The sequence below is a fragment of the Bosea sp. PAMC 26642 genome, from assembly GCF_001562255.1.
Classification (GTDB): Bacteria; Pseudomonadota; Alphaproteobacteria; order Rhizobiales; family Beijerinckiaceae; genus Allobosea.
The window spans coordinates 4,611,433-4,665,404 of record NZ_CP014301.1 but is presented as its reverse complement, the minus strand read 5'-3'; the positions used below and the strand labels follow the sequence as shown (position 1 = coordinate 4,665,404).

General features: G+C 66.2%; 61 protein-coding genes, 1 pseudogene and 1 riboswitch (2 of these 63 only partly in view). Of the genes and pseudogenes, 42 read left to right on the top strand and 20 right to left on the bottom strand.

Translation table 11 applies throughout. The features are described from left to right. The 11 genes from fliP to AXW83_RS22310 form a co-directional block, all read right to left on the bottom strand. On the bottom strand, positions 1–335 hold the 5' portion of the coding sequence (gene fliP, locus AXW83_RS27915; protein ID WP_066621073.1) for a flagellar type III secretion system pore protein FliP. Its footprint begins 400 nt before the window's first position; only the first 335 of its 735 coding nucleotides appear in the window; its start codon is at positions 333–335; its stop codon lies beyond the left edge, outside the window. After that, the gene (locus AXW83_RS27910; protein ID WP_066617512.1) at positions 335–847 is read right to left on the bottom strand and encodes a flagellar basal body-associated FliL family protein; all 513 of its coding nucleotides are present in this window, start codon (positions 845–847) and stop codon (positions 335–337) included. The genes fliP and AXW83_RS27910 overlap by 1 nt, the downstream gene beginning before the upstream one ends. Then, positions 847–1,551 (bottom strand): flagellar basal body L-ring protein FlgH, encoded by a 705-nt coding sequence (flgH, locus tag AXW83_RS22350; RefSeq protein WP_066617509.1) that lies wholly within the window; start codon positions 1,549–1,551, stop codon positions 847–849. The genes AXW83_RS27910 and flgH overlap by 1 nt, the downstream gene beginning before the upstream one ends. Then, positions 1,548–2,090: a MotE family protein gene (locus AXW83_RS22345; protein WP_066617506.1), complete on the bottom strand. Its 543-nt coding sequence runs from the start codon at positions 2,088–2,090 to the stop codon at positions 1,548–1,550. The genes flgH and AXW83_RS22345 overlap by 4 nt, the downstream gene beginning before the upstream one ends. A 151-nt stretch (positions 2,091–2,241) precedes the next feature. Further along, complete coding sequence (gene flgI / locus AXW83_RS22340) at positions 2,242–3,360, bottom strand: flagellar basal body P-ring protein FlgI (protein WP_066617503.1); 1,119 nt, start codon at positions 3,358–3,360, stop codon at positions 2,242–2,244. Next, on the bottom strand, positions 3,360–3,836 hold the full coding sequence (gene flgA, locus AXW83_RS22335) for a flagellar basal body P-ring formation chaperone FlgA (protein WP_066617501.1): 477 nt from the start codon (positions 3,834–3,836) through the stop codon (positions 3,360–3,362). Before flgA ends, flgI begins: the two co-directional genes overlap by 1 nt. Positions 3,837–3,846: 10 nt before the next feature. Next, complete coding sequence (flgG, locus tag AXW83_RS22330) at positions 3,847–4,635, bottom strand: flagellar basal-body rod protein FlgG (protein WP_066617497.1); 789 nt, start codon at positions 4,633–4,635, stop codon at positions 3,847–3,849. A gap of 11 nt (positions 4,636–4,646) precedes the next feature. Continuing rightward, complete coding sequence (locus AXW83_RS22325) at positions 4,647–4,985, bottom strand: flagellar hook-basal body complex protein FliE (RefSeq protein WP_066617495.1); 339 nt, start codon at positions 4,983–4,985, stop codon at positions 4,647–4,649. Next, positions 4,985–5,404 carry a flagellar basal body rod protein FlgC gene (gene flgC / locus AXW83_RS22320; protein ID WP_066617484.1) on the bottom strand — a complete coding sequence of 140 codons (420 nt, stop codon included), beginning with the start codon at positions 5,402–5,404 and terminating at the stop codon, positions 4,985–4,987. The genes AXW83_RS22325 and flgC overlap by 1 nt, the downstream gene beginning before the upstream one ends. Positions 5,405–5,442: 38 nt before the next feature. Then, positions 5,443–5,823 (bottom strand): flagellar basal body rod protein FlgB, encoded by a 381-nt coding sequence (flgB, locus tag AXW83_RS22315; RefSeq protein WP_066617481.1) that lies wholly within the window; start codon positions 5,821–5,823, stop codon positions 5,443–5,445. Positions 5,824–5,998: 175 nt separating this feature from the next. Then, on the bottom strand, positions 5,999–6,673 hold the full coding sequence (locus AXW83_RS22310; protein ID WP_066617479.1) for a response regulator transcription factor: 675 nt from the start codon (positions 6,671–6,673) through the stop codon (positions 5,999–6,001). A 438-nt stretch (positions 6,674–7,111) separates the two neighbouring features. On the opposite strand from AXW83_RS22310, the gene AXW83_RS22305 reads away from it, so the two are divergent. From AXW83_RS22305 to AXW83_RS22245, 13 genes are read left to right on the top strand one after another with little or no spacing between them, the layout of a single operon-like run. Then, positions 7,112–8,377, top strand: coding sequence for a flagellar hook protein FlgE (locus AXW83_RS22305; protein ID WP_066617475.1), 1,266 nt, complete (start codon positions 7,112–7,114; stop codon positions 8,375–8,377). 31 nt (positions 8,378–8,408) lie between these two features. Beyond that, positions 8,409–9,872: a flagellar hook-associated protein FlgK gene (gene flgK / locus AXW83_RS22300; RefSeq protein WP_066617472.1), complete on the top strand. Its 1,464-nt coding sequence runs from the start codon at positions 8,409–8,411 to the stop codon at positions 9,870–9,872. A gap of 4 nt (positions 9,873–9,876) precedes the next feature. Beyond that, complete coding sequence (locus AXW83_RS22295) at positions 9,877–10,926, top strand: flagellar hook-associated family protein (protein WP_066617469.1); 1,050 nt, start codon at positions 9,877–9,879, stop codon at positions 10,924–10,926. Positions 10,927–10,973: 47 nt separating this feature from the next. After that, on the top strand, positions 10,974–11,321 hold the full coding sequence (gene flaF / locus AXW83_RS22290; protein WP_066617467.1) for a flagellar biosynthesis regulator FlaF: 348 nt from the start codon (positions 10,974–10,976) through the stop codon (positions 11,319–11,321). 8 nt (positions 11,322–11,329) lie between these two features. Continuing rightward, the gene (gene flbT / locus AXW83_RS22285; RefSeq protein WP_082767324.1) at positions 11,330–11,821 is read left to right on the top strand and encodes a flagellar biosynthesis repressor FlbT; all 492 of its coding nucleotides are present in this window, start codon (positions 11,330–11,332) and stop codon (positions 11,819–11,821) included. Positions 11,822–11,836: 15 nt separating this feature from the next. After that, positions 11,837–12,106 (top strand): flagellar hook capping FlgD N-terminal domain-containing protein, encoded by a 270-nt coding sequence (locus AXW83_RS22280; protein WP_236841741.1) that lies wholly within the window; start codon positions 11,837–11,839, stop codon positions 12,104–12,106. A gap of 8 nt (positions 12,107–12,114) precedes the next feature. Further along, positions 12,115–12,381, top strand: a complete 267-nt coding sequence (locus AXW83_RS22275) for a flagellar biosynthetic protein FliQ (RefSeq protein WP_066617462.1) — start codon at positions 12,115–12,117, stop codon at positions 12,379–12,381. Positions 12,382–12,430: 49 nt separating this feature from the next. After that, a complete protein-coding gene (gene flhA, locus AXW83_RS22270) occupies positions 12,431–14,524 on the top strand; it encodes a flagellar biosynthesis protein FlhA (protein WP_066617460.1) in 2,094 nt (697 codons plus the stop codon). Beyond that, positions 14,524–15,276 carry a flagellar biosynthesis protein FliR gene (fliR, locus tag AXW83_RS22265; protein ID WP_066617458.1) on the top strand — a complete coding sequence of 251 codons (753 nt, stop codon included), beginning with the start codon at positions 14,524–14,526 and terminating at the stop codon, positions 15,274–15,276. Before flhA ends, fliR begins: the two co-directional genes overlap by 1 nt. 6 nt (positions 15,277–15,282) lie before the next feature. Next, positions 15,283–15,684 carry a hypothetical protein gene (locus tag AXW83_RS22260; RefSeq protein WP_066617449.1) on the top strand — a complete coding sequence of 134 codons (402 nt, stop codon included), beginning with the start codon at positions 15,283–15,285 and terminating at the stop codon, positions 15,682–15,684. A 51-nt stretch (positions 15,685–15,735) separates the two neighbouring features. Beyond that, positions 15,736–16,386 carry a rod-binding protein gene (locus AXW83_RS22255; RefSeq protein WP_066617448.1) on the top strand — a complete coding sequence of 217 codons (651 nt, stop codon included), beginning with the start codon at positions 15,736–15,738 and terminating at the stop codon, positions 16,384–16,386. Positions 16,387–16,401: 15 nt separating this feature from the next. Next, complete coding sequence (locus AXW83_RS22250; RefSeq protein WP_066617446.1) at positions 16,402–16,902, top strand: hypothetical protein; 501 nt, start codon at positions 16,402–16,404, stop codon at positions 16,900–16,902. Next, a complete protein-coding gene (locus tag AXW83_RS22245) occupies positions 16,899–17,354 on the top strand; it encodes a hypothetical protein (protein ID WP_066617444.1) in 456 nt (151 codons plus the stop codon). Before AXW83_RS22250 ends, AXW83_RS22245 begins: the two co-directional genes overlap by 4 nt. Positions 17,355–17,535: 181 nt before the next feature. Here the strand turns inward: AXW83_RS22245 and fliI are convergent, their stop codons facing one another. Genes fliI through AXW83_RS27590 form a run of 3 tightly spaced genes read right to left on the bottom strand, consistent with a single transcriptional unit; the run spans position 17,536 to position 20,714 of the window. After that, positions 17,536–18,861 carry a flagellar protein export ATPase FliI gene (fliI, locus tag AXW83_RS22240; protein WP_066617443.1) on the bottom strand — a complete coding sequence of 442 codons (1,326 nt, stop codon included), beginning with the start codon at positions 18,859–18,861 and terminating at the stop codon, positions 17,536–17,538. Between the two features lie 45 nt (positions 18,862–18,906). Beyond that, positions 18,907–19,629 (bottom strand): flagellar basal-body rod protein FlgF, encoded by a 723-nt coding sequence (gene flgF / locus AXW83_RS22235; RefSeq protein WP_066617441.1) that lies wholly within the window; start codon positions 19,627–19,629, stop codon positions 18,907–18,909. A gap of 2 nt (positions 19,630–19,631) precedes the next feature. Next, entirely contained in the window at positions 19,632–20,714 is a 1,083-nt protein-coding gene (locus AXW83_RS27590; RefSeq protein WP_066617437.1) for a DUF1217 domain-containing protein, read from the bottom strand. 194 nt (positions 20,715–20,908) lie between these two features. On the opposite strand from AXW83_RS27590, the gene motA reads away from it, so the two are divergent. From motA to AXW83_RS22200, 6 genes are all read left to right on the top strand, one after another. Further along, on the top strand, positions 20,909–21,826 hold the full coding sequence (gene motA / locus AXW83_RS22225) for a flagellar motor stator protein MotA (protein WP_082767322.1): 918 nt from the start codon (positions 20,909–20,911) through the stop codon (positions 21,824–21,826). Continuing rightward, a complete protein-coding gene (locus tag AXW83_RS22220; protein WP_066617434.1) occupies positions 21,826–22,770 on the top strand; it encodes a flagellar motor switch protein FliM in 945 nt (314 codons plus the stop codon). The genes motA and AXW83_RS22220 overlap by 1 nt, the downstream gene beginning before the upstream one ends. Then, positions 22,751–23,068 carry a hypothetical protein gene (locus tag AXW83_RS22215; RefSeq protein ID WP_066617432.1) on the top strand — a complete coding sequence of 106 codons (318 nt, stop codon included), beginning with the start codon at positions 22,751–22,753 and terminating at the stop codon, positions 23,066–23,068. The genes AXW83_RS22220 and AXW83_RS22215 overlap by 20 nt, the downstream gene beginning before the upstream one ends. 88 nt (positions 23,069–23,156) lie before the next feature. Continuing rightward, positions 23,157–23,528: a flagellar motor switch protein FliN gene (gene fliN, locus AXW83_RS22210; RefSeq protein ID WP_066621069.1), complete on the top strand. Its 372-nt coding sequence runs from the start codon at positions 23,157–23,159 to the stop codon at positions 23,526–23,528. Positions 23,529–23,566: 38 nt separating this feature from the next. Next, positions 23,567–24,595 carry a flagellar motor switch protein FliG gene (locus AXW83_RS22205; protein ID WP_066621067.1) on the top strand — a complete coding sequence of 343 codons (1,029 nt, stop codon included), beginning with the start codon at positions 23,567–23,569 and terminating at the stop codon, positions 24,593–24,595. Positions 24,596–24,609: 14 nt separating this feature from the next. Further along, positions 24,610–25,677: an EscU/YscU/HrcU family type III secretion system export apparatus switch protein gene (locus tag AXW83_RS22200; RefSeq protein ID WP_066617429.1), complete on the top strand. Its 1,068-nt coding sequence runs from the start codon at positions 24,610–24,612 to the stop codon at positions 25,675–25,677. A gap of 15 nt (positions 25,678–25,692) precedes the next feature. Here AXW83_RS22200 and AXW83_RS22195 read toward each other — a convergent pair whose 3' ends face one another. Next, a complete protein-coding gene (locus AXW83_RS22195) occupies positions 25,693–25,998 on the bottom strand; it encodes a HigA family addiction module antitoxin (protein WP_066617426.1) in 306 nt (101 codons plus the stop codon). 228 nt (positions 25,999–26,226) lie between these two features. On the opposite strand from AXW83_RS22195, the gene AXW83_RS22190 reads away from it, so the two are divergent. From AXW83_RS22190 to AXW83_RS22150, 9 genes are all read left to right on the top strand, one after another. Further along, positions 26,227–27,477 carry a flagellin N-terminal helical domain-containing protein gene (locus AXW83_RS22190; RefSeq protein WP_066617423.1) on the top strand — a complete coding sequence of 417 codons (1,251 nt, stop codon included), beginning with the start codon at positions 26,227–26,229 and terminating at the stop codon, positions 27,475–27,477. A gap of 140 nt (positions 27,478–27,617) precedes the next feature. Beyond that, on the top strand, positions 27,618–29,243 hold the full coding sequence (gene fliF / locus AXW83_RS22185; RefSeq protein WP_066617420.1) for a flagellar basal-body MS-ring/collar protein FliF: 1,626 nt from the start codon (positions 27,618–27,620) through the stop codon (positions 29,241–29,243). Continuing rightward, complete coding sequence (locus AXW83_RS22180) at positions 29,240–29,908, top strand: hypothetical protein (RefSeq protein WP_066617417.1); 669 nt, start codon at positions 29,240–29,242, stop codon at positions 29,906–29,908. Before fliF ends, AXW83_RS22180 begins: the two co-directional genes overlap by 4 nt. 34 nt (positions 29,909–29,942) lie before the next feature. After that, positions 29,943–31,238, top strand: coding sequence for a MotB family protein (locus tag AXW83_RS22175; RefSeq protein ID WP_066617414.1), 1,296 nt, complete (start codon positions 29,943–29,945; stop codon positions 31,236–31,238). After that, positions 31,235–32,437 carry a hypothetical protein gene (locus AXW83_RS22170; protein ID WP_066617411.1) on the top strand — a complete coding sequence of 401 codons (1,203 nt, stop codon included), beginning with the start codon at positions 31,235–31,237 and terminating at the stop codon, positions 32,435–32,437. The genes AXW83_RS22175 and AXW83_RS22170 overlap by 4 nt, the downstream gene beginning before the upstream one ends. Next, positions 32,434–33,678: a flagellar hook-length control protein FliK gene (locus AXW83_RS22165; RefSeq protein ID WP_156640297.1), complete on the top strand. Its 1,245-nt coding sequence runs from the start codon at positions 32,434–32,436 to the stop codon at positions 33,676–33,678. Before AXW83_RS22170 ends, AXW83_RS22165 begins: the two co-directional genes overlap by 4 nt. Continuing rightward, complete coding sequence (locus AXW83_RS22160) at positions 33,626–34,207, top strand: transglycosylase SLT domain-containing protein (protein ID WP_066617405.1); 582 nt, start codon at positions 33,626–33,628, stop codon at positions 34,205–34,207. Before AXW83_RS22165 ends, AXW83_RS22160 begins: the two co-directional genes overlap by 53 nt. A gap of 157 nt (positions 34,208–34,364) precedes the next feature. Continuing rightward, entirely contained in the window at positions 34,365–35,993 is a 1,629-nt protein-coding gene (locus tag AXW83_RS22155) for a GMC family oxidoreductase (protein ID WP_066617401.1), read from the top strand. Between the two features lie 41 nt (positions 35,994–36,034). Then, positions 36,035–36,547: a hypothetical protein gene (locus AXW83_RS22150; protein ID WP_066617398.1), complete on the top strand. Its 513-nt coding sequence runs from the start codon at positions 36,035–36,037 to the stop codon at positions 36,545–36,547. Positions 36,548–36,562: 15 nt separating this feature from the next. On the opposite strand, the gene AXW83_RS22145 is transcribed toward AXW83_RS22150, so the two are convergent. Next, positions 36,563–37,534, bottom strand: a complete 972-nt coding sequence (locus AXW83_RS22145) for a D-2-hydroxyacid dehydrogenase (RefSeq protein ID WP_066617396.1) — start codon at positions 37,532–37,534, stop codon at positions 36,563–36,565. A gap of 94 nt (positions 37,535–37,628) precedes the next feature. Next, positions 37,629–38,627, bottom strand: a complete 999-nt coding sequence (gene cobD, locus AXW83_RS22140) for a threonine-phosphate decarboxylase CobD (RefSeq protein ID WP_335339326.1) — start codon at positions 38,625–38,627, stop codon at positions 37,629–37,631. A 17-nt stretch (positions 38,628–38,644) separates the two neighbouring features. Here cobD and cbiB point away from each other — a divergent pair, with 17 nt between their 5' ends. The 3 genes and pseudogenes from cbiB (at position 38,645) to AXW83_RS22125 (ending at position 40,366) form a co-directional block, all read left to right on the top strand. After that, positions 38,645–39,634: an adenosylcobinamide-phosphate synthase CbiB gene (cbiB, locus tag AXW83_RS22135; protein ID WP_066617392.1), complete on the top strand. Its 990-nt coding sequence runs from the start codon at positions 38,645–38,647 to the stop codon at positions 39,632–39,634. Between the two features lie 68 nt (positions 39,635–39,702). Then, positions 39,703–39,927 (top strand): ribbon-helix-helix domain-containing protein, encoded by a 225-nt coding sequence (locus AXW83_RS22130; RefSeq protein ID WP_066621059.1) that lies wholly within the window; start codon positions 39,703–39,705, stop codon positions 39,925–39,927. Further along, positions 39,924–40,366 (top strand): annotated as a pseudogene (locus tag AXW83_RS22125) (TA system VapC family ribonuclease toxin). The gene AXW83_RS22130 and the pseudogene AXW83_RS22125 overlap by 4 nt, the downstream one beginning before the upstream one ends. Positions 40,367–40,370: 4 nt before the next feature. Here the strand turns inward: AXW83_RS22125 and cobO are convergent. Together cobO and cobU are read right to left on the bottom strand one after the other, a co-directional pair. After that, positions 40,371–40,982 carry a cob(I)yrinic acid a,c-diamide adenosyltransferase gene (gene cobO / locus AXW83_RS22120; RefSeq protein WP_066617390.1) on the bottom strand — a complete coding sequence of 204 codons (612 nt, stop codon included), beginning with the start codon at positions 40,980–40,982 and terminating at the stop codon, positions 40,371–40,373. Between the two features lie 13 nt (positions 40,983–40,995). After that, positions 40,996–41,514 (bottom strand): bifunctional adenosylcobinamide kinase/adenosylcobinamide-phosphate guanylyltransferase, encoded by a 519-nt coding sequence (gene cobU, locus AXW83_RS22115; RefSeq protein ID WP_066617386.1) that lies wholly within the window; start codon positions 41,512–41,514, stop codon positions 40,996–40,998. 170 nt (positions 41,515–41,684) lie between these two features. Then, positions 41,685–41,869, top strand: a riboswitch (cobalamin riboswitch). Between the two features lie 37 nt (positions 41,870–41,906). Here cobU and AXW83_RS22110 point away from each other — a divergent pair. From AXW83_RS22110 to cobJ, 9 genes are all read left to right on the top strand, one after another. Continuing rightward, complete coding sequence (locus tag AXW83_RS22110; protein WP_066621057.1) at positions 41,907–42,080, top strand: CbtB domain-containing protein; 174 nt, start codon at positions 41,907–41,909, stop codon at positions 42,078–42,080. 10 nt (positions 42,081–42,090) lie between these two features. Beyond that, positions 42,091–42,831 carry a CbtA family protein gene (locus tag AXW83_RS22105; protein ID WP_066617382.1) on the top strand — a complete coding sequence of 247 codons (741 nt, stop codon included), beginning with the start codon at positions 42,091–42,093 and terminating at the stop codon, positions 42,829–42,831. A gap of 99 nt (positions 42,832–42,930) precedes the next feature. Further along, entirely contained in the window at positions 42,931–43,326 is a 396-nt protein-coding gene (locus tag AXW83_RS22100; protein ID WP_066617379.1) for a DUF1636 family protein, read from the top strand. Then, the gene (gene cobW, locus AXW83_RS22095) at positions 43,323–44,360 is read left to right on the top strand and encodes a cobalamin biosynthesis protein CobW (protein ID WP_066617377.1); all 1,038 of its coding nucleotides are present in this window, start codon (positions 43,323–43,325) and stop codon (positions 44,358–44,360) included. Before AXW83_RS22100 ends, cobW begins: the two co-directional genes overlap by 4 nt. A gap of 9 nt (positions 44,361–44,369) precedes the next feature. After that, complete coding sequence (cobN, locus tag AXW83_RS22090) at positions 44,370–47,987, top strand: cobaltochelatase subunit CobN (protein WP_066617375.1); 3,618 nt, start codon at positions 44,370–44,372, stop codon at positions 47,985–47,987. After that, entirely contained in the window at positions 47,984–49,441 is a 1,458-nt protein-coding gene (locus AXW83_RS22085; RefSeq protein ID WP_082767321.1) for a hypothetical protein, read from the top strand. Before cobN ends, AXW83_RS22085 begins: the two co-directional genes overlap by 4 nt. Then, the gene (locus AXW83_RS22080) at positions 49,438–50,070 is read left to right on the top strand and encodes a precorrin-8X methylmutase (RefSeq protein WP_066617370.1); all 633 of its coding nucleotides are present in this window, start codon (positions 49,438–49,440) and stop codon (positions 50,068–50,070) included. The genes AXW83_RS22085 and AXW83_RS22080 overlap by 4 nt, the downstream gene beginning before the upstream one ends. 43 nt (positions 50,071–50,113) lie before the next feature. Then, positions 50,114–50,833, top strand: coding sequence for a precorrin-2 C(20)-methyltransferase (locus AXW83_RS22075; RefSeq protein WP_236841983.1), 720 nt, complete (start codon positions 50,114–50,116; stop codon positions 50,831–50,833). Positions 50,834–50,943: 110 nt separating this feature from the next. Further along, positions 50,944–51,813 carry a precorrin-3B C(17)-methyltransferase gene (cobJ, locus tag AXW83_RS22070; RefSeq protein ID WP_082767320.1) on the top strand — a complete coding sequence of 290 codons (870 nt, stop codon included), beginning with the start codon at positions 50,944–50,946 and terminating at the stop codon, positions 51,811–51,813. On the opposite strand, the gene AXW83_RS22065 is transcribed toward cobJ, so the two are convergent. Beyond that, positions 51,756–52,520 (bottom strand): cobalt-precorrin-6A reductase, encoded by a 765-nt coding sequence (locus AXW83_RS22065; protein ID WP_066617365.1) that lies wholly within the window; start codon positions 52,518–52,520, stop codon positions 51,756–51,758. The genes cobJ and AXW83_RS22065 overlap by 58 nt on opposite strands. Between AXW83_RS22065 and AXW83_RS22060 the strand changes: the two genes are divergently transcribed. Both AXW83_RS22060 and AXW83_RS22055 read left to right on the top strand, forming a co-directional pair. Beyond that, a complete protein-coding gene (locus AXW83_RS22060) occupies positions 52,519–53,769 on the top strand; it encodes a bifunctional cobalt-precorrin-7 (C(5))-methyltransferase/cobalt-precorrin-6B (C(15))-methyltransferase (protein ID WP_066617362.1) in 1,251 nt (416 codons plus the stop codon). The genes AXW83_RS22065 and AXW83_RS22060 overlap by 2 nt on opposite strands. A gap of 157 nt (positions 53,770–53,926) precedes the next feature. Next, a protein-coding gene (locus AXW83_RS22055; RefSeq protein WP_066617359.1) for a cobalamin biosynthesis protein crosses the window boundary here: on the top strand, positions 53,927–53,972 show its 5' end (the start). The gene runs 344 nt beyond the window's last position; 46 of the gene's 390 nt are visible here — the first part of the coding sequence; it begins with the start codon at positions 53,927–53,929; its stop codon lies off the right edge, out of view.

Sequence of the window (53,972 nt, the reverse complement as noted above, 5' to 3'; positions counted from 1 at the left end):
AACACGCCCTGCTGCCAGGCGCGGTCGAAGGTCGGCGCCATGACGAAGAAGGTCATGAACAGCGCAAGGCTGATCAGGATGAGGTTGGCCGGCGTGCTCTGCAGGCCGAGGCCGGAGCGCAGGAAGGACAGCGCGATCACGAAGCGGCTGAAGCTGGTGACCATCATCAGAAGGCCCGGCGCCACCGACAGGACCGTCAGCATGGCGACGATCTGGACGATGCGCCCCGACGCAGAAGCGCCGCCTTGCGGCAGGAGCCCGTCGAGCCCGAAGGATTGTGCCGTCGCCCCGGCCGTTCCGGCGAGGAGGATGGCGAGAATGCCGGCGAGCCTGATCACTGCACCACCAGGGTTTCGATGACGATGTCGCGCACGAGGCCCTTGGAGCGTATCGCGACCCGTTCCGTCAGGTCCTCGCGCAGGTTCCGCAAGCCGGCGGCACCCTCCATCTGCGAGGCGGTCACACTGCGCAGGAAGGACAGGATGTCTTCGGTGATGGCCCCAATGAGGGGGTCGGCCGTCAGGGACGCCTTCTGTTCCATCAGGAGGGCAGCCTCGATGCGCACCCAGGTGTTGGCCGGTGCGGCGAGATTGGTCACGATGGGCGAAAGCTTCCTGAGCACGAGCGTGCCGGTCATCGCAGGATTGACCAGGACATGGGGCGCTGCCGCCTCCATGCGCTTTTGCACCGTCGTCTCGACGGTGCCGACGACGCGCATTCCCCAGAGCGTCCCGGCTCCGGCTGCGAGCGCGGTCAGCAGCAGCACGGGAGCGCCGGCCCGCAGTGCCTGAGCAGAACGGCCACGGGATTTGGGTCCGGCCAGCGGTTTCGTCAGCAGGGCGGCCATCAGAACGGGGTGACCTTGTCGTAGATCTGGTGGCCCCAGCCAGGCTGCTGGACCTCCATGGCGCGCCCCCGGCCGCCATAGGCGATGCGCGCCTCGGCGATCTTCTCGTAGGACACGGTGTTGGTGCCAGTGATGTCGCGAGGGCGCACGATGCCAGCGACGTTGAGGACGCGGATGTCGTAGTTGACCCGGACCTCCTGTGAGCCGCTGATCAGCAGATTTCCGTTGGGCAGGATTTCCGTGACGACCGCGGCGACGGAGAGATCGATCTCCTCGGAGCGGTCGGTCTGGCCCCTCCCCCGCGACGAGGTGTCGGATTTCAGGTCCGCACTGACGCTGCCATCGCCGGAATTGCCGTTGAAGGCCGCAAGGAGATCGAGACCGAACTTTGCGGCGGAGTTGCGCGAGCGATCGGTGTTGTTGTCGAGCTTCGCCTTGTCCTTGAACGCGATCTTGACCGTGACGACATCGCCGATCTTCATCGCGCGGGTGTCGCGGAAGAGGTCTTCGCTCTGGCGGCTGTAGATCGAATTGAATGCGACATCGACCGGGCGCCCTGGTGGATTGCCCATCGGCACTGCGTCCCGCCTGACCGCCAGCCCGCTGCCGACGCGCGACATCTGCGGTTCGCGGTTGAGTTCGGACAGGTCCTGGCCACAGCCGCCGAGCGTGACGGCACATGCCGCGAGGATAATGACCTTCATCGGGTCTGCACTCCGGTTGTTGAAATTCGATTGGCGGGCGAGCGCCGCCCGCCCATGGCTTCGGCGAGTTGGGCGGCGCGCGAGGCCTCCATCTCGTTCAGCACCGCACTGGCGGCGCGCGGCGGCAGCTTGCCGAGGACCGAGACCGCCGTCGTCTGGTCCATCGCTGCGAGCTGGAGAGCGGCGGCGTCAGGGCGCATCCGCGCGAAGATGTCGGTCATGCGGGCCTCTGCCTGTCTGGTTTCGGCATCGCGTCGATCGGTCAGGGCCTGCAGCTCGGCTTTGCGCTCGTCGAGTTTCTTGAGCGTGTCCGTGAGCTTGGCCTCGAGGGTCTTCAGGGTATTGGCCTGCCAGGCGAAGCGGGCCTCAGCGGCAGGGTCGCGAATGCTGGCGCAGAAATTGGCAGCATCGGAGGTCGAGGTCGCTGCGGCCGCCGGGGTCGTCCTGGGTGCCTGGGCCTGCGCATCGAACGCGGCAACTGCCAGCACGACGACAACCCCATATTGCAAAAATCTGGCCGGGTACTTGCTGTTCGCCATTATCTGCAACCCGATTACGTTGTCTCAGATTTTTCTACGGCGAGTTGCTTTCGCGAGGCTGACTTGGGGTTAGACACGCGCCCCCGTCATGGAACAGGCCCGGGATCGACATCGCGATCCCGGGCCTGCGATGTCGTGCCGCGCGGCGGCGCTATTGCACGACGAGGTCGGCTTGCAGCGCTCCGGCCGTCTTGATCGCCTGCAGGATCGCGATGATGCCGGCGGGCTTCAGGCCGATCTGATTCAGACCGCGCACCAGCGTGTGCAGATTGGCGCCGTTGATGATGGCGAGCCGGCCGTTGCCCTGCGTCGCCTCGATCCGGGTGCGTGGAGCCACCGTGGTCTCGCCGTTGCTGAACGGCTCGGGCTGCGACACCTGCGGCGTCTCGGTGACGCGGACGGTTAGATTGCCGTGGGTTACGGCGACGGTCGAGATCTTGACGTCCCGGCCGATCACCACCGTTCCGGTGCGCTCGTCGACGACGACGCGGGCGGGCGAATCCGGCTCCAGCGTCAGCCGCTCGATCTCCGCGATGAAGCGCGAGGTCGAGAGATTGACAGGCCGCGTCAGACTGATGGTGCGGTGGTCGAGCGCGAAGGCGACCGTCGACTTGTAGTGCTCACGGCTGAAGGCGTTGATGGCGGAAGCCACGCGCTCGGCCGTAACGAAATCCGGGTTGCGCAGTTCGAGCGACAGAACATGCAGGTTGGAGAGCTGGTCGGCGACCTGGCGTTCGACAAGCGCGCCGCCGGGAATGCGCGCGGCGGTGGCGACGCCCTGGGTCAGCCGCTCCGCCTCGCCCTGGGCCGAGAAACCCGAGACATTGAGCCTGCCCTGCGCGAGGGCATAGGTCTGCCCGTCGGCGGCCAGGAGCGAGGTCACGACCAGCGTCCCTCCGAGCAGCGATGTCGCATCGCCCATCGAGGCGACGCTGACATCGATACGGCTGCCGCGGCCCGCGAAAGGCGGCAGATCGGCGGTGACGATGACGGCTGCAACGTTGCGGGTGCGCATCGGCGAGTTGCGGACGTTGACGCCGAGCCTGTCGAGCATCGACTGCAAAGCCTGGCCGGTGAAGGGCGAGTTGCGGACGCTGTCACCGGTGCCTTGCAGGCCAATGACGAGACCGTAGCCGACGAGCTGGTTGTCGCGCACGCCCTGCAGACCGGCGATATCCTTGATCCGCACCGAAGCCATGGCAGGCGTGACGCATTGGATCGCCAGCGCCAGCGCGCAGCAGATCGCGGCAAGTCTCGACCGCAGTGCCATCACTCGCCTCCGACGCGGATGGTGCCATCGGCCTGCACCACGCCGACGACCATGAGGCCGGTGTCAGGGTTGCGGGCCTTGACCATCTCGTTGACCGAGGCCGACTGCATCGGTTCGACGATGCCGGTGATGACCATATCGTTTTCGCGAAATACGACCTGCGTCGGCACGCCCCGCCGCACGACCTTGGGATCGTCTACGGCGTTGCTCGGGATCGGCTGACCCGGAAGCAGCGTGCGCCGCGCCACCTTTCCGACGATGGCAAGGCGGTTGTCGATCGAGACCATCGGCGCGCGGCCGTTGACCCGAAACATCCGGTCGACCAGCTGCCCGTCGGAAATGACATCGCCCGGATAGAGCGTGACCATGGGCACCGGCAGCAGGATGTCGCCGGGCGCAGCGTGCAAGGGCGACGCCGCGCCCAGACCGAGAAGCGTTGCGGCCAGGATCGAGTAGCGCAGCAGGGCGGAGGTCATGGGGCGTTCCTTACCGGATGCCGGTGGCGACGGTGCCGGCCATCTGATCGGCGGCGGTGATCACCTTGGCGTTCATTTCATAGGCGCGCTGCGCGGCGATCAGTGCCGTGATCTCCTTGACGGGATCGACGTTGGAGGCCTCGAGATAGCCCTGGCGCAGCTTGCCGAAGCCGATGCTCGTCGGGGTTCCATCCGTCGGCTGGCCGGAGGCGACGGTCTCGCGGTAGAGATTGCCGCCGAGCGGTTCCAGGCCGGCATCGTTGGCGAAGTTGACCAGTGTCATCTGGCCGAGTTGCCGTGGCTGCACGTCGCCGGGAATCTTGGCCATGACCAGGCCGGATTCGTTGACCGAGACATCGACCGCATCGGCCGGCACGCGGATGACGGGATCGAGCAGATAGCCATCAGCCGTGACCAGATCGCCATCGGCATTGGTGTTGAAGGTGCCGGCGCGGGCATAGAGCGTCTCGCCCTCGGGGGCCGTGATCTTGAACCAGCCCCGGCCGTCGATGGCGAGATCGAGCCGATTTCCGGTCTGGGTCATCGCGCCCTGGATGTGCAGGTTGCGGATCGCGGCGGCGCGCACGCCGAGCCCCAGCGACGCGCCTTCCGGGATCGAGCCGTCGCCACCGCGGTTGGGAACACCGCGGGCCCGTTCGGTCTGGTAGAGCAGATCGGTGAATTCGGGCCGGGCGCGCTTGAACGAGGTGGTGTTGATGTTGGCGATGTTGTTGGCGATGACTTCAACGTTGAGCTGCTGAGCGCTCATGCCGGTTGCGGCAATGGCAAGGACTTTCATGGGAGTGCTCCTCAGATCGGCATGTGAATGAATTCTTGGTAGGCGGAGACGACCTTGTCGCGCATGGCCATGGCCAGCTGCAGCGAATGCTCCGCCGACATCACCGCCTGGACGACATCCTGGACGGCAGCCTTGCCCTGGACGCCGGAAACAGCGGCCGCTTCGCCCTGCTGCAGCTTGTCGACGAAGTTCTGGGCGACGCCGGCGAAGACAGAGCCGAAATCGGCGCCCGGCGCGGGGCCTGCGCCCTCGGCCTGGAGGGCTGGACGGACGAGCGAGGCACCGAGGCTCTGGAGCCCCTGGGCAGCGCTGCTCGCGGTGGGCGCGAGAGCGGAAATCGCGTTCAACATCAGCCGTTCCTCAACAGATCGATCGTCATGGATTGCATCGAGCGCGCCTGCTTGATCATCTGCAGGTTGGCCTCGTAGGAGCGGTTCGCCTCGCGCATGTCGGCCATTTCGAGCAGCATCGAGACGTTGGGCAGCTTGACGTAGCCCTTGTCGTCGGCAGCCGGATGGCCCGGCTCGAACTCGACGCGAAAAGCCGATTTGTCGACGCCGACACCCTTGACCTTGACCGTCGATGCCCCGAGCGCCCGGTCCATCGAATTCTCGAAGGTCACCGTCTTGCGACGATAGGGATCGGAGCCTTTGGTCGGACCGGTCGACTGCGCGTTGGCCAGGTTCTCGGAGACGATCCGCACGCGGGTCGACTGAGCCTGCAGGCCGGCTCCGGCGATACGGAGCGATGCATCAATGGGATCGATCATCGACTATCCTTACCTATACTGTGTTTGAACAGCTTTGCTCAGCTCTTGATGGCCATTGCCATCATGCGGTGGAAGCTCTTCACGATGTTCGTTGTGAGGGAATAGCTGCGGCTGATGTCGCCAGCCTTGAGCATTTCCTGCTCGATGCTGACCGAGTTACCGGAATGGACCGTCGACCAACTGTCGGATTTGCGCTGCCGGGCGGTCATCGTCTCGGCCGGCGTCGAGGTGATATGATCGGGCGAGGTCGCCGCGACAGCCAGGGTGGTCTTCCTGACGATAGCCTCGAAGGGCTCGACATCAACGGCCGTATAGCGCGGCGTATTGGCGTTCGCGACGTTCTGCGAGACTGCGTTCTGTCGAACGGCCAGCCAATTGGCTTGTTTTGCCGCGAGATCGAAGAGGTGTATCGGCTCCACGGAAAGCCTCCAAGTGGTTGCGATACAACACTAGGAGGATTGACTTGCGCGAAGCTGTTGTCGGTAATTCTATAGATAAAACTTCGGAGAATTTATCGTACCACGTCGATAACGCGATACGGCTGCGGGGGCGACGTGCCATTACGCGCGTCGCCCCCGCAGCCGTCAGAGGCAATCAGGAGATCGTGTAGCCGAGATAGCGCTTCGACTGGACGGGGTCGTAGCCGAGCCGATCGCGCAGTTTCTTGCGCAGTTTGCTGACGTGGCTCTCGACCACCGCTTCGTCGACCTCGGCGTCGAACAGGCCGTAGACGGCGTTGAAGACCTGGGACTTGGTGACCCAACGTCCGCGGCTGCGCATGAGAAATTCGAGGATGCGCCGCTCGCGCCGCGGCAGCGACATGACTTCGCCAGCGACGTCGGGATCGCGTCCGTCGAAATAGACCCTGATCTCGCCCAGCGCAATGTCATCGTCGCCAGTGCGACGCTTCTCGTTGCGGCGCTGCATCGCGTTGACGCGGGCCAGGATCTCACGGACATGGACGGGCTTGCGGACGACGTCGTCGACACCGGCCGCGAAGAGTTCCAGCGTCTTCTCGAGCGACGAAGCCTCGTTCATCGCGATCACGGGTGCCTGCGAGCGGCGGCGGATCATCGTCGGAAAGCTGGAACGCTCGGCACAGTCGCCGAGAAGGAATGCCTCGACCGTGTTGATATGGTCGGCAGGCGTATCCTCGACCCACTCCTGGAAGCGGGATGGTGTGAAGCCGATCGACGGGACGCCCTCCCCGTTAAACAAGGACTGGTATCCTTCGGTCACCAGCGCCCGATCATCGATCACGATGTACATTGTACCCCCCGTACAAAGATTTCTTCCCACCGAAGTCGGGAGAAGCAATCCGACGCTATTAACCTGGCCTGAATTGGTCAACGAGATAATGACGCGCTGCAATATAAGCGGGCGACGCGACAAATCTTGAATAAACATGCGACAACCGATTTATGAAATTATCTTAACCTGTCATTCATCATCATTGCGATGCCGGCCGCACATCTGCGCCCAGACCCATGTCAAGCCGATATTTGACACGAAGACCGCAGAACGGCAATTAATCGGGTGAATTTTAGATATTCAATTTCTCCTCGTTAGATTGAAGAGACGGCGGATCTGTTTCAATCGCCCCATAATACGAAAATTTTACTCGAACTTTACATGCGGTCCACGAAAGCTCCGCACAAGCAAAACAAGATGCAATGCCATCCAAGATTTCCGCCTTGGAGAATGGCAATGAGCATTTTCGGCATCATGCGAACCGGCGTGTCCGGCATGGCCGCGCAGGGAAGCAAGCTGGGCGCTGTCAGCGACAATATCGCGAACGTCAATACAGTCGGCTACAAGCGTGGATCGACCGAATTCTCGTCTCTGATCTCCGAAGGAAATCATAGCGAATACAACTCCGGCGGCGTCGAGACAAAGACCCGTTACGCGATTTCCGACGAAGGCCTGATCATGGGCTCGACCTCGAAGACGGATCTGGCCATCAGGGGCAACGGCTTCTTCGTCGTCTCCGACGCCGGAGGCACCCCTTACATGACCCGGGCCGGCGCCTTCGTGAAGAACGGCAGCAACGAACTGGTGAATTCGGCCGGCTTCTACCTGATGGGTTACCCGATCACAAACGGCAATCCCACCGTGGTTGCCAACAGCCTGGACGGCCTTGAGCGGATCAATCTGGCCAACGTCGCCTATGAGGCGACCCCGACGAGCACCGGAACGCTCAAGGGCGTGCTCGATTCCAACACGGCGGTGATCCCGGCAGGCACGCTGCCCTCCGCCAACGTGGCGGGCAGCACCTATTCGAGCAAGTCTTCGATCGTCACCTACGACAATCTCGGCAACAAGAAATTCCTCGACGTCTATATGGCTAAGACTGGTACCGCGCCCGATGCGTGGCAGGCCGTGTTCTTCGACCAAGCGACGGCCACGGCGGGCGGATTTCCCTATGGCGCGGCCGGCTCCCCGCCGCTGGCGACCGCCGCTCTTGCCTTCAACGGCACCGGCCAGCTCACGACCGCCCCGGCCACGGTCACCGTGGCGATCCCGGGCGGCGTCACCGCAACGATCGACTTCAGCCAAATCTCCCAGGTCGCGACCGGCGAGACGGCACTGGAACTTGCTGTCGACGGCAATGCGCCGAGCGCCGTCGACAAGGTCGAGATCGCCGACGACGGCACCGTCTATGCCGTCTTCGAAAACGGCTCGCGCCGTGCCACCTACAAGATTCCACTCGCGACGGTGCCCAGCGTCGACCAGCTCACGCCGCAGTCAGGCAACGTCTATTCGGTCAACAACCTGTCGGGCGACGTCATCGTCGGCTTTCCCGAGACCGGAAGCTTCGGCTCGATCCGCTCCGGCGCGCTCGAACAGTCGAATGTCGATCTCGCGACCGAACTGACGGCGATGATCGAATCGCAGCGCAGCTACACCGCGAACTCGAAGGTCTTCCAGACCGGCTCCGAAATCCTCGACGTTCTGGTCAACCTGAAGCGCTGACGTCGCCAACACGCCTACGGGAACCAAACCCATGAGCCTCTCGTCAGCCCTCAACGTAGCCCAGTCATCGCTGACCGCCACGGCGCTGCAGACCTCCATCGTCTCGCGCAACGTCGCCGGGAAAGACGATCCCAACTTCAACCGAAAGGCCGGCCTGCAGGTCACGACCTATGGCGGCGCCGTCAGGATCGCCTCGATCGGGCGAGCCATGGATGCCGTTCTATTTGCCGGCAAACTTGTTTCGACTTCTTCGGTGTCCGCCCAGCAGGCGATCGTTGATGGGCTGGATCGGCTCGAGGCTACGATCAACGATCCCGAGCTCAACCAGTCGCTGGCGGCCAAGCTCGGCGCGCTGACGAATTCGCTGCAGCAATACAGCGTCACGCCCGACGATCCACTGCTGGCGCAGGATGTTCTAACCCGCGCAGGCGACATGGCCACGGCGCTGAACCAGGCGAGCGACAGCATCGGCGAAGTGCGCCGCCTTGCCGACACCGAAATGACGAACGGCGTCGATCGGGTCAACCGGCTGCTGGGTGAGTTCGAGGCCGTCAACAAGGCGATCGTCAAGGGCACTCCATCAGGCGCCGACATCACCGACCAGCTCGACTCGCGCGATCGCATCCTGTCGCAATTGTCGGAGGAGATCGGGATCAGCACCTCGATCCGCGGCAACAACGACATGGTGATCTACACCGACAGCGGCGTTACCCTGTTCGAGACCGTCCCACGCAGCGTCTCGATGGGGCCGAGCTATGCGCTGGGGCCCGGCGTTGCCGGAAAGGCGGTTTTCGTCGATGGCGTGCCGGTGACCGGCCCCGGCGCCGTGATGCCGATCAAATCTGGCCAGATCTACGGCTCGTCGGTCGTCCGCGACGATATCGCGGTGACCTACCAGCGCCAGGTCGACGAGATCGCCCGTGGTTTGGTCGAAGCTTTCGCGGAGAGCGACCAAGTGGCGGCCGGGCCGGATCAGGCTGGGCTGTTCACCTGGGCCGGCGGTCCGGGAATCCCGCCGACCGGCGTGGGTATGCCCGGCATCGCCGCCTCGATCCGCGTCAACCCTGCCGCCGATCCGACCCAAGGCGGCGATCTCGACCGCATCCGCGACGGCGGCCTCGCCGGAGCCGGCTATGTCTACAATACGACCGGCGCGGCTGCCTATTCGGACCGGATCCAGGGCCTGCTCGGCGAACTGGCGGCCGGGCGCAGCTTCGATCCGGCCGCCAAGGCCGATCCCAGCAACAGCCTCGCCGGTTTCGCCAGTTCCTCGGTCGGCTGGCTGGAGGCGCAGCGCCAGACCGGCACCACGACACTGGGCTACGAGACCGCCCTGCTGCAACGGACGACCGAATCCCTGTCGAACGCGACCGGCGTCAACATCGACGAGGAAATGACACTGGTGATGGAACTGGAGCGCTCCTACGACGCGGCCTCCAACCTGATCTCGACGATCGACCGGATGCTGGCCGCCCTCCTGGACGCTGTGAGGTAACCCCATGAAGACGACCTTCGTTTCGACCTCCGCCATCTCGAACATGCTGCGGGGCTCCATCCTCAAGGCTCAGGACAAGCTCATCGACGCCAACAAGGAGATGGTGACCGCGCGCTTTGCCGATGTCGGCCTGAGCATCGGCGCGCGCACCGGGCTGACCGTCAACATCCGCAACCAGTATGACCGCACCGAGGGCATCATCGACACCAACGGTCTGGTCGCACAGCGGCTGGACGTGACGCAGCAGGCGCTGGGCGGCCTGCTCTCCTCGGCGCAATCCTTCCTCACGACGCTGATCGCCGTCCGCAACGGCGAAAAGGGCGCGAGCGTGCTGGTCACGGAAGCGACCAACAATCTGCAGGGGACGACCGCCACCGCAAACTACTCGATGGGCGGCCAGTACATCTTCGCCGGTATCAATACCCAGCAGGAGCCCATGGCGGACTACTTCGCCAATCCGCCCTCGGCGAACAAGACGGCGATCGACACCGCCTTTCTCGGCGCGTTCGGCTTCGCCCAGAACGACCCGGCCGTCTCCACCATCAGCGCCGCCGGCATGAAGACCTTCCTGCAGACGAACTTCGCCAACGAGTTCGCCGACCCGGCCTGGGCCAACTGGTCCACGGCCGTCGACAGAAACCTGACCAGCCGGATCTCGCCCAACGAGATCATCGATGTCTCAACCAACGCCAACCAGCCGTTCATGCGCGACCTGGCCAAGGTCTACACGATGGTAAGCGGGCTCGGCACCCAGAGCCTGAACCAGAACGCCTATCAGACGCTGGTCGACGAGGCGATCACGGTCGTCAACAGCTCGATCCAGGGCCTCATCGCGACGCAGGCGCAGCTCGGCTCGGCCCAGGCCCGGGTCAGCTCCGCCAGCGAGAGGCTGACGATCCAGCGCGACATCATGGCCAAGCAGATCAAGTCCTTCGAGGACGTCGATCCCTATGAGGCCAAGCTGCGCGTGGATGCGCTCACCACGCAGATCGAGACGTCGTACGCGCTCACGGTCCGGTTCCAGAACATGAGCATCCTCAACTACATGCGCTGAGCGCTCCGCTCGGCTCCCCTTCGATCAAGCAAGGCTGGAGAACCTCCATGTATCACAGCTCCTATATCGCCGCGGCCGAAGACGACTTCGCCCAGGCGCGAGCCAATGAATGGCGCGCGCTCGACGAGGCCGTCACTCTGCTGGAGGCGGCGCGCCCGACCGGGTCGGCGTCCAACGAAACGATCGCGGCGGTGTCCTTCCTGCGCCGGCTCTGGACGCTCCTGATCCAGGATCTCGGCAGCGAGGACAACGCCCTGCCGCAGGCGCTGCGGGCGTCGCTCATCTCGATCGGCCTGTTCGCGCTGAAGCAGGGCGAATTGCTGAGGCTGGGACAGTCCGACGACTTCGACACCGTCATCGACGTCAACAAGATGATCCGCGACAGCCTGGCATGAGACCGATCATGAAAAAGGCGATGAACCTGTCCTTGCGGGCCAACGAGAAGATCTACATCAACGGCGCGATCCTGAAATTCGATCGCAAGGTGACCTTCGAGATCCTGAACGACGCGACGTTCCTGCTCGAAACCCATGTCATCCAATCCGACCAGACGACGACGCCGCTGCGACAACTCTACTTTGTCGTCCAGACGATGCTGGTCGATCCCAGGAACGCCGAAACGGCTAGGCTTCTGTTCGAGCAGATGCTGATGCAGATGGCGTGCAATTTCGAAGATCCGATCGTGCTGCGCGGGTTGCAGCATATCGACATGCTGGTCGCCGACGACCGCTTCTTCGACGCACTCAAGCAGCTGCGGGGCCTGTTTCCAGCGGAGGCCGACATTCTCGCAAGCTCCGGGCAGGCTCGGGAGACTAATGTCGTGGAACTGCCGCTCGACGAGGCGATCCCGGCGATGCCTTTCGCATCGGCGCCCCTCGTATCGCATGTCGCTTAGGAGGCTATCATGGACGTGACCAGCGTCACCGGGACGAGCCCGCCCGCCAGCACCACCCCAACCAAATCGAACAGCATGGGGGACTACAACACCTTCCTTCAGCTGCTGATCGCGCAGGCAAAGAACCAGGATCCGACCAACCCGACGGATCCGTCGCAATATGTCCAGCAATTCGCCGCGCTGTCGCAGGTCGAGCAGTCGGTCACGACCAATGCGAAGCTGGACGAGATCATCTCCGGCCTCGCGGCGCTGAAGCCGCAGCCGACGAAGCCAAGCGCGAGCTGAGCCCGGGCATGAACGAGGCCGATGCTCTCGACATCATGCGCGACGCCATCTGGGCGATCATCGTCGGCTCCGGGCCGGCGGTGGCGGCGGCGATGGCGATCGGAATCGCCATCGCCCTGATGCAGGCCCTGACGCAGGTGCAGGAAGCGACCCTGACCTTCGTGCCCAAGATCGTCGTCATCCTCGTGGTGATGGCCACGACGGGCTCTTTCACCGGCGCGCACCTCTTCGCCTTCACCGAGCGCGTCTACGGACGCATCGAGCGCGGCTTCTGAGCTTTCGCGCTCCAGCGCGGCACCCTTCGGCGACAGGACAAGGCCAAGCATGGCGACCCAGAACGTCATATCCGGCAGGGCGGCGGAGCTGCCGAAAAGCGGCCGCGATGTCGGCTTCGCCGTCGGCATCATCGGTATCCTCGGGATCCTGTTCCTGCCGATTCCGGCCTTCGTCATCGATCTGGGCCTGGCCTTATCGATCGCGCTGTCGGTGCTGATCCTGATGGTCGCGCTCTGGATCCAGAAGCCGCTCGAATTCTCGTCCTTTCCGACGATCCTGCTGGTCGCGACGATGCTGCGGCTGTCGCTCAACATCGCGACGACCCGCGTCATCCTCTCGCATGGCAATGAGGGATCGCACGCGGCGGGCTACATCATCGACGGCTTCTCGCGGTTCGTCATCGCCGGCGACTTCGTCATCGGCCTGATCGTCTTCATCATCCTGGTGACGGTCAATTTCATCGTCATCACCAAGGGCGCGACCCGCATCGCCGAGGTCGGCGCACGCTTCACGCTCGACGCCATTCCCGGCAAACAGATGGCGATCGACGCCGATCTTTCGGCCGGACTGATCGACGCGCCCGAGGCCCAGCGGCGCCGTGGCGAACTCGAAGAGGAAAGCTCCTTCTTCGGGGCCATGGACGGCGCCTCGAAATTCGTTCGCGGCGACGCGATCGCCGGCCTGATCATCACCGCGGTCAACATCTTGGGCGGCATCATCATCGGCGTGACGCGGCACGGCCTGTCGCTGTCGCAATCTTCGGACGTCTTCGTGAAGCTCGCCGTCGGCGACGGCCTCGTCACGCAGATTCCCGCCCTGATCGTCTCGCTGGCCGCCGGTCTGCTCGTCTCCAAGGGTGGCACGCGCGGCACCGCCGAGCAGGCGATCCTCGGCCAGCTCGGGCATTATCCGCGCGCGCTCTTCGTCGCGGCATTCATGATGGTGATCCTCGCGCTGGTGCCCGGGCTGCCGTTCCTGCCTTTTGCCCTGCTCGGCGGCCTGATGGCGTTCGTGGGCCATACCATTCCCAAACGCATTGCCGAGCGCGCAGCCGAAGCCGACGAGATCCGGGCCATGGAGGCCGAGCAGGCCGTGCTCGACAGCCAGGATACGATCAAGGATTCGCTGAAGATCTCGGAGATCGAGCTGTCGCTCGGGAAGCAGCTCGGCGCCGAAATGCTCACCTCCCATGGCGAACTCGCCCATCGGGTCGGCAAGATGCGCAAGAAATTCGCGACCGAATACGGTTTCGTGGTTCCCGAGATCAAGCTCTCCGACAGCCTGAAGCTGCCGCCCAAGGCTTATGAGTTCCGCATCCACGGCACCGTCGTCGCCACGGGCGAGATGCGGCCGGGCAGTATGCTCGTCGTCGTCGGAGATGGCCGGATGCCCGACCTGCCGGGCGAGGAGGTGCGCGAGCCGGCCTTCGGCGTCAAAGCGATGTGGGTTTCGGAAAGCTACGCCAACGAGGTCAAGCGCGAGGGGCTGCATCCCGTTGACCGTTTGTCGGTGCTGCTCACGCATCTCAGCGAGACGATCCGCAAGAATCTCGGGCAACTCCTGTCCTACAAGGACATGCGCGCCCTGCTCGACAGGCTCGGCCCCGAATACAAGAAACTGCTCGACGAGATCTGTCCGGCACACATGTCGTTATCGAGCCTGCAGGCGGTGCTGCGGCTCTTGCTGGCGGAGCGGGTCTCGATCCGCAACCTGCACCTGATCCTGGAAGTGATCGCCGAGATCGCTCCCCATGTCCGCCGCGCCGAGCAGATCGTCGAGCATGTGCGTATGCGCATGGCCCAGCAGATCTGCGGCGACCTGACCGATGGCGGCGTGCTCAACATGCTGCGCCTGGGCAATCGCTGGGATCTCGCCTTTCATGAGAGCCTGAAGCGCGACGCCAAGGGCGACGTGGTCGAATTCGACATCGACCCGCGCCTGATCGAGGAGTTCGCCGCCGAGGCGACCACCGCGATCAGGACCAGGATGGACCAGGCGCAGAGCTTCGTTCTGGTCACCAGCCCCGATGCTCGGCCTTATGTCCGCATGATCGTCGAGCGGATCTTTCCGGCGCTTCCGGTGCTATCCCATGTCGAGATTGCGCGCGGGCTGGAGGTCAACCTGCTGGGCACGATCTCCTGATGCCGATCACGCCCGACACGCTGCTGCACGCGTTCCTGATCTTCTGCCGCATCGGCGCCTGCCTGATGCTGATGCCGGGCTTCTCCAGCCCACGCGTGCCGGTGCGGCTGCGCCTTCTCATCGCGATTGCCGTGACGCTGGCACTGACACCCTTCATCCTGCCGGCTTTTGCCGCCGTCGCGGCCGACCCGAGCCCCGCGACGCTGCTACGCATGATCCTGTCGGAGACGATGACGGGCGCGCTGATCGGACTGATGGCGCGCTTCTTCTTCCTGGCGCTGCAGACGATCGCGACGGCCATGGCGACGGCGACCGGTCTCGGCCAGCTGCCGGGGCTGCCGATCGACGAGGCAGAGGCGGCGACGCCCTTCGTCACGCTGATGACGATGACCGCGGTCACTTTGATGTTCCTGACCAACCAGCACGCCGAGGTCATCCGGGCGCTCGCCGGTTCGTATTCGCGGATCGCGCCGGGTGCGGCCTTCGAGGCCCAGGCCAGCCTGATCCAGCTTGTCGACCGGGCCTCGGACACCTTCTACCTGGCGCTCCGGATCGGCAGCCCGTTCATGATCTATGCGGTGGTCGTCAACCTCGCCATCGGCCTGATGAACAAGCTGACCCCCTCGATTCCGGTCTATTTCATCTCGATGCCTTTCGTCATCGCAGGGGGGTTGTTCCTGTTCTATTTTGCCGGCCCTGAGTCCCTGCGCCTGTTCATCACCGTCTTTTCCTCCTGGCTCGCGCACGGCTGACGCGGCATGGAAGCCCGTCGCCTCAAATCGATCGAGCGCATGCTGGCGATCCAGTCGCGTATCCGCAGCTTGGCCGAATGGCGGCAAAAATCGATCGAGCAGAAGGCGGTTGCGGCGAGGGACGAGTCGCGCGCGCTGGTCGCTTCGCTCAACGGCAACGGCGTCACCGACGGCCTGTTCGTCGACATGACCGCCAAGCGGCTGCACCGTGTCGCGATCACCATCTCGGAGCTTGAGACAGCGGCCGTCGAGCAGACGAAACGCGTCATTGCCGAGACGGGACGCGAGAAGCGCACGGCGCGCCTCGTCGACCGTGTTCGCAAGGTCAAGCTGCGGGCCGACCAGGATAATGTCCTGATCGAGATCATGGACAGCGCCCAGGCGAAAAAGGCGGCAAGCCTGGAATAAGCCTGCGGAGTCAAACTGCCGGTACGAGATCAGCGACCCTGGAAGGTGACAATGGCAATCTCTCCTCCGTCGGACATCGTTCTCGACGTCGTGCGCGCAGCCGATCCCTCTCGCTACGCCGTCGCCTTCGACAGGCTCTCGCGCATGGGCTCGCCCGGCTCGGCGGGAACCCAGTTCGCCTCGGCCGTCGACAACGCGGCGCCGGCACCCGCCGCGCCGGGCCTCGCCGGCGCGCGCGAAAAATTCGCGAGTCTGTCTTTGACCACACCCTCCTTCGCCGGCAATCCAGCCGCCGCATCCGGCGTGCCCTCGCATACCGACAAGACTCTGCAGAAGTTCGAGGCGCAGGTCATCTCGACCTTCATCGAGCAGATGATGCCGGAATCGACCACCAACAGCTATGGCAGCGGCCTGTCAGGCGGCGTCTGGCGCTCGATGCTTTCCGAGCAGATCGCCGGCGAGATCGCCAAATCGGGCGGGCTCGGCATTCGCCAGAAGGTCATGGCGGCCATGGCGGCCCGGACAGGCTCCACGCCCGGCACCGATACCGGCGGCGCGGTCGCGGCAGCGCAGAAGGTTCTCGACCGCACGCTGGCCGGCGCCAATTCGCGCGACGCCGCGGTGCCGCTCGCAGTCGAGCGCCAGTTCCTGAACATCACCCGGCCGGGCCCCAGCGGCGCGAGCCGAACTTCCATCACTTGAAAGGCGTGACTCATCATGAGTGCAGAACTGCATGAAGGGGCCCTGGCCCAGCCGGATCTGCCTGGCCTGCCGATGATCCCGGTGCCCGGCCCTGTGGCCGCGCTGGACGGCGAGTTGGAGTCCGATGTGCCCACGGGTGCTGGCCGAGCGATGTGGTCGGTACTCGACCATCTCGAGCAGGCGCTGGATCACGAAACCTCGCATCTGATGGCGCTCAAAAGTGCCGATTTCAACCGCCTGAACGAAACCAAGAGCCGTCTTCTGCTGGATGCGAGCCGGGCCGCACGAGCGATGCGCAATGAGGTCGCGGATGGCCGCCTGGTAGCGCGGCTGTCGACGTTACGGCTGAAGCTGGAACACAACCGGCTCGTCATCGGGATGCATCTCGACGCCGTGCGCGAGATCGCCGCGGCCATGACGAGCACGCTGATCGATGCGGAATCGGACGGGACCTATCACGCCTGGCCAGGCGCCCAGATCGCCGGCGGAGCAGCCGGCAAAGTGCGGACGACATGACGACCGCCAGGCTCTTGATGCTCGGCGTCTGGGTATGCGGCGTGACGCTGGTCTCCGGCCACCTCGCCCTGACCTGGCGCGCGGAAGCAACGCCTCCGACCGAAACCCCGTTCCTCGAAGGCATCGACTACGAGGAGACCGCGATCCTGCATGTGCCGATCCTGGCCGACGGTCAGGTCCAGGGTTACGTCGCCGCCCAGTTCGTCTTCACGGCCGACGCCCGCACGCTTCGGCAAATGACCGTTCAGCCCCATCCCTATGTTCGGGACGAGGCACTGCGCGCGATCTATTCGAACGCGAAAGTCGACTTCTCGCGGCTTGAGCGCGTCGATATCGACGCGCTGCTCAAGAGCGTCAGGACCAACGTCAATGCCCGCTTCGGCGGCGATCTGATCAAGGAGATCCTGGTCAAGGAGTTCAACTACGTGCGGAAAGAGCAGCTGCGCAGCTGAGCCGAGCAGTATCACAACAAAAAGCCTCATCCTGAGGAGCCGCGCAGCGGCGTCTCGAAGGATGCTCCAGTTGGCACGGGGGCTTGCTGGAGCATCCTTCGAGACGGCCGCGTCTGCGGCCTCCTCAGGATGAGGGCTGAGTAGTACAAGGGCTGGATGGATACGGCCTGCCGGCTCAAGCCTACCCCTGCAGGGCGTTCGCCAGATCCTGGAAGGCGTCGGCACTGAGTTTTGCGGTCATGTCCTGATGCAGCGCTTCATAGATGCGCGGCACGAGGGCGATCGCCTTGTCGAGTTCCGCGTCTGCGCCGGCCTGGTAACCGCCCATCAGGCGAAGATCCCGGGTATCCTCGTAGCGGGCGACCAGCCCCTTCATTCGCATCGCCAGCCCGCGCTGCTCCGGCGTCCAGACATGGTGCGCGAGACGCGAAACCGAGCCCAGCACGTTGACGGCCGGGTAGCGGCCCTGATCGGCGATCGCGCGATCGAGCACGAGGTGTCCGTCCAATGTGCCACGGATGGCATCGGCGACCGGGTCGTTGTGGTCGTCGCCATCGATCAGCACCGAAAAGATGCCGGTGATCGCGCCGCCGGTGCCTTCGATTCCGGGCCCGGCACGCTCCAGCAGCTTGGGCAAGGTGCTGAAGACGCTCGGCGTATAGCCGCGCGCCACGGCGGGCTCGCCGGCGGCCAGCGCGACGTCGCGCGCTGCATGGGCCAGGCGCGTCACCGAGTCGATCACCAGCAGCACATCCTCGCCCAGATCGCGAAAATATTCCGCCACCGCCATCGCGGTGTTGGGCGCGAGGCGGCGCATCATCGCGCTCTCATCGCTGGTCGAGACGACGGCGATCGCCTGACCGCGCATTTCGCCGAGCGTATCGTCAAGAAATTCGCGCACCTCGCGGCCACGCTCGCCGACCAGTCCGATGACGATCGTGGTGAAACCCGGCGCACGCGCCAGCATCGAGAGCAGCGTCGATTTGCCGACGCCGGACCCGGCGAAGACGCCGATGCGCTGGCCGGCGCAAAGCGGCGTGAACAGGTCGATGACCTTGACCCCGGTGCGCAGCGGCCTTGTGACGCGGGCGCGCCGCATCGCCTCGGGTGGCGCTCCATCGACGGGCATCGCCCGATCGCCCGGCAGAAGCGGGCCGCCATCGTCGATCGGCTCACCGAAGGCGTTGATCACCCGCCCTTTCCAACTCGGCGCCGGACGCAGCGACATCGGCCCGGCTACACTGGCGCGCGCGCCAAGTCCGACCCCGACAGTGGTCGCGAAAGGCTTCACCAGGACGCCATCGCGATCTATCCTGATCGCCTCACCCAGCTCCTCGCGGCCGTTGGCCGACAAGGCGATGCGTTCGCCAAGTCTGACGAAGCGGGACAGGCCGGCGACCCGTACCGCCGCCGGAGTGACCTCGGAGACGGAGCCGCTGATGGCAACGAGATCGTGGATTTGCGGACCGCCGGCGAGGGCATGTTCGAGGCGTGTGAGCGCGTTCATCGCAATCCTTCGGTCGACCACATGCCTTCAGGCCAAGATCGGGACTCAGCTCTCGCCCAGCGTGCGGATCGCGCCGTCGACGGCCTTCTCGCCCTTGTCGATGGCGTTGGCTGCGCTCTCGAAGGCGCGCGTCACCATGATCAGCTTCGTCATCTCGCGGATCGGGTTGACGTTGGAGCCCTCGACATAACCCTGGCGGACGCCATTGGTGACGAAGTCCAGGATCGGTGTCGCCGCCCGGTCGGGGATCACCCCGGAGTTCTCGTAGCGCTGCAGCTTTGCGCCGGGGTCGATCGAGAACAGGCCGATCGCACCGACCTGCTGGGTGCCCTGCCAGATCATGCCGTCCTTGGCGATGACGGGCGGGCCACCCTCGGGGTCGAGCTGCATCGGCGCGCCGCCTGCATCGAGGACCGGGTAGTCGGCGACCGTGCGCAATTCGCCCTGAGCCGACATCTTCAGGCGCCCGTCCCGCGTGTAGACCGTGCCAGCGGGCGTGTTGATGCCGAACCAGCCCTCCCCTTCGACGGCAACGTCGAGCGGGTTGCCGGACTTTTCGAGACCGCCATGGTTGCGGCTGATGAAGGTCTCCCCCTGCGAGGCGTAGTTGACGCCGTCGGCACCCTTCTTCGACAGGAAGGTGCTGAACTTGACCTCCTCGGACCGGAAGCCGGCCGTATTCATATTGGCGACATTGCGTGCGAGCGTCTCCATGCGCTTCTCCAGCACGAGCTGGGACGACAGGCCGACATAGATCGAGGGTTGCATGGTCAGAGGCCTCCGAGGCGCAGTTTCTGCAGGCTGGCCAGGACGTCCTGCCCGACCCCGGCCGAGGCCGGCTGGAAGAGCAGGGATACGGGGCTGGCGCTGGCTCCGCCGGCAGAATCGGCCAATGCTGCGAAGCGCGTCAGGAAGGTCTTGAGCTTGGCAGGATCCTGGAAATCCTTGAAATCGATCCGCTTTGAATAGATCGCGGCCTGCTTGTCGATATCGATGCCGCCGACCTCCTTGGGCAGGCCGAGCGCAGTCTGGACGACCTTGAGCAACGCCGGGTCGGCCATCACTTGGTAAGCGTCCTTGATCTGCGGTGCCTTGCGCTCGAAATACAGCGCCAGCCGTACGTTCTCGTTGCTGGCGCCCTCGTCGCGCTCCAGCCTCTGGCGGGTGTATTTCTCCACCGTGACCTTTGCCTGCGTCGCCCGTTCGGCTGCGTTGTGGCGCTCGACCGTGGCCTGCATCATGGCCTTGTCGCTGGTCGCGTTGACGTTCTTGCCTGCGAAATCGAAAGCCTTGAGGAAATCGCGAAACGCCTTGTCGATCTTCGGATCTGAGAAGCGCAGCTGCGTTTCCTCACCCAGATGGAGCGCCGCGGTGATGGCGGCCTTCTCCTGGGGCGTGTCGGCGACCGACTCCAGTCCGAAAGCCTCGATCGCGTAGTCGAACATGCGTTCGGCGCTGTCGGCCACGAAGCCGGTGACCGTCTTCACCTTCGAGATGTTGGCCTCGAAATAGCTCGTCTCCGTTTTCTCGGCTGCGAAGTCGAAGGCTGCCGCGAAGTCGCGGTAGCGCTGGTCGGACATCCGGTTGGCGAAGCTGGAGGGTGAGCTGACGCCGCCTTCGAGAACCTTGCGCATCAATGCCTTGGCATAGGCCATATCACCCAGCCCGAACGCCTCGGTCGCATAGCGATAGAGCCGGTCGTCCTTCATGAAGTCGTCGAGGTTCTTCACCTTTCCGATGTTCTTCTCGAAATAGGCCGTGTCGCTGGCGACACCGGGCTTGGCCGCCGTGCGTGCCAGCGACTGCGTCAGGTTCCGCGTCACCGCCTGGTATGAGGTCATCGTGGTGGTCATGGGAACCCCGCTGAAGCCGCCAAGCTCCGATGCAAAGCGGCCATCAGGGGCCGAGCGTCATCTGAACTCGTCGCGCTCAGCCTCGCGCTCCTTGCTTGCGCGGACCTGACCGGGGCTCTCCCTGCGCCATTTCAGCCCCGCGCAAGCCATCGCGTCTATCCCTCGATCCGTGACTTGCGAGAAGGAGCGGCGCGTTGAGCGTAGTGATCGGACTATTGATAGCGGCCGGCTCGCTGATCGGCGGTTTTGCCGCCATGGGTGGGCACCTCGCCGTGCTGTGGCAGCCATGGGAACTCGTCATCATCCTGGGAACGGCGATCGGCACCTACGTCATCGCCAACCCGATGAAGACGGTTTCCGATACCGGCACCGCGCTGGTGGAAGCCTTTCGCGGCGCGACGCCGACGCAGGCGCATTATTTCGACATCCTCGGCGCGCTCTACGCGCTGATGCGCGAACTTCGGAACAAGGGTCGCGCCGAGATCGAGCAACACATCGAGAACCCCTACGAATCGACGCTGTTTGCCAGCTTCCCGAGCGTGCTCGCCGATCGGAACCTGACCACCTTCATCTGCGATTATTTCCGGCTGATCATCGTCGGCAAGGCACAGGCGCATGAGGTCGAAAGTCTCCTCGACGAGGAGATGACGAGCCATATGCAGGACAGCCTCAAGCCCTATTATGCGCTCGGAATGGTCTCCGAGGCGCTGCCGGCGCTCGGCATCGTCGCTGCCGTACTCGGCGTGATCAAGGCGATGGGTGCGATCGACCAGTCGCCGGCGCTGCTCGGCGGCTTCATTGGCGCCGCACTGGTAGGCACCTTCGCGGGCATCTTCTTCTCCTATGCGGTGATCGGGCCGATGGCCCAGAAGATCAAGACGACCCGCGAGAAGCGCGGCCGCGTCTACATCGTGGTCAAGCAAACCCTGCTCGCCTTCATCAACGGCGCCGCGCCCCAGGTCGCACTCGAATATGGCCGCAAGGTCATCTCCGCCGCCGAGCGGCCCTCCATCGACGAGGTCGAGGACAAGACCATCAGCGGCGGCGCCCAGCGCCAACCCGCCAGTGCCGGCGCCACTGCCACCGCCGCCCCGCAGAAGGAAGCCGCCTGATGAGCACGGCTCAAGCGATCCGCGAGGACAAGCTCCTCGATTCGACGGGCATCTCGATCGACCGGCTGCCGATGCTGCGGATGATCTTCGACCGGCTGGCGACCGGCTGCGCCGACGCTGCGCGACAGATGTCGACCTCGCCGACCTATTTCTCCGTCGCCAGCGTCCAGAGCGAGCGCATCGGGGACGCACTCAACGCCCATGCCTACAATACGATCGCCGGCATTTTCCATTCTCCGCAGTGGGATTCCCGCATCCTGATCGGCTTCGACCGCGACTTCATCTTCACCATGATCGAGGTCCTGTTCGGGGCCGATGGAAGCGAGCCGCCCTACAAATACGAGCCCGATTTCCCCGACGACGAGCGGCCCTACACCAATCTCGAGATCCAGGTGGCGCAGGCCCTGTTCGAGCTGGCCGCGAAGAACCTGCAGAGCGCGTTCTCGCCTGTCTGCGACGTTACCTTCGAGTTCGAGCGCGTCGAGACGCGGATGTATTTCGCCACGATCGGCAGCCGCAGCAACCTCGCCGTCAAGGCGCAGCTCCTGGTCCAGGGTCTCGACAATTGCGGCCAGATGTTCGTCGTCATCCCGCAGACGGCGCTGAACCCGATCCGCCAGAGCCTCGCCCGCGTGCTTTCCGGCCACACCTCCGTCAGGGACCCGCGCTGGTCGAAACAGATCCAGACCGAGGTTCACAAGACCGAAGTGAAGCTGCGCGCGATCCTGGAGGAGCGGCCCATGACCTTGGGCGAGATCAGCGCCCTGAAGGTCGGCCAGGTGATCGAACTGCAGGCCTCGCCGCGTTCCCAGATCCAGCTGCAGTGCAATGAGGAAACCGTCTTCTGGTGCCAGCTCGGCCAGCGCGACGGATCCTATGTCCTGCGCATCCAGGACAGCGCCAACCAGGAACAGGAGTTTTTCGATGATCTTCTATCTCGGTGAAGCCGTTCTTCTCGTCGCTCTGGTCCTCACAAGCCTGCAGGTGCTGCGGATGCGCCGCGAATTGCAGCGTATGCGCGCCTATCAGGCGGAGTTCCACACAGCCTTCGGCAAGACCGAGGCCGCCCTCGGCGCGATCCAGCTGACGATCCGCGAGCTCCAGGCCAGCGGGCGCGACGTGATCGAGGAGCTCGGGCTTCGCATCGACGACGGCAAGCGACTGATCGACGAGATCAAGGCGAGCCGTTCGACCTTCGATCAGGGGCAGGCCCGACCGGGCCGCGGCCTCAATGCCGCCTGAGCCGCCGGTATCCCTTTTGCCACTCGCCACGGGTGGCCAGCATTCCAACTCTTCGCAGGAGAGCCCCATGAAAAAGCCGATCAAGCCCATGCAGTTGTCGGATCTGGCGGTGGATGCATCCGCCGCGGTTGCCGAGACCGACACGACCGAAAGCGTCGCGGGGGAGAACATCGCGACCGCCACGGAGACCAGCGACCCGCTCAACCTCGATGCGGTGATGCGCATTCCCGTGACGATCCAGGTCGTGCTCGGCAGCGCCACGATGCAGGTCGCCAACCTGATGAAGCTGCGCCGCGGCGCAGTGGTGCCGCTCGACCACCGCGTCGGCGAACCGGTCGACGTCGTCGTCAACGGACGCATCGTGGCGCGCGGCGAGGTCGTGATCGTCGAGGACGACAACAGCCGCTTCGGTGTCTCCCTGACCGAGATCGTCGGCGTCCAGGCCAAGTTCGAAGAGTGATGGACCGGTCGATGACGGTGACTGCGAAAGACAACAAGATGAACGCTGGAAACGCCGTCGTCGCCGTACCGCAGCGGATGGGCGGAACGGACAAGGCCGCCGCCCTCGTGCTGGCGATGGGCAAGCCCCTTGCAGGGCGGATGCTGAAGCATTTCGAGACGGAGGAAATCCGCCAGCTGATGCGTCGCGCCGCCGAACTCGGCAAGGTTCCCGCCGACGCGATCGTGGCGCTGGTCGACGAGTTCAGCGATCAGTTTTCGCGAGGCACGAACCTGGTCGGCTCCCCGCGTGAGGTGCAGAAGCTCCTGACCGGCGTGCTGCCGACCGAAGAGATCACCGAGATCATCGGCGAGACCGGCGAATCCGCCAACGGCTCGATATGGGACCGCGTCTCGATGATGCCGGAAAGCGCGATGGCGAATTATCTCGCCAAGGAACATCCGCAGACCGCCGCCTTCATCCTGTCGAAGCTGAAGCCGGCGTGCTCGTCGAGGGTCATGACGCAGTGGCCGGCCGATCAGCGCCACGAACTGATGCGCCGGATGCTCAATCTGAAGCCTGTGGCAGAGCAGGCGAGCGCGATCGTCGAGAAGGTCCTCTACGAGGGTTTTACCCTGAACCTCGCCCGCAACAAGGGCGCCGACACTCATGCCCGCATGGCCGACATCCTCAACAAGATGGACAGCCAGGACATGGAGGACGCATTGGGCAGCCTGCAGCGAGTCCGGCCGGAATCGGCCGAGATGCTGAAGGGCCTGCTCTTCACCTTCGACGACATCGTCAAGCTGTCCAGCCGCGACCGCATGGCGATCTTCGACCAGGTGCCGACCGATCGCCTGGTTCTGGCATTGAAAGGCACCGAGGCGCAGTTCAGGGACCAGATTTTGTCGTCGCTGGCCGCGCGCGCACGCCGGATCGTCCAGCAGGATCTCGAGGGCGGCGAGCCGGCGCTGCAGCGCGACGTCGTCGATGCCCGCCGCGCGATCACCGATGTGGCGCTCGAAATGGCGAGCCGAGGCGAGGTCGAGCTCAATCCGCAGCGGGACGAGGGCGCATACTTCCAGTGAGGCGGTGACAGCACGTGTCCGACGATCAGGATAAGGACAGCAAAACCGAAGAACCGTCCGAGAAGAAGATTCAGGATGCGGTGGAGCGCGGCAACACGCCCTCCTCCAAAGAGGCTCCGATCTTCGCCAGCATCGCGGCGACGCTGATCGCCGGTGTCTTCCTGATCCGGACCGGGGCAGGCGACATGGCGCGCTTCCTCTCGGACTTCCTCGGCGACCCGTCGGGCTTCGACATCTCGACGAACGGCAACACGACGAACCTGCTGATCCACGCGGCCCTGCGGGTCGGCACCTTTCTCGGGCCCGTCCTGCTGCTTTTCACGGTGTTCGGGCTGAGCGCGACCTTTCTCCAACATCCGCCCCAGCTCGCGCTGGAGCGGATCACGCCGCAATGGTCGCGGATCTCGCCGGCGAAAGGCTGGGCCCGGATCTTCGGCGCCCAAGGCTTCATGGAATTCGGCAAATCGCTGGCCAAGCTTGTCGCTATTGCGGGGACGACCTGGCTGATCCTGAAATCTGACAAGGACACGGTGGTCACAGCGATGCTGCAGGATCCGAGCAACGTACCCGAACTGATCCTGAGCCTCGCCATCCGCCTGCTCTCGGCCGCCTGCGTGGCGACGATCGTAATCGTCGCGGTCGATCTGGTCTGGACGCAAAAATCATGGCGCCGCTCTTTGCGTATGACGAAGCAGGAGATCAAGGAAGAGCACAAGCAGGCCGAGGGCGACCCGATCCTGAAATCGCGGCGGCTATCGCTGGCGCGCGACCGGGCGAGGAACCGGATGATGGCGGCCGTGCCGCGCGCCACGCTGATCATCGCCAACCCGACGCATTATGCCGTGGCGCTGCGCTATGTGCAGGAGGAAGGCGGCGCGCCGCTGGTGCTTGCCAAGGGCACCGACCTGATCGCGCTCAAGATCCGCGAGATCGCCGAGGCCAACGACATTCCGGTGATCGAGGATCGCGTGCTGGCGCGCTCGCTCCATGCAAGCGTGCAGCTCGACCAGATGATCCCGCCGGAGTTCTACAAGGTCGTCGCCGAGCTGCTGTGTCTGGTCTACGCGAAGAAAGTGGCGTGAGACGCGCTTCGCACCTCATGCCGCAACCGCAAGACGCTCGACCTTGATATCCTTCTCGCGGGCGCGGACCTGAGCGAGATCATGGGCCGCCTGCATCCGCATCAGTGTGTCGGCGCGCACGCCGAAGCCCTTCTCGAACCGGATCGCCATTTCGGCGGAGAGCCCGGCCCTGCCGTTCAGGAGATTGCTCATCGCCTGACGGGTAACGCCCAGTTTCTCGGCGGCCACGGTGACGCTCAGCCCGAAGGGCTCGATGAACTCGCCCTTCAGCCACGGACCAGGATGAATCGCAAAGCTCGGATGCAGCAGCTTGATGGTCATCAGTGATCGCCCCTAAGGCCTTGCAAGCCGCGAGGCGGGGATTTTAGGCCATCCTGGGATCGGAAGCCATGCACCAGCCCCACGCAAGCTACGCCAGCTACAACTGTCTCATGGCAGAACGACCGAATGGGTTCGTCCCCCGCGTCGTAGGCATGATGCCGCCCTGCCATCCCGGTTGAAATCCGGAATGTTCCCCAACAATCCCCTTCCAGATTGAGGAACATCGCTATGGGTACGAGCCTTCTCACCAACTCCTCCGCCATGACCGCGTTGCAGACGCTGTCGATGACGAACAAGAAACTCGACATGACGCAGAACCGGATTGCGACCGGCCAGCGTGTGTCGACCGCGTCCGACAACGCGGCTTACTGGTCGATCGCCACCACCATGCGGTCCGACAACAAGGCCCTGGGCGCCGTCCAGGACGCTCTCGGCCTCGGCGCCGCGACGATCGACACGATGTATACGGGCCTGAACGGCACCGTCGAGGTCGTTTCGGAGATCAAGGCCAAACTGACCGCCGCCCGTACACCCGGCGTCGATCGTGGCAAGATCCAGAGCGAAATCACCGAACTGCAGAAGCAGTTGAAGAACACCGGCGACAGCGCGGTCTTCAACGGCGAGAACTGGATCTCGGTCGATTCCAACTCGACGAGCTACAACTCGACGAAATCGGTCGTCTCGTCCTTCTCCCGCGCCGGTGGCGTGGTCCAGATCGACACGGTGACCGTCGACCTCGAGGCGATCAAGCTCTACGACAAGAAGGCTGACGCGACCCCGTTGACCAACGTGGTCACCGGCGCGAGCGCCGGCACCCTCGTGGCTGTTGCCGGCAACATCACGGTCCAGGTCGGTACCGGCGCCACCGTGAACGTCGCGACGACGACCACATCGACGCTGGACAGCATCGCCAAGGACATCATGAAGCTCGGCATCGACGGTCTGACCGTCGCTGTCGGCGGCGGTCAGCTCCAGTTCGCCAATCGCGCCTCGGTGAATGGCGCGCCTGCCGGCGTCACCATCGTGCTGAACGGCGGCCTGACTGCTCCGGCGGCGCTGGCCACCGCTCCGGCGACGGAGACCGGCAAGGGCATCCTGGACAAGTCCTACGATGCCTATAACGGAACCGCCTGGGAAGTCTTCAGCGTCGCCAACATCGATATCTCGAAGTTGACCGACAACGCAGCCGACCTGGCCAAGCTCGAGACCTATATCGCGGGCGTCGACGATGCCCTCGGTTCGATCACCAACGCGGCGACCAATCTCGGCGCGATCAAGAACCGCATCGGCCTGCAGCAGGACTTCGTCAAGGCCCTGGTCGACTCGCTCGACCGCGGCGTCGGCCAGCTGGTCGATGCGGACATGAACGCCGAATCGACCCGCCTCCAGGCTCTGCAGACGCAGCAGCAGCTCGGTATCCAGGCGCTGTCGATCGCCAACGGCGCGAGCCAGAGCATCCTGTCGCTCTTCCGCGGCTGACGCTCTCCTTCACCGTCCACGCAACGGGCCACGCTCCTCACGGAGCGTGGCCTTTTCGCTTTCGAGCCCCGACGCAAGGCTAGCGCAAGGCTGGCCACCGACACTGTCCGACATCACGCCCCAAGCGCGAAGGAACGACGATGCCAGGCCGGCAATACGCTGAAGAAATTTGGCTCAACCTCCAGCAGCTCGGGCACAAGCGCCTCGCAGCGCTTGCCGCGATCGGGCTGTTCGTCTTCGCCGCGATCGGCGCCAGCGCCTATTATCTCAGCCGCCCCGAGATGACGGTGCTCTACAGCGGGCTGCAGCGCGAGGACGTCAACCGGATCGGCGCCGCCCTGCAGGAAGCCGGCGTCGTCTACGACGTCAACGCCGAAGGCACGCAGGTCATGGTCCGGCCGACGCAGGCGCCGCAAGCGCGCATGTTGCTCGCCGAAAAGGGCCTGCCGCGCAGCAGCAGCGGCGGCTACGAACTCTTCGACAAGCTCGGCTCGCTCGGCCTGACCTCGTTCATGCAGGAAGTGACCCGCGTGCGCGCAATGGAAGGCGAGCTCTCGCGCACGATCCAGCTGATGCGCGGCGTCAAGGCTGCCAGCGTCCATCTCGTTCTCGCCGACAAGGGCTCGTTCCGACGCGACCAGCAGCCGGCCTCGGCCAGCGTCGTGGTGCGCACGGAAAGCTCCGGCTCGAGCAGCATCGCGCAGGCCATCCGCCACCTCGTGGCCTCCGCCGTGCCGGGCCTCTCGGCCGAGAAGGTCACGGTGCTCAACACCGACGGCACCATTTTGGCGACCGGCGGCGATGCCAGCCAGATGGCCTCCTCCAAGCTCGCGGGCCTGCAGCAGAACGTCAATCGCGACATCCAGGACAGCGTCAGCAAGGCGCTGACACCCTATCTTGGGCTGGAGAATTTCGAGATCAGCGTGGCCACCGACCTGAACACTGACCGCAAGGAGACCAGCGAGACGGTGTTCAACCCCGATTCCAAGGTCGAGCGCTCGGTCCGTGTCGTGCGCGAGAACGACACCTCGCAGAATGCCGCGACGCAGGAGCCGACGACCGTCGAGCAGAACGTGCCCGAGCGGGCGGTGCGGGCCGATGGCGGCCAGCGCTCCAGCGAAGAAAAGCAGCGCCGCGAAGAGCTGACGAACTACGAGATCTCGTCGAAGAAGACGCAGACGGTCAGCGACGGCTATTCGATTGCAAAGCTGTCGATCGCAGTGCTGATCAACCGGCCGCGCCTGATCGAATCGCTTGGGCCATCCCCGTCACAGGAGCAGATCGACAAGCGGCTCGACGAGGTCAGGCAGGTGGTCGGCTCGGCGGCAGGCGTCAACGATACGCGCGGCGACAACATCAAGGTGCTCGCCGTCGACTTCCTGCAGGGCAACCGCACGCTGGAGGCAGCCCCGCCGATCGGCATCGGCGAGACCCTGATGCGTCAGTCGGGCACGATCATCAATGCGGTGACGATACTGGGCCTGGCCGCGCTGATCATGTGGTTCGGCCTGCGGCCCTCGATCAACGCCATCCTCAAGCGGCCCGCCACGCCGGCGATCGCGGCGCTGACCACGGAGGTTCCGCCTGAATCCATCGACCTTCAGGCCCAGCTCGCCGCCGCTGGCGCGGGAGTGAACCTGATCGGCGATCTCACCCATGCCTCCCAGCGCTCGCCGATCAAGAAGCTGGAACAGCTGATCGACTTCGACGAGGCCCAGGCGGCCGCGATCCTGAGACAGTGGATCCAGGAAGGAGAGCGCGCGTGAGACATCGCCCCGCCTCCGACTTCATCCCCAGCTTCGACGGCCCGGAGATCAGTTTCGCGAGCGTCGTCGAGGAGATCGCGGTCGCCGAGCCCGCCCCGATCGAGCTGCCGTCCTTCCTGCTCAAGACGCCGCGTGAACCGGCCCCCGACCTCGACGCGATCTTCGAGAGCGGCCGGCAGGCAGGCCTCGCCGAGGCGCGCGCCCAGGCGCAGCAGGAGCTCGACCACCATCTTGAGAAAGCAGCAGCCGCGCTTGCCCAGGCCCGGCAGCAATGGGCCGAGGAGGTCGCCGCCCCGCTCGCGACACAGATTCCCGAGGTGCTTCATGCGCTGGGCGAGAGCCTGGCCGACAGGGTCGGGAAGTTGCTGCAGCCCTTCTTGGAAGCCGAATTGCGCGATGCCGCCAGCCGCGCGCTGATCGCCCAGATCGGCCCGCTTCTGGCCGGATCGGACGGCGCGGCGATCAGCATCCGCGGACCCGTGCTCCTGCTGGCGACGCTGCGTGGCGTGTTCCCGGAGGGCCTAGCGGTCGCATTCGTCGAGAGCGACGATACGGAGGTTACCATCGTGACCGCCGACACGACCATCGAAACCCGCATCGCCGCTTGGGTCGCCAAGCTCGAGGGCAAGGGTCCCGACCGGCGCCGCCGACCGGCATCGAACTGAATCTCCCGGCAGCAGAGAAGCGGAACACGCGATCATGGAAAAGGACCGCCAGGAGGTGATCATCATCCGCCGCAGCGCCGGCAAGGTGGCCGACCAGCCCAAGACCGGCGTCTGGAAGATCGCCCACGCCGACTTCATGACCGCGATGATGGCGCTGTTCCTGGTACTCTGGCTGGTCAATTCGACCAACCGCGAGACGCGCACGACCGTCGCGCAATATTTCAACCCGATCCGGCTTTCGGACACGACTTCCGACCGCAAGGGCGTGCGCAACCCGCAGGATGCCGAGCCCGGCGAGGTCGATCAGGTCTCGCGCCTCGACGGCGACCAGGCCGGCGCTCCGAAATCCGGCACCGAACGGCGGCCGAGCGCCGCGCTCAAGGATCCCAAGCAAGGCAAGGCTGCTTTCGAGGACCCTTATGCCGTGCTGGCGGAGCTTGCGGCGGCCAAGCCCGAGCCGGGCTCCGACCGGGCCTCGACCCTGACGCTGGGTGCGACCGGTAAGCCCGGAATGAACGGCGGCGAAGCGATGCGCGACCCGTTCGACCCAAATTTCTGGCGCCAGTCCCCGCAGACCGACAAACCGAGCAAGCAGGAAGCCTGGGCAGGCGACGCTGCGCCAGTGGCGGTAGCGTCAGCGAACGCACCCGTCGCAGCGGCGCAGCCCACCTCCCCGACGGACACGGCCAGGGTCGAGCCGCCTGCAAGCATCGAACTGGCTTTGGCGAATTCAGCGAGAGAATCCGGCAAGACGGCTCTGGCGTCGGTGCTGCCGCCTTCCGCCGCGGCCGCCATGACGCCGCGCAGCGCGGCCGGGCCGGAGGCACAGGCGACCGCGAAGACCGGCCTTGAGAAGACTCAAGCAAACGACGCGGTGGCCCGCGCCATCGCCTCGGCGATCGCCGACGGAAAAGCCGCCAAACCAGGCGCTGCCGCGCCCGAGGTCGAAGTCCGCCAGACCGACGAAGGCGTCCTGATCAGCCTGACCGACAATGTGAATTTCGGCATGTTCGCGATCGGCTCAGCCGATCCGCAGCCCGAGACGGTCGAGGCGATGCAACGCATCGCAGCCGTCCTGAGCAAGCGCGAGGGCGCGATCATCATTCGCGGCCATACCGATGCCCGCCGTTTCCGCGGTCCCCGGCAGGACAACTGGCGGTTGTCGACGGCGCGCGCCCATGTCGCGCAGGACCTCTTGATCCAGGGCGGCATTCCCGAGGCCCGGATCGACCATGTCGAAGGCTATGCCAGCCGCAAGCCGCGCGCCAGCGATCCGAACGCCGCCGAGAACCGCCGCATCGAAATCCTGATCCGGGAGAAGCGGGCATGATCGGGATCGCACATCGTCTCTGCGGCGTGCTGCTGCTGTGTCTGCTCGCTACGCCTGCTGCTTTCGCGCAGGACGGCACGGCCAGCTCGGTGCCACAGCCCTACCAGCTCATGCGGACGCTGCAATCGCTCCAGAACGAAGCGGCGACGGGCAATCGCGCGGCCCATGCGGCGCAGGGCCGGCTGCTGCGCGACCTCGAACAGCCGCTGATGCAGCAGGATGCGACGGTCTGGGCCGATCCCCGCAACACGCGCGCCATCGTGCAGTATGTGTTGAGCGGCGGCCAACCGGGCGTCCTGCAGGAGTTGCTGAAACGCGGCGAGCCGGCAGGGCTGCCGGCAGGGCTCGCGCCGGGCGCGCTCGCCTATGTGATGGGCGACCTCGCCCAGGCGAAAACCCTGCTGATGCCGCTCGATCCGGCGGGCCTGCATGAATCGCTGGCAGGCCAACTCGCACTCGTCCAGGCGTCGCTGATCATGCGCAGCGACCAGAAACAGGCCCTGAAGCTGCTCGACCAGGCTCGGTTGCTCGCGCCCGGCTCCCTGGTCGAGGAGGGGGCCTTGCGCCGAGCCGTCTTCATCGCTGCCGAGATCAACGAGCTGGACCGGCTGGAGAAGGCGACCGCGCAATACATCCGCCGCTTCGACCGCTCGGTCTATGCCGACAATTTCCGGCAGTCCTTCGCGACGGGGCTCGTCAGTTTCGATATCGGACGCGATCCCGCCAAGTTTCCGCAACTGGTTGCGACTTTGCGGGCTTTCGACCGGGAGCAGCAGCGGGCCGTGCTGCTCATCATCGCGCGCGATGCGTTGGTCAAGGGACGCTTCGAGCAGGCGCGCCGCGCCGCCGAAGAGGTCGCCAAGCTGCCGGGCGGCGATCAGGCGACGGTCGCCCGCGCCTCCCTCTATACGGCCGCCGCCCGGATCGCGCTCGACCGGGGCGACGGCGCGCTCGACACATTGAAGCGGATCGATCCGCATCGGCTGGCACCGGTCGAGCAGGAGATCCATCGGACCGCGTTGCGGATCGCCGCCCAGATCGTCGACGGGACCGCGAGCGCCACTGCGACTCCGAGCGGGACGCCGGAGCCCTCGGACCTCGACCCCGGCGTGAAGCGCCTTGTGGCTGCAGCCGAGCGCAGCCTGGGCCAGGCTCAGGCCCTCCTCGACCCGCCGACAAAGGGAGATTCGACGCCATGAGCCAACTCGACACCCCCCTTCCTCCGCAGACCCGCGGGGGCAAGATCGCCGCCGGATTGGCGGGTCTTGCCGGGAAAGACGCAAAAGGTCGGGCTATGGGCCGCGACGAGCGCGGCTCGGCGTTCAGCGCCCTGCTCCTGAGCGTCAACGGCAAAGCGACGGGTACCGCCGGCGAGAAAGCAGCGGATGCGGCATCGACCCAGGACGAGACTGACCAAAGCGCCGACGCAGGCCTCGCCCTGGAAAGCGCGCAACAGCAGCTGGGAACCGAGATGGCGGCCGGCAGCGGCGCGGACGCCGCGACCCGACTCTTGCTCGGCGCGCTGCAGGCCTCCGTCGCTCCGCGTGAATCGCTCGACATGCGCGACAGGGAGCCGGGGAGCAAACGCGGCGACGCGATGGCCGCGCTCGGCAGCGCATTGACGGCTGCCGAGCGAAACGCCGCTCGCATGGGCCTGAACCAGGGGACTGGCATGGAGGGACTGTCCTCCGACATGCTGCCGGGAATCGCCATGCCGAGCGAAGATGCACCGATCGGCACGACGCCGGACGCCGACGCCCTCGCCACTCTGAGCGCTCTGGTCGACGACAAACAGGGCTCTTCAAAGACAGAAGACCCCGAGGCCAAAGCCGCCAAGCCGATTTCGGTGACCGTCATCAAGCAGGAAACCTATCTGCCGCCGGTCATGCGGCTGTCGCCGTTCCAGCAGGTGGTCGAGCCGATCAGGCAGGCGGCGGCCGAACTGGCGACGGCCCGCACAGAGGACGTGCCGGAGCTCGACGCGAGCAAACCGACCGAGATCGCCGCCCCGACGAAGATCCTCCATCTCGAGCTGCGTCCCGTCGAACTCGGCAGCCTCCTCGTCAAGATGCGGCTGACGCAGGGCGGCATGGAGATCCGGATCGAGGCCAGCAATGCCGAGACCGCCCGGATGCTGGCCAACGACAAGGACGCGCTGCGCGAGGTGGTCAAGGCAAGCGGCTTCTCGGTCGATGCCGTCTCGGTCGAGACCGTGCATATCGACGGCCTGGCCCCCGACCGGCAGGCCTCCGGGCAAGGCGGCAGCCCAAACGAGCCATCGGACCAACGCCAAGGGCGCGGCTTCGACCAGTCCCGCCAAGGCGAACACCAGCGGGAGCCGCGACGCGGCGGCTGGACACCCGACGCAACCAGCAAGGACGACGCCCATGACCTGGACCCTGCGGGCCGCAGCGGCCGCGACCCTCATCGCTATCTGTAGCCTGGCGACGCCGGCGGCGGCGCAGACGGTCTGCGAGGAGCACATGATCCGCGTGTCGAACGCCTACGACATCCCGCTCGGCGTGCTCTACTCCGTCGGCCTGACCGAAAGCGGCCGGCGCAATTCGCTCCAGCCCTATGCCTTGAACATCCATGGCCGCGCCTTCTTCGGCGCGACCAAGGCCGAGGCCGTGGCGGAATTCAACGCGGCGCGGGCCAGCGGCAAGAAGCTGATCGATATCGGCTGCATGCAGATCAACCACCACTATCACCGCGACCAGTTCCCGAGCCTCGACGCCATGTTCGAACCGTCGTTGAACGTCGAGTATTCGGCCAAATTCCTGAAACGCCTGAAGGCGCGGCATACGAGCTGGACCATGGCGGTGGCGCGCTATCATGCCGGCCCGCACAACAACCCGGCCCAGAAGCGCTATGTCTGCACCGTTATCCGCAACATGGTCACGACCGGCTTCGGGCAGTGGACCGGCAATGCGCGCTCGTTTTGCGGGCAGAAGGACGTCGCAACTTGAACCGCTAGAATGCAGGCCTTGGCCGCCGGCCCGGCCGTTTCCCGCACGACCACTGTGCACCTGCGCCTGCCTTCCGCGCCATTGCGGCAAGGCTGTCCTGCGACTATCGCTCGCAGTCGATGAGAGCGGGATCGCCCGCCGGCACGCGGGAAACACCATGTCTGAATGCAGGACCATCGGCACCTTCGACTATATCGTCATCGGGGCAGGCTCGGCCGGCTGCGTGGTGGCGAACCGACTGTCTGCCGACCCCAGAAAGCGGGTCTTGGTATTGGAAGCCGGCGGGCAGGACGACTGGATCTGGTTCCACGTCCCGGTCGGCTATCTCTATGCGATCGGCAATCCGCGCGCCGACTGGCTGTTCCAGACCGAACCGCAGGAAGGCCTGGGCGGCCGGGCTCTGGCCTATCCGCGCGGCAAGGTGGTCGGCGGCAGCTCGGCGATCAACGCCATGATCTATATGCGCGGCCAGGCCGCCGACTATGACGGCTGGCGGCAGATGGGCCTCTCGGGCTGGGGCTGGGACGATGTCCTGCCTCTCTTCCTCAAGCATGAGGACCATATTGCACCCGGCGAGAACGGTATGCACCGTTCCGGCGGGGAATGGCGTGTCGAGCATCCGCGCATCCGTTGGGCGATCCTCGACGCCATCCGCGACGCAGCAGAAAGCGCCGGCATTGCCAAGATCGAGGACTTCAACACCGGCGACAACGAAGGGTCGGCCTATTTCCAGGTCAACCAGCGGCGCGGCCGGCGTGTCACCTCTTACCGCGCCTTCCTCGTGCCGGCGCTCGAACGCGGCAACGTCCGGCTGGAGATCGGCGTCCTGGTGGAACGCGTCGTGGTCGAGAACGGCCGGGCGACAGCAGTCGAGTTCACCCATGCCGGCGAGAAACTGCGGGCCGAGGCTTCGGGCGAGATCGTGCTCAGCGCCGGGGCCGTCGGATCGCCGGCGATCCTCGAACGGTCGGGTATCGGCGACGGAGCCCGTCTGCAGGCGCTTGGCATCGAGACGGTCGCGAACCTGCCCGGCGTCGGCGAGAACCTGCAGGACCATCTCCAGATCAGGCCGGTCTACAAGGTCGAGGGCGTTCGCACGCTGAACAGCGACTATGCAAAACTCTGGCGACGGCCGCTGATGGCGCTGGAATATGCCGCGATGCGAACCGGACCCTTGACCATGGCACCTTCGCAGGTCGGCGCCTTCGCCAAATCCTCGGCCGATTATACCACCGCCAATCTCGAGTTCCACTTCCAGCCGCTGTCGCTCGACAAATGGGGGGACGGCCTTCACCCATTCGGTGCCTTCACCGCCAGCGTCTGCAACCTTCGCCCATCGAGCCGCGGCAGCGTCCATCTGAAAACCCCAAGGGCCGAGGACGCGCCGGCGATCTCGCCGAACTATCTGGCGACCGAGGAGGACCGGCGGGTCGCGGTCGATGCGCTGAAGCTGGCGCGCAGGATCGTCTCGCAGGCTCCGCTTGCCCGCTTCCGGCCGCAGGAGCACAGTCCAGGCCCGGCCGCGACCTCCGACGAGGCGCTGCTCGAGGCTGCAAAGGTGCTGGGCACGACGATATTCCATCCCGCCGGCACCGTCCGCATGGGTCGCGACGGCGACACGGGCGCCGTGCTCGACGAGCGGCTGCGCGTGCGCGGCATCGAAGGCCTTCGCGTCGTCGATGCCTCGGTGATGCCGGCGATTACCTCGGGCAACACCGCCGCGCCGACGATGATGATCGCGGAAAAGGCTTCGGGAATGATACGCGAGGATGCGCGCGGCCGCTGATCGGTCCCGCTATCTCGACCGTGACGAGGGAATTTCCTGCCATGCAATCGCCTTCACCACTCGACCTGCCGCGGCGTGCAGCCAAGCTGGTCTTGCAGGGCGTGTTGACCGCGGCAGTTCTGCTGGACGAGATCGCGCGGCCGCTCTACCGGCCCCTGGCACGATGGCTGGCGGGCCTGCGCATCGTCGCACGCATCGAGGCCTGGATCGCGGGACTACCGCGCCTCGTCATCCTGATCCTGCTCGCGGCCCATTTCGCGGTGGTCGAGCCGCTGAAGATCGTCGGGCTCTTCCTGATGGGCCGGGGACAAGTCGCGGCGGGCGTCTCGATCCTGGCGCTGGCCTATCTTGCAAGCTTCGTGATCGTCGAGCGCATCTACCATGCCGGACGGGCCAAGCTCCTGACCTATGGCTGGCTCGCATGGGCGATCACGCTGCTCACGTCGATCCGCGTCCGGATTTTTGCCTGGGTCAGGTCAAGCGCCGCCTATCAGGCCGTCGCGCGCCTCCGCGACGAGGTGCGGCGGCGGTGGCGCAGGCTCTCACGACCCTGAAGCAACCTGCATCACTCAGACGATCTGGTTGCGCAGGGAGGTCTCGCCCCGCCCCAGCCGGCCGAGATTCTCGAGCAGCAGATCGACGACATTGGCCTCGTAGCGCTGCGTCTCTCCCGCGCTGTGAGGCGTGACGACGACCTGGGGCAGCGCCCAGAACGGCGATGCCGGCGGCAGCGGCTCGTCGTGGAAGGTGTCGAGACCGGCACCGGCGATGCGGCCATCGGTCAAGGCGGCCAAGAGTGCGGTCTCATCGACGACCTTGCCGCGCGCGACGTTTATCAGCACGGCCGAAGGCTTCATCGCGGCGAGCGCCCGCGCGTCGATGAGCCCCTCCGTCTCCGGGGTCAGCGGGCAGGTCAAGGCGACGATGTCGGCCTGCGCAATGACTTCGTGCAGCTGGTCGGGGCGCACGATGGCCTCGATGCCGGCGACCGGCTCGGGCTGTCGGCGCACGCCGATGACGCGCAAGCCGAAGGCGCCGGCGAGCGCAGCCAGCCTGAGGCCTATGCGACCCAATCCGACGATGACCAGCGTCTTGCCGCCGAGTTCGTCCTCCCTGATGCTGCGATCGCCGATCATTGGACGCCAATGCCGGGTCGTCTGGTTGTCGCGGGCAAGGTGGATCTGGCGCGTCAGCGTCAGGATCAGGGCCATCGCATGTTCGGAGACGGCGCGCTCATTGGCGCCCTGAGCGCTGGCGAGCCGGATGCCGGCCGCCGAGAAAGCCGGCTTGTCGAACTGGTCGGTGCCGGCGCTGACCGACTGGACGAAGCGCAGTTTCGGCGCAGCCGCAATCAACTCGTTGCGCCACAGGCCCGAGACGACAAGCACGTCGAGCTCGGCTGCTCGCGCCTTCAACTCGTCGAGAGAGCGCATCTCGACGGATTTCGCCGCCGATCCGCGCGTCAGGAACTCGTCCTGCAACTGATAGGCGGCGTGGGCGAAACCGATGGTCAGTTCGCTGTCTCGGGGCAGGGTCGGCATTGCGTTACGGTCCTCGGCTATCGGATCGGTTCAGGTTATTGCCTTATCGACGGGTTGTCCCGGCAGTCAGCGCATGGGCGCAACGCCAGGTGGATCAGTGCGAGAAGGAGACCAGCGCCGCTTCCAGCCGCGCCCAGGCCGCAGCATCGCCGGGCAGGCCGAAACGCAGCCACGTCGCGTCGTTCTGGAAACGTCGGACATAAAGCCCCTGCCGCCCCAGATGAGCGAAGAGCGGGGGGGCGTCGGGTGTTGCCAGGAGCCGGAAGAGCGCCGTCCCCCCAAGAACTCGGCCATGGCGAGCGAGCAGCGTGTCGAGCCGGGCGGCGTCTGCGCGTCTGTCTGCGCCTGCCTGCATCAGCCATCGCGTATCGCGAAGCGCCAGCGCGCCGACATGCAGCGCCGGTCCCGCAACCGCCCAAGGCCCGAGCGCCGAGCGCAGCGCTTCGATGAGCGGCGGCTCGCCGATGGCGAAACCAAGCCGGAGGCCAGCCAGCCCATAGGTCTTGCCGAAGGAGCGCAACACGAGCGCGCCAGGCGGCAGAGTGGGAAGGATGCTGGTCTCGGGGGCGAAATCGGCAAAGGCCTCGTCGATGACGAGAAGCCCGCCCTTCGCCCTGCACTGCGCGGCGAGGTCCTGCAGCGCCCCGGTCGGCACGACTCGCCCATCGGGGTTGTTCGGATTGACCAGCACGGTCACCGACGCCTCGCCGGTCTCGCCAAGATCGGAGACCATCACGACATCGGCGCCGGCCTTGCGCCAGGCCGCCTCGTGCTCGGCATAGGTCGGCCCCAGCACCGCGACGCGCGCAGTGCCAACGAGGCGCGGCAGCATTTCGATCAGGATCTGCGTTCCGGGAGCCGCAACGATGCCGATTCCATCAGCTACGCGGTAAGCCGCTCGTGCTGCAGCCAGCAAAGCCGCCTCGTCGGACGAACCCGGCAGGTGTTGCCATAGGCTTAACGGCAGCTCCGGAAGCGGATAGGGAATGGGGTTGATGCCGGTGGAGAGATCGATCCAGGGTTTTGGTGCATCGGGAAACAGCGCCTGCGCCTGCGCCAGATCGCCACCATGCCAGATTGTCCCCTCAGCCACGATTATCCCCGCCCCGCATGACCTTGCCCAACACCCTGCCCCTGCTGCTCGCCGCGCTCGCGATCGAGGCCGCGTTCGGCTACCCGCAGGGCTTGTATGCGCGGATCGGCCATCCCGTCACCTGGATAGGCGCGCTGATCTCATGGCTCGACCGCAGGCTGAACTGGGAGACGGCATCCCTGGCGGCTCGCAAGGCTGCCGGCGTGCTGGCGCTTGCGATCCTGCTGACGGTGACACTGGCTGTAGCGCTCGGCCTGACGGCACTCTGTCGGATGCTGGGGCTGCTCGGCCTGCTGCCCTTGGCGCTTCTCGCCTCGAGCCTGCTGGCGCAGCGCAGCCTGCACGAGCACGTCGCACGCGTCGCCGACGGCCTTGAGCACGGCGGGCTGGCGGAAGGGCGCAAGGCCGTGGCGATGATCGTCGGGCGCAATCCCGAAAGCCTGGATGAAGCCGGCGTGGCGCGCGCCGCGACCGAAAGCCTGGCCGAGAATTTTTCCGACGGGGTCGTCGCACCCGCCTTCTGGCTTGGCCTCGGCGGCCTGCCCGGCATTGCGCTCTACAAGGCAGCCAACACCGCCGATTCGATGATCGGCCACAAGAGCGAGCGCCATCTCGCCTTCGGCTGGGCGGCAGCGCGCTTCGACGACCTGATCAATCTCCCGGCTTCGCGACTGACGGCACTGCTGCTGGTCGCAGCCGCGGCGCTGGACGCTGAGGCCGACGCCGGCGGCGCGTGGCGCGCGGTCAAGCGCGACGCGGGCGAGCACCGCTCACCCAATGCCGGCTGGCCGGAAGCGGCGATGGCCGGCGCGCTGGGGCTAAGGCTGGCAGGACCGCGCATCTATGGCGACATCGCCGTCGAGGATGGCTGGATGGGGGACGGGCGGGCGGAGGCGACTGCCGCGGACATCCGGCGTGCGCTGCGGCTGTATCGCCGGGCCTGCGGGTTGCTGTGGGGGCTGGCAGCGGTCGGGGTCGCTGTTGGATCGATGCTCCGGAACGCATGAGGACGCGCATCTTACCGCAGGGCGACCGTTAAGGTAGAATGCCTGCCAAAGCCAATGGGAAGGCGATCATGGGCACGCATGTGGCAATCGACGACGATGTCGTCCGCGCGGCGGAAAAGCTGGCGCAGGAACAGGACCGCACCGTCGGCGAGGTTATCTCTGAGTTGGCGCGGCGCGCATTGCCGGCGGAGCCTGAGATCGCTTATCGCAACGGATTTCCGCAATTGCCGAGCCGACCCGGCGTGGTAGTCACACTGGAACTGGTCAACGCGCTTCGCGACGAAGAGCCGTGACGTATCTGCTCGACGTCAACGTTCTGATCGCGCTGATCAACCCGCTGCACGTTCATTCCTCGGCCGCTCATGACTGGTTTTCGGCCAACGCTAGGAACTCCTGGGCAACGTGTCCTATCGTCGAGAACGGCGTGGTGCGCATTCTCGGTAATGCACGTTATCCCTTCCCGCTGGCGCAATCATCCCCTGCCGGCGTGGCGCGAATTCTCAGCAAACTCCGCTCCGTTCCCGGCCATGTTTCTGGCCGGACGCCATCAGCCTATTCGACGACGCCATTGTCGATCTTTCGCGATTGCGTCATTCGCGAGAGGTCACTGACACTTATCTGCTGGCCCTGGCAGCCTCGAAGAATGGCCAACTTGCAACCTTCGACACGCAGATCAGGATCGACTCCGTCCTCGGCGGCGCCGCTGCTCTTCACCTGATACCGACCGGCTAAACGCTCAGAACTCGATCCCAGCTTGCGCCTTCACGCCGGCCGCGAAGTGGTGCTTGACCAGCGTCATCTCGGTAACGAGGTCGGCTGCGGCGATCAGTTCGGGCTTGGCGTTGCGGCCCGTGACGACGATGTGCAGGTCGGGCCGGCGGGCGGCGAGCGTCGCGACGACTTCGTCGAGCGGCAGGTAGTCGTAGCGCAGTGCGATGTTGAGTTCGTCGAGCACGAGCAGGCGGATGCCGGGATCCGCCATGAGGTCCTTCGCCTTCTCGAAGGCGCGGCCGGCGGCGGCGATGTCACGAGCCTTGTCCTGCGTCTCCCAGGTAAAGCCCTCGCCCATGGTATGCCAGGTGATCTGCTCGCCGAAAGCATCGAGCGCCTTGCGTTCGCCGGTCTCCCAGGCGCCCTTGATGAACTGCACGACGCCGACGCGCCAGCCATGGCCGAGGGCGCGCAGCATCAGCCCGAAAGCGGCCGTCGACTTGCCCTTGCCGGGGCCGGTGTTGACGATCAGCAGACCCTTCTCGATCGTCTTGCTGGCGACCTCGGCGTCCTGGACCGCCTTGCGCTTTTCCATCTTCGCCTTGTGGCGAGCGGCTTCGTCCGTATCGATCGTCATCACTTCAGCTTCTTCATTTCACTTGCATCGCCAGTCCCGCGACCATGAAGACCACGCGGTCGGCCTGCGTCGCAAGGCGCTGGTGGAGCCGACCGGCCTCGTCGCGGAAGCGCCTGGCCAGCGCATTGTCGGGAACGATGCCGAGGCCGACCTCGTTGGAGACCAGCACGACGGGACCGGCCGCGGCCTCGTAGGCTGCCACCAGCTCGGTCGCCGCGGCGGCGGTGTCGTGCTCCGCCAGAATCAGGTTGGTCAGCCAGAGCGTCAGGCAATCGACCAGGATCGGTTGACCGACCGGCACGCTGCGAATTGCTTCCGGCAGCGCCAGCGGCGCGTCGATCGTGATCCAGTCCTGCGAGCGGCGTGCCCGGTGCTCGGCGATCCGCGCCTGCATCTCGTCGTCATAGGCCTGCGCCGTTGCGATGTAGTGCCATGGCGGCGAGAACGCCTCTATCAGCGCCTCGGCATGGCGGCTCTTGCCCGAGCGGGCGCCGCCGAGGACGAGGGTGAGATTAGGCAGGCTTTCGATCATCGTGGCTCTTCGCAAAAACAAGCCCTCATCCTGAGCAGCGGCCGTCAGGCCGTCTCGAAGGATGCTCCAGCGCGCTCTGGAGCATCCTTCGAGACGCCGCTTCGCGGCTCCTCAGGATGAGGGCTTGGAAGGAAGCTAGCGAGTGCATTGCACAGGCGCCCGCACATGGCTAATGATCATGATCGACGGTGCCCCGGCAACGGGGTGAAAAGGGAACGCGGTGAGATACCGCGGCTGCCCCCGCAACTGTAAGCGGTGAGTTTTGCGCCATCGGCCACTGGGAGCGATCCCGGGAAGGCGGCGCGAAACGTCTTGATCCGCGAGCCAGGAGACCTGCCGTCGTCGTATCCGCAATCCAACAGGCCGCCGGCGGGGCGGCCAGGAGACTCATGATGAACACTGCTTCAATCGCCTCCCAAGGCAGCGTCTCCGAACGGGTGAAGGCGGCAGCTGCTGCCCTCGCGCTCGGGGCGGTGCTGGTTTTCACGGTCGGCTTCGCGCATTCGACCAGCATCCACAACGCCGCCCACGATACGCGCCACACCCTCGCCTTCCCCTGTCACTGAGGGAACGGACATGGTCAATCGCGTTCTCACGGTCAGCCTTCTGGCCGGGCTTCTGGCTGGGCTCGTCATCGCCGCGCTCCAGCATGTCACGACAACTCCGCTGATCCTCAAGGCGGAAACCTATGAGGCGGCTCTGCGCGCTGCGCCGCCATCACTCGCCGCCTTCGACGGGCAGGCCCGCATCATCCTTGCCCACGGTCCTGCCGGCGAGGTTGCCGGACACGAGCATCCCGAGTGGAAGCCGGAGGACGGACTCCAGCGCACGGCATTCACCACGCTCGTCACGGTCGCGACCGCGATCGGCTTCGCGGCGCTGCTGCTCGGTGGCATGATCGCGGCGGGCGAAACGATCGACGACAGGCGGGCGCTCGCCTGGGCGGCCTGCGGCTTCCTCGCCTTCGGACTGGTGCCGGCAGCCGGGCTGGCACCGGAACTGCCGGGCAGCGCCGCAGCCGAATTGCTGCATCGCCAGATCTGGTGGATCGCAACCGCTCTGGTAACGGCGGGCGGGCTCTTCGTCTTCCTGCGGATAGAGACAACCTGGCTGCGGGCTCTGGCGGTGCTGGCGATGCTCGTGCCTCACCTCATCGGCGCGCCGCATCCGGCCGCGCCTGAGAGCCGGGTGCCCGCAGAGATCGCGGCGCATTTCACCGCGCTGTCGCTCAGCCTCCAAGCCGCGCTCTGGCTATCAACAGGACTTGCCGTCGGCGTGCTCTGGCCCTGGGCCACGCGCCGCGCCGCCAGAGCCTGACGCAGCGCGGCCTTTGCGGGCCGCGCCCCGAAGCCCTATGCGCGCAGGCCCGACCGGACAAAGTCCGCGATCTCACGGGACCAGCGCGGGAGGCGATTCATGTCGCAGCGCGACCTCACGATCCATGTCTGCACCGCCTGCCGGCGTGTGAGGGAAGACCTTGCCGAGGGCTATGACCAGCCGGGCCTCGACCTCGCGGAGGCGCTGACCGGGCGTCTCGCCGGCGCGGAGGGCATCGCGGTGCTGGCCGTCGAATGCCTCGCCGTCTGCAAGCGGCCCTGCACCGTCGCCTTCGCGGCCGACGGCAAATGGACCTATCTCGTCGGCGATCTCGATACGCAGACCCATCTCGACGATATCGTCGGCGCTGCACAGGCCTATGCGGCCAGCGCCAACGGCATCATTCCCTGGAAAGAACGGCCGCTCCCCTTCCGCAAGGGCGTGGTCGCGCGCGTGCCGCCGCTCGTGGCCCGCGAACAAGGACCGACTTCATGACCACAACGCTCGCAAAGGTGCCCTGCACCATCATCACCGGCTTCCTCGGCGCCGGAAAGACGACGCTGGTACGCCACCTCCTTGAGAACGCCGGTGGAAAGCGCCTCGCCGTGCTGGTCAACGAGTTCGGCGATCTGGGTTTCGACGGGGAATTCCTCAAGGGCTGCGGCATTTCCGGCTGCACCGAGGATGATGTCGTCGAACTGCCCAATGGCTGCATCTGCTGCACCGTCGCCGACGATTTCGTGCCGGCGCTGGAGAAACTGCTCAACCGGCCGAATCCGCCCGAGCACATCCTGATCGAGACCTCGGGCCTGGCCCTGCCCAAACCGCTGGTCACCGCCTTCAACTGGCCGGCGATCCGAAGCCGGGTCACGGTCGACGGCGTCATCGCCGTGGTCGACGGACCGGCTGTGGCGGAGGGCCAGTTCGCCGACGATCCTGATGCGATGGCGGCGCAGGCGGCGCAGGATTCGTCGGTCGAGCATGACAACCCGCTGGAAGAGGTGTTCGAGGACCAGATCCTCTGCGCCGATCTGATCCTGCTCAACAAGAGCGATCTGATCGACGAGGCGGCGAAGGCCCGCGTCAAGACCGAGATCGCCGCGCATCTGCCCAAGGCGATCAAGATCGTCGAGACCAACCATGGCAAGGTCGAGCCGGCGCTCATCATTGGCCTCAGCGCCGCCGCCGAGAGCGATCTTGCGGCGCGACCCTCGCATCACGGCGAGGGCGAGGATCACGACCACGACGACTTCGACTCGGTCTCCCTGCCGCTGCCGGCCGGACTTTCGCCCGAGACGCTTTCGGCGCGGATGGGCAAGGCGGCCGAGGCGCAAGGCGTTTTGCGGCTGAAGGGTTTTGCCAGCGTGCCCGGCAAGCCGATGCGGCTCGTCGTGCAAGGCGTCGGCCGACGCGTCAGCCACCATTTCGATCGGGCCTGGGGCGAAGGCGAGGCGCGCGACGGGCGGCTCGTGGTAATCGGGCTGAAGGGCTTCGACCAGGCGGCCGTCACTGCTGCCCTGGCCGGATAAGCCCAGACCATGCACCTCCTCCCGACCAGCGAGATCAGGCTCGATGACGGCGAGGACGCCGTCGATCTCGACCTGCCGCCGGGAGATGTGCTGGTGCTGTCCTATGCCGACAGCGACCTTTCGGCGCTGGCGGCCGCTGTAGATGGGAGCGGCTTTTCGATCAGTCTAGCCTCGCTGCGGCGGCTGAAACATCCGCTCTCGGTCGATCTAATGATCGAGAAGACGGCGACGACTTGCCGCTTCGTGCTTGTGCGCTGTCTCGGCGGGCTGGATTACTGGCGCTACGGCATCGAACGGCTGGCCGCCGCCTGTCGGGCGCATAGCGTCGCGCTCGCGGTGCTGCCGGGCGACGACCGGGCTGATGCGCGGCTGGCGGAATACGGGACGGTGCCGGCGGCCTGTGCCGAGGCGCTGCTGGCGTATTTCCAGGCCGGCGGCGTCGAGAACATGCGGCGACTGGTGGCGGGGATCGAGCTTGTTCTCATAGCACAGCGCGACCCCTCATCCGGCGCTGCGCGCCACCTTCTCCCGCAGGGGGAGAAGGGAGCCGGCGCCGCTCTTCCCTTTTCCCCTTGCGGGAGAAGGTGGCCCGGCGAAGCCGGGACGGATGAGGGGTTTCCCGATCTGTCCGATCCTGGCTTCTTCCAGAGTTTGCCGCCTCCTCTGCCGCTACCCTCCCTCTTCGCGCTCGGTTCCGGCGCGACGCCTCTGCCTTGGCGCGAAGCACTCGCAGCGCTCGCAGCCGAGTGCGCTCTCATCCCCATCCTGGTCTACCGCTCCAGCGTGGGCGCCGGGGGCACCGCCATGGGCGAGGCGATCGCGGCCGCCCTTTCCGAGCGCGGCCATGCGCCGCTGATCCTCGCCCTGACCAGCCTTAAGGACTCTGCCGTAACCAGCGAACTCGCCGCGTTGATCGCAGAGCGCCGGCCATCGCTTATCGTTACCACCACCGCCTTTTCCGCCCGCGACGACGCGGGCTTCGTGCTCGACGCCGCCGACTGTCCAATCCTGCAGGCCGTCCCCGTGGGCAGCTCCCGCGAAGCCTGGGCCGCCTCGCCACGCGGGCTTTCGGCCGTCGATCTCGCCATGCAGGTCGCGTTGCCGGAGTTCGACGGGCGGCTCGGCGCGGTCCCCGTGGCGTTCAAGGCCGAGATCGACGATCCGGCGACGGGGCTTTCGATCCGCCGTCTGGTGCCCGATCCGGAGGGCGTCGCGGCGCTGGCCGATCTGGCGACGGGCTGGATCACGCTGGCCGCCAAGCCTGCGGCCGAGCGCAGGCTTGCGCTGGTGATGTCGGATTATCCTGCGCGTGGCGGACGGGCGGGGTTTGCCGTGGGACTCGATACGCCCGCGAGCGTGAGGGAGATTTCCGGTTTGCTGGCGGAGGCCGGTTACAACCTCGGCCCTATAGATCGCGCTGAGCGCCTCAACGCACCGCCCTGTCCCCTTCCCCCCGCTTGCGGTGGGGAAGGGTTAGGGATGGGGGGGCGTGCAGGACGTGCCTCGACGCCGGCAAACGGCGATGGCTCGGACTCTCCCCCCCACCCCGGCCCTCCCCACCGCAAGCGGGCGGAGGGAGAAGAGGGCGGCACGGCGTTGATGCACGCTCTCACCACCGGCCCGTCCAATTTCGCCGTGCCCCTCGCCGCCTACCGGGCCTGGCTCGACACGATCCCTGTCAGCGCGCGCGACAGCCTCATCGCCAGCCATGGCGATGAGGCCCACGACCCCGCCTGCAGCGATGGCGCCTTCCGCTTTCGCACGGTCCAGCGCGGCAAGCTCATCATCGCGCTGCAGCCGCCGCGCGATTCAGATCCCGACCGCAAGGCGCGCTATCACGATCCCGATGCGCCGCCGGGCCACGCTTACCTCGCCTTCTATCTTGGCTTGCGTGCCGTCATCGGCATCGACGCGCTGATCCATCTCGGCACTCATGGCACCACCGAATGGCTGCCAGGCAAGGCGGTGGCCCTGTCGGCCGCCTGCTGGCCGCGACTGGTCACGCAGGGGCTTCCGGTGATCTACCCCTATGTCGTCGATGACCCCGGCGAGGCCGCGCCGGCCAAGCGAAGGCTGTCGGCGATCACGCTCGGGCATCTGCCGCCGCCGCTCGCGGACACGGGAGCCGGCGGCGAGGTGGCGCTACTGCGCGATCTCGTCGAGGAGTTCTCTCAGGCACAGGTGATGGATCCGCGCCGGGCCGAGGTCGTGGCGCAAGAAATCCGCGAGCGGGCGCAGGCGAGCGGGCTCAGCGAGGCCTGCGGCGTCACAGCCAATCTCTCGATGAACGACGCTCTGACTCGGCTCGACGCGCATCTCTGCGACATCGCCGAACTGCCGTTCCGCGACGGGCTGCACGTCTTCGGGCAAGCACCGCACGATCCCGTCTCTTCGCAAAATGAGCGCGAAAACCTGCTGCGCGCGCTCAATGGACGCTTCGTGCCGCCCGGCCCCGCCGGCTCGCCTCAGCGCGGCCGGGCAGACGTGCTGCCGACCGGACGCAACCTTTCGACGCTCGACCCGCGCGCGATCCCGACGCGGGCTGCGGCGCGGCTCGGCGCGCTGGCGGCCAACGCCGTGATCGCGCGGCATCTGCAGGAGCATGGCGACCACCCGCGCCGGATCGTGATGGATCTGTGGGCTTCGCCGACCCTGCGCTCGGGCGGCGAGGATATCGCCCATGCGCTGGCGCTGATGGGCGTCGCGCCGCTCTGGGACGATGCCTCGACGCGGGTCACCGGCTTTGCGATCACGCCGCAGCCGAAGCTGTCGCATCCGCGCCTCGACGTGACGATCCGCATCTCCGGCGCTTTTCGCGACACGTTTCCGGGCCAGATCGCGCTGCTCGATGCCGCCACACGGGCCGTTGCCACGCTAGACGAGCCCGACGCGTGGAACGAGCCCGCCGCCGCACGACGGCGCGGCGAGACCGGCGCGCGCATTTTCGGTGCGGCGCCCGGCCGCTACGGCGCGGCCATGGCCGACCGGGCGCTTGACGGGGAGTGGGCTGGACGTGCCGATCTGGCGCAGGCCTATCTCGCGGCGTCCGATCATGCCTATGGCGGGGCCGAGGGCATAGCCGCCGCCGATGCCGGCTTCGTCGGGCGAGTGAAAGCCGCCGATGCTTTCGTCCATGTCAGCGACACGCCCGGGCGCGACATTCTGGAGGCGACGAGCGCTGCCGACGTCATCGGCGGGTTTGCCGCCGCCGTCGCCGCGCTCGGCGGCAAGGCCGCGCTCTACAGTGTCGATTCGTCGATGCCCGAGGCGCCGCGCGCCCGCACCCTGCCTGAGGATATCGCCCGGATCGTCCATGGCCGGCTGACGCATCCGCGCTGGATTGCCTCGCACCTCGCCCATGGCTGGCGCGGCGCGGCGGAACTGGCCGAGGCGGTCGATACGCTGTTCGTCTTCGCGGCCAGCACGGACGCGGTCTCCGACGGGCTATTCGAGGCCGTCTTCCAGGCCTGGTGCGCCGATGCGCAGATCTGGAGCGCGATCGAGGCCGCCAATGCGCCCGCTGCCGCCTCGATCCGCTCGCGGCTGGCAGAGGCACGACGGCGCGGGCTCTGGACCAGCCGGCGCAATTCCGTCGCCGCCTTCCTCGCGCGGGAGGCGGCGGAATGAGTGCGCTTCCCAAAGCTCCCGAGACGCGGGCGGCGCTGCGGCGTGGCTGGTGCCCCGGCACACTCAGGCCGATGGAGACCGGCGATGGCTGGCTGGTCCGGCTGCATCCGCCGGGCGGCGTGCTGACACCGGGTCAGATCGTCCGTATCGCCGCGCTGGCACACGAGCATGGCAACGGGCTGATCGAGATTTCGGCACGCGCAAACCTGCAGCTGCGCGGCGTCAGTGTGGCGACCCATCCCGCGCTGGTGGAGGCGCTGTTGAGCGAACGCCTCGTCGACGAGCACGACGGCGACGGGCCGCAGCGGCTGGCTCTGGTTTCGCCGCTCGCTGGAAGCACGGCACAACCGTGTCATTCCGGGGCTTCGCGCAGCGAAGCGCCTGGAACCCATAACCTCAGTCCTGTTGAAAGCGGCCACGACGACAGCGCATCTTTGCCTAGCGGTGGCGGATATGGGTTCCGGGCTCGCGGCTTCGCCGCGCCCCGGAATGACAGCGGTGGCGATTTCCTCGACGCAGCATTGCTTGCCGCCGAAATCGAGCGCGCGGGCCGCGCCATCCCCGGCCTGCAGACGAAGACGCTCGTCGTCGTCGACGGCGGCGGGGCGATGTCGCTCAACGGGTTCGCCGCCGACATCCGTGTCGTCGCGGTGTCCGGAGACGCCGTGGCGATCGGTCTTCCGAGCGGCCTCTGGCTCGGAGCAACGCTGGCGGAGGCGGCGAAGGCCGTCGCGACAATCCTGCGCGGCTTCGCCGCCCGCCAACTTGGCGCGCCAGACACGATCTGCCGGCTGCGCGATCTGCCGGCCGAGGAACAGGCACGACTCTCGGGCTTGCCACAGACACATGCGCCGGCACCCCGTCCCGCACCGCGCCGCGTCGGACTGTTCGATCTCGGAACGGGACGCTTTGCCGCCATGGTCGGACTACCCTTCGGCCGTTGCGATGCGTCGACACTGGCGCGGATGGGCGAAAGCGCGGAGCGGCTGGGCGCCCGCATGTTGCGGCTGTCGCCTTGGCGCGGGCTGGCCTGCCTCGGTCTGTCGCTTCACGCGGCAAAAACCTGGCTCGACGAGGCGCGCCGCCTCGGCCTGATCACGGACGACTGCGACGCTCGGCTGTCGATCCAGGCCTGCGCCGGCAAGCCGGCCTGCCTGCGTGCGGAGGCTGACGCGATGGCCGACGCCGCGCGTCTTGCCGAAGTGGCTTCGCCGCTGCTGGCACAAGGGCTGACCCTGCACATTTCGGGCTGCGTCAAATCCTGCGCACATTCTGCCGCTGCCGATCTCACGTTAGTCGGGCGGGACGGGCGCTATGGCGTGGTGATAGCAGGCACGACGCGCGATGCGGCCCTGGCCGAGCTTGACCTTTCCGAAATCCTGCGGCGTCTGCAGCCGGGACAGGATCTCTCCGACCGCCTGATGGCGGGCCGCACATCGGAACCGGGCTTTTGAACACGCGCTACGACTACATCCACGACGGGGCGGCGATCTATGAGCGCTCCTTCGCGATCATCCGCGCGGAAGCCGACCTGTCGCGTTTCGAGGGCAGCGCAGCTCGGCTCGTGGTGCGGATGATCCATGCCTGCGGCATGACCGACCTGCCCAAGGATGTGGCGATGTCGGCCGATTTTTGCACGGCCGCCGAGGCCGCGCTGCGCGCAGGCGCGCCGATCCTATGCGACGCCAAGATGGTCGCCAACGGCGTCACCCGCGCCCGCCTGCCCGCCGGCAACGCAGTGATCTGCACGCTGGACGATCCCCGCACACCGGCGCTCGCGACCGAGATGGGCACGACGCGCTCGGCCGCCGCGATGGAATTCTGGCGTCCGCAGCTCGGCGGCGCGCTCGTCGTCATCGGCAATGCCCCGACCGCGCTGTTCCACCTGCTCGAAATGCTCGATGCCGGCGCGCCCAAGCCTGCCGCGGTGATCGGGATTCCGGTTGGCTTCGTCGGCGCGGCGGAATCGAAGCAGGCGCTGGCCGATGACGGGCGCGTACCTTTCCTCGTCGTGCGTGGGCGGCGCGGCGGTTCGGCAATGGCGGCTGCCGCCGTCAATGCGCTGGCCCAAGAGAAGGAATGAGCCGGTGACGCTCGAACCGGCCCAATCTACCGCTGGAAAGGCGATGCTGTTCGGCGTGGGGCTTGGTCCCGGCGACCCGGACTACATGACAGTGCGGGCGCGCGACATCATCCTGAAAGCCGACCGGCTGGTGCATTTCTGCAAACGCGGCCGGCGCGGCAATGCCCGCGTCACGGCCGATGCCGTGGTCGCACCCGATCCGGCGCGCGAGATCGAGCTCGCCTTTCCGGTGACGACCGAGGCCGAGGTCGGCGAGGCGGCCTATGACGGGCCGATCACCGCCTTCTACGACGAGGCCGCGGCAAGACTGGCCGCCGAGATGGAGGCCGGCCGCACGCTCGCCGTGCTCTGCGACGGCGACCCGTTCTTCTACGGCTCCTTCATGCATCTCTGGCGGCGGCTGAGCCCTCGCTTTGCGACCGAGGTGGTGCCCGGCGTCACCGGCATGGCCGGCGCCTGGACGCGGGCCGGCGCGCCAATCACCTGGGGCGACGACGTGATGACCGTGTTGCCGGGCACGCTGCCCGAGGGCGAGCTGGTCCGTCGCCTGGTCGATACCGATGCGGCCGTGATCATGAAGCTCGGCCGCAACCTGCCCAAGGTCCGCCGCGCCTTGAAGACCGCGGGACTGATTCACCGCGCGATCTATGTCGAGCGCGCGACCATGGCCGAGCAGGTCGTGGCGAAGCTTAGCGACAAGGGTGACGATGAGGCGCCGTATTTCTCGATGGTGCTGGTGCCCGGCGAGGGGCGGCGGCTGTGACCATGGACTTACCCCTTTCCGATCCCAACTCTCCGCCGTCATCCCGGACAAGCGGCGAAGCCGCGCCGATCCGGGACCCATTCCGGAGCCTTTCCGAGAAAGGTTCAGGCATGGAACCCGGGTCTCCGCTGGGCTCCGCCCGGGATGACAGCGCGGAGGTGGAAACGGACGAGCTTCGACACAAAGCGGCGGAAGGCTCGCTGACCATCGTCGGGCTCGGCCCCGGCGCGGCGCATTGGCTGACGCCGGCGGCTCAAGCCGCGATCGAGGCTGCGAGCGATCTCGTCGGTTATGCCCCCTATCTCGACCGCCTTCCAGCTCGCGCAGGTCAGACGAGACACGCTTCTGACAACCGCGTCGAGATCGCGCGCGCCGAACATGCACTGCGGCTCGCGACGACGGGCAGAACCGTTGCCGTCGTCTCCGGCGGCGATCCCGGGGTGTTCGCGATGGCGGCGGCGGTATTTGAGGCGTTGGAAGGCGGCGAGCCGGAATGGCTTACATTGCCGATCACGGTCGAACCCGGCATCACCGCCATGCTCGCTGCCGCCGCAAAGGCTGGTGCACCGCTCGGCGGCGATTTCTGCGCGATCTCGCTGTCGGACAATCTGAAACCCTGGGAGGTGGTGACGGCGCGGCTCGAGGCGGTGCTGAAGGCCGATTTCGTGATCTGCCTCTACAATCCGATATCGAAGGCGCGGCCTTGGCAACTGGGCGAAGCGCTCAAGCTCGCCGCGGTGCATCGCGCGGGCCAAACGCCCGTGATCTTCGCCCGCGCCGTGGGGCGCCCCGACGAAGTCCTGCGCGTGCTGACGCTGACCGAGGCCATCACAGTTGCGGAATCTGCCGACATGGCGACGCTGGTGATGATCGGCGCCTCATCGACCCGGCTGATCGCGCGCGGAGATGCTGCACCTTACGTCTATACGCCGCGCTCGGTAACGAAGAGCCCCTGCGCCACCAGCCAGGGCAGGACCTGATCGATATGCTCGACGCTCTCGACATCGGGCTTGGCCGGCCGCTCGACCATGATCACCGGGAGCCCGAGCCGGCGCGCAGCGATGAGCTTGCCGGCGGTGGCGTCGCCGCCGGAGTTCTTGGTGACGAGGATCTCGACGCCTTCGCGGCGCATCAGATCCTCCTCGTCATCGGCATGGAACGGCCCGCGCTGCTGGATCACGGTGACGTCGTGAAGCGGAAGCCGGTCGCCGATCGGCTCGATCACGCGCACGAGATAGCGATGGCGCGGCGAGTCGGCGAAATGGGGCAGTTCGAGCCGGCCGACGGTAAGGAAGACGCGCCTTGGCGTCGTGCCAAGCGCCTCGACGGCGGCGTCCATGTCGATGACCGAGTTCCAGCGATCGCCCTCGCGCGGTTCCCAGGGCTTGCGGCGGATCGCCAGCAGAGGCACGTTCTCGGCCTTGCAGGCGGCCTGCGCATGAAAAGGCATAATCGCAGCAAAGGGATGGGTCGCATCGACGACGGCGACGATGCCTTCTTCCTGCAGATAGCGCCGCAGACCCTCGATGCCGCCGAAGCCGCCGATGCGGACGGGAAGGTTCAGGGGCCTGGGATCGGCGGTATGCCCAGCCAGGGAAACGATGGCGCGAATTTCGGGAGCCTGGTCGGCCAGATGCCGGTCAAGTGCTGCCGCTTCGCTGGTTCCGCCGAGGATGAGGACGGTCATGTCACTAGTTACGCTTGAAACGGATAGGCTGTCGAGCCGGGACGAGACCGGGCCGTGGCTCGCGCTGATCGGCCTCGGCGAGGACGGCCGGGCGGGGCTGTCGCCGGAGGCGCTGGCCGCCCTCGACGACGCGGAGATCGTGTTCGGCGGCGAGCGCCATATCGCGCTGGTGGGTGCCGTGCCGGGCGAATTGCGGGCCTGGCCGCAGCCCTTCCGCAACGCCCTGCCGGCGATCCTGGCCGAGCGCGGCCGCAAGGTCTGCGTGCTCGCGACCAGCGATCCTTTCCATTACGGAATCGGGGCCGGTCTGACCAAGGCGATCCCGGCGCAGGAGATGCGGATCATCCCGCAGATCTCCTCCTTCGCGATGGCCTGCACACGGATGCGCTGGCCGCAGGAGGAATGCGCGCTGGTCTCGCTGCATGGCCGCACGCTCTACCGGATCGTGCCGCATCTGCAGCCGGGAGCCCGCATCCTCGCTCTGTCATGGGACGAGACGACGCCGCGTGCCGTCGCCGAACTGATGAGCGCGCGCGGCCTGGGTGCCAGCCGCATCGTCGTGATGGAAGCGCTCGGCGGCCCGCAGGAGCGCGTCCGCGAGACCCGCGCCGACGCCTTTGCCTTCGACGACATCGTGCCGCTGAACATGATCGCGGTCGATGTCGCGGCCGGGCGTGATTCACGCATCCTGCCGCTGGCGCCGGGGCTCGACGAGGACTGGTTCGCCCATGACGGGCAGATCACCAAATCGGAGATCCGCGCGATCACGATCTCGGCGCTCGCGCCACGCGGCGGCGAACTGCTCTGGGATGTCGGCGCGGGCTCGGGTTCCGTCGCGATCGAATGGTGCCAGCGCCATCTCCGCAACCGGGCGGTCGCCTTCGAGGCCAAGCCGGAACGGGCCCACCGCATCACCCGCAACAAGGTCGAGCTCGGAGGGCTTTCGGTCGAGGTCGTCGGCGCGGCGCCTGAGGGTTTTGCCGGACGGCCTGCACCGGATGCGGTCTTTATCGGCGGCGGGCTGACGGTGGAGGGGCTGTTCGAGGGTGCCTGGACGGCGCTGAAGCCGGGCGGCCGGCTTGTCGCCAATGTCGTGACGATCGAAGGCGAGGCGAAGCTCGCGGCGCTCCATGCCGCGCATGGCGGTTCGCTGCGGCGCATCTCGATCGACCGACTCGCCCCCGTCGGCAGCAAGCATGGCTGGCGGCCGGCGATGCCGGTGACGCAATGGCGGGTCGAGAAGCCGTGAGATTGCTTTCCTCCACCCACGCCGTCATTCCGGACAAGCCGCGAAGCGGCGCCGATCCGGAATCCATCATAGAGTGCTGCCGGTGCCCTATGATAGATTCCGGGTCTGCGCTTCGCTTGCCCGGAATGACGGTGTGGGTGGCATCGAGGACTGAGCGATGATCGGCCGCCTCGTCGCGGGGCTGGGCTTGCGGCCCGGTACCA

What these genes read in the sequence shown, in the direction of transcription:
- AXW83_RS27910 (WP_066617512.1), bottom strand. Translation starts at nt 847, where the DNA reads ATGGCCGCCCTGCTGACGAAACCGCTGGCCGGACCCAAATCCCGTGGC.
- flgH (WP_066617509.1), bottom strand. Translation starts at nt 1,551, where the DNA reads ATGAAGGTCATTATCCTCGCGGCATGTGCCGTCACGCTCGGCGGCTGT.
- AXW83_RS22345 (WP_066617506.1), bottom strand. Translation starts at nt 2,090, where the DNA reads ATGGCGAACAGCAAGTACCCGGCCAGATTTTTGCAATATGGGGTTGTC.
- flgI (WP_066617503.1), bottom strand. Translation starts at nt 3,360, where the DNA reads ATGGCACTGCGGTCGAGACTTGCCGCGATCTGCTGCGCGCTGGCGCTG.
- flgA (WP_066617501.1), bottom strand. Translation starts at nt 3,836, where the DNA reads ATGACCTCCGCCCTGCTGCGCTACTCGATCCTGGCCGCAACGCTTCTC.
- flgG (WP_066617497.1), bottom strand. Translation starts at nt 4,635, where the DNA reads ATGAAAGTCCTTGCCATTGCCGCAACCGGCATGAGCGCTCAGCAGCTC.
- AXW83_RS22325 (WP_066617495.1), bottom strand. Translation starts at nt 4,985, where the DNA reads ATGTTGAACGCGATTTCCGCTCTCGCGCCCACCGCGAGCAGCGCTGCC.
- flgC (WP_066617484.1), bottom strand. Translation starts at nt 5,404, where the DNA reads ATGATCGATCCCATTGATGCATCGCTCCGTATCGCCGGAGCCGGCCTG.
- AXW83_RS22310 (WP_066617479.1), bottom strand. Translation starts at nt 6,673, where the DNA reads ATGTACATCGTGATCGATGATCGGGCGCTGGTGACCGAAGGATACCAG.
- AXW83_RS22305 (WP_066617475.1), top strand. Translation starts at nt 7,112, where the DNA reads ATGAGCATTTTCGGCATCATGCGAACCGGCGTGTCCGGCATGGCCGCG.
- flgK (WP_066617472.1), top strand. Translation starts at nt 8,409, where the DNA reads ATGAGCCTCTCGTCAGCCCTCAACGTAGCCCAGTCATCGCTGACCGCC.
- AXW83_RS22295 (WP_066617469.1), top strand. Translation starts at nt 9,877, where the DNA reads ATGAAGACGACCTTCGTTTCGACCTCCGCCATCTCGAACATGCTGCGG.
- flaF (WP_066617467.1), top strand. Translation starts at nt 10,974, where the DNA reads ATGTATCACAGCTCCTATATCGCCGCGGCCGAAGACGACTTCGCCCAG.
- flbT (WP_082767324.1), top strand. Translation starts at nt 11,330, where the DNA reads ATGAAAAAGGCGATGAACCTGTCCTTGCGGGCCAACGAGAAGATCTAC.
- AXW83_RS22275 (WP_066617462.1), top strand. Translation starts at nt 12,115, where the DNA reads ATGAACGAGGCCGATGCTCTCGACATCATGCGCGACGCCATCTGGGCG.
- flhA (WP_066617460.1), top strand. Translation starts at nt 12,431, where the DNA reads ATGGCGACCCAGAACGTCATATCCGGCAGGGCGGCGGAGCTGCCGAAA.
- fliR (WP_066617458.1), top strand. Translation starts at nt 14,524, where the DNA reads ATGCCGATCACGCCCGACACGCTGCTGCACGCGTTCCTGATCTTCTGC.
- AXW83_RS22260 (WP_066617449.1), top strand. Translation starts at nt 15,283, where the DNA reads ATGGAAGCCCGTCGCCTCAAATCGATCGAGCGCATGCTGGCGATCCAG.
- AXW83_RS22255 (WP_066617448.1), top strand. Translation starts at nt 15,736, where the DNA reads ATGGCAATCTCTCCTCCGTCGGACATCGTTCTCGACGTCGTGCGCGCA.
- AXW83_RS22250 (WP_066617446.1), top strand. Translation starts at nt 16,402, where the DNA reads ATGAGTGCAGAACTGCATGAAGGGGCCCTGGCCCAGCCGGATCTGCCT.
- AXW83_RS22245 (WP_066617444.1), top strand. Translation starts at nt 16,899, where the DNA reads ATGACGACCGCCAGGCTCTTGATGCTCGGCGTCTGGGTATGCGGCGTG.
- fliI (WP_066617443.1), bottom strand. Translation starts at nt 18,861, where the DNA reads ATGAACGCGCTCACACGCCTCGAACATGCCCTCGCCGGCGGTCCGCAA.
- flgF (WP_066617441.1), bottom strand. Translation starts at nt 19,629, where the DNA reads ATGCAACCCTCGATCTATGTCGGCCTGTCGTCCCAGCTCGTGCTGGAG.
- AXW83_RS27590 (WP_066617437.1), bottom strand. Translation starts at nt 20,714, where the DNA reads ATGACCACCACGATGACCTCATACCAGGCGGTGACGCGGAACCTGACG.
- AXW83_RS22220 (WP_066617434.1), top strand. Translation starts at nt 21,826, where the DNA reads ATGAGCACGGCTCAAGCGATCCGCGAGGACAAGCTCCTCGATTCGACG.
- AXW83_RS22215 (WP_066617432.1), top strand. Translation starts at nt 22,751, where the DNA reads ATGATCTTCTATCTCGGTGAAGCCGTTCTTCTCGTCGCTCTGGTCCTC.
- fliN (WP_066621069.1), top strand. Translation starts at nt 23,157, where the DNA reads ATGCAGTTGTCGGATCTGGCGGTGGATGCATCCGCCGCGGTTGCCGAG.
- AXW83_RS22205 (WP_066621067.1), top strand. Translation starts at nt 23,567, where the DNA reads ATGAACGCTGGAAACGCCGTCGTCGCCGTACCGCAGCGGATGGGCGGA.
- AXW83_RS22195 (WP_066617426.1), bottom strand. Translation starts at nt 25,998, where the DNA reads ATGACCATCAAGCTGCTGCATCCGAGCTTTGCGATTCATCCTGGTCCG.
- AXW83_RS22190 (WP_066617423.1), top strand. Translation starts at nt 26,227, where the DNA reads ATGGGTACGAGCCTTCTCACCAACTCCTCCGCCATGACCGCGTTGCAG.
- fliF (WP_066617420.1), top strand. Translation starts at nt 27,618, where the DNA reads ATGCCAGGCCGGCAATACGCTGAAGAAATTTGGCTCAACCTCCAGCAG.
- AXW83_RS22175 (WP_066617414.1), top strand. Translation starts at nt 29,943, where the DNA reads ATGGAAAAGGACCGCCAGGAGGTGATCATCATCCGCCGCAGCGCCGGC.
- AXW83_RS22170 (WP_066617411.1), top strand. Translation starts at nt 31,235, where the DNA reads ATGATCGGGATCGCACATCGTCTCTGCGGCGTGCTGCTGCTGTGTCTG.
- AXW83_RS22165 (WP_156640297.1), top strand. Translation starts at nt 32,434, where the DNA reads ATGAGCCAACTCGACACCCCCCTTCCTCCGCAGACCCGCGGGGGCAAG.
- AXW83_RS22160 (WP_066617405.1), top strand. Translation starts at nt 33,626, where the DNA reads ATGACCTGGACCCTGCGGGCCGCAGCGGCCGCGACCCTCATCGCTATC.
- AXW83_RS22155 (WP_066617401.1), top strand. Translation starts at nt 34,365, where the DNA reads ATGTCTGAATGCAGGACCATCGGCACCTTCGACTATATCGTCATCGGG.
- AXW83_RS22150 (WP_066617398.1), top strand. Translation starts at nt 36,035, where the DNA reads ATGCAATCGCCTTCACCACTCGACCTGCCGCGGCGTGCAGCCAAGCTG.
- AXW83_RS22145 (WP_066617396.1), bottom strand. Translation starts at nt 37,534, where the DNA reads ATGCCGACCCTGCCCCGAGACAGCGAACTGACCATCGGTTTCGCCCAC.
- cbiB (WP_066617392.1), top strand. Translation starts at nt 38,645, where the DNA reads ATGACCTTGCCCAACACCCTGCCCCTGCTGCTCGCCGCGCTCGCGATC.
- AXW83_RS22130 (WP_066621059.1), top strand. Translation starts at nt 39,703, where the DNA reads ATGGGCACGCATGTGGCAATCGACGACGATGTCGTCCGCGCGGCGGAA.
- cobO (WP_066617390.1), bottom strand. Translation starts at nt 40,982, where the DNA reads ATGACGATCGATACGGACGAAGCCGCTCGCCACAAGGCGAAGATGGAA.
- cobU (WP_066617386.1), bottom strand. Translation starts at nt 41,514, where the DNA reads ATGATCGAAAGCCTGCCTAATCTCACCCTCGTCCTCGGCGGCGCCCGC.
- AXW83_RS22110 (WP_066621057.1), top strand. Translation starts at nt 41,907, where the DNA reads ATGAACACTGCTTCAATCGCCTCCCAAGGCAGCGTCTCCGAACGGGTG.
- AXW83_RS22105 (WP_066617382.1), top strand. Translation starts at nt 42,091, where the DNA reads ATGGTCAATCGCGTTCTCACGGTCAGCCTTCTGGCCGGGCTTCTGGCT.
- AXW83_RS22100 (WP_066617379.1), top strand. Translation starts at nt 42,931, where the DNA reads ATGTCGCAGCGCGACCTCACGATCCATGTCTGCACCGCCTGCCGGCGT.
- cobW (WP_066617377.1), top strand. Translation starts at nt 43,323, where the DNA reads ATGACCACAACGCTCGCAAAGGTGCCCTGCACCATCATCACCGGCTTC.
- cobN (WP_066617375.1), top strand. Translation starts at nt 44,370, where the DNA reads ATGCACCTCCTCCCGACCAGCGAGATCAGGCTCGATGACGGCGAGGAC.
- AXW83_RS22085 (WP_082767321.1), top strand. Translation starts at nt 47,984, where the DNA reads ATGAGTGCGCTTCCCAAAGCTCCCGAGACGCGGGCGGCGCTGCGGCGT.
- AXW83_RS22075 (WP_236841983.1), top strand. Translation starts at nt 50,114, where the DNA reads ATGCTGTTCGGCGTGGGGCTTGGTCCCGGCGACCCGGACTACATGACA.
- cobJ (WP_082767320.1), top strand. Translation starts at nt 50,944, where the DNA reads ATGGAACCCGGGTCTCCGCTGGGCTCCGCCCGGGATGACAGCGCGGAG.
- AXW83_RS22060 (WP_066617362.1), top strand. Translation starts at nt 52,519, where the DNA reads ATGTCACTAGTTACGCTTGAAACGGATAGGCTGTCGAGCCGGGACGAG.
- AXW83_RS22065 (WP_066617365.1), bottom strand. Translation starts at nt 52,520, where the DNA reads ATGACCGTCCTCATCCTCGGCGGAACCAGCGAAGCGGCAGCACTTGAC.